This window comes from Mycobacterium sp. E796, assembly GCF_001672815.1.
Classification (GTDB): Bacteria; Actinomycetota; Actinomycetes; order Mycobacteriales; family Mycobacteriaceae; genus Mycobacterium.
In genome coordinates, this window is the sequence record NZ_LZKK01000335.1 from 1 (window position 1) to 52,613 (window position 52,613).

The 52,613-nt window shown below is 66.1% G+C and carries 58 protein-coding genes and 3 pseudogenes; 37 read left to right on the forward strand and 24 right to left on the reverse strand.

Features of this window, described 5'->3' with window-relative positions; translation table 11 throughout:
- The first annotated feature begins 315 nt into the window (after positions 1-315).
- Positions 316-525 (forward strand): hypothetical protein, encoded by a 210-nt coding sequence (locus A5706_RS33295; RefSeq protein WP_156767368.1) that lies wholly within the window; start codon positions 316-318, stop codon positions 523-525.
- A gap of 74 nt (positions 526-599) precedes the next feature.
- Positions 600-1,040, forward strand: a complete 441-nt coding sequence (locus A5706_RS27250; RefSeq protein WP_231985433.1) for a thioesterase family protein — start codon at positions 600-602, stop codon at positions 1,038-1,040.
- Positions 1,041-1,084: 44 nt separating this feature from the next.
- Here A5706_RS27250 and A5706_RS27255 read toward each other — a convergent pair whose 3' ends face one another.
- From A5706_RS27255 to A5706_RS27265, 3 genes and pseudogenes are all read right to left on the reverse strand, one after another.
- Entirely contained in the window at positions 1,085-1,948 is an 864-nt protein-coding gene (locus A5706_RS27255; protein ID WP_068138133.1) for an SDR family oxidoreductase, read from the reverse strand.
- A 10-nt stretch (positions 1,949-1,958) separates the two neighbouring features.
- Positions 1,959-2,755: pseudogene (locus A5706_RS27260) on the reverse strand (SDR family oxidoreductase).
- The gene (locus A5706_RS27265) at positions 2,755-4,380 is read right to left on the reverse strand and encodes an NAD(P)/FAD-dependent oxidoreductase (RefSeq protein WP_068138134.1); all 1,626 of its coding nucleotides are present in this window, start codon (positions 4,378-4,380) and stop codon (positions 2,755-2,757) included. The pseudogene A5706_RS27260 and the gene A5706_RS27265 overlap by 1 nt, the downstream one beginning before the upstream one ends.
- Positions 4,381-4,610: 230 nt before the next feature.
- Between A5706_RS27265 and A5706_RS35360 the strand changes: the two genes are divergently transcribed.
- Both A5706_RS35360 and A5706_RS27280 read left to right on the forward strand, forming a co-directional pair.
- Positions 4,611-5,060 carry an SDR family NAD(P)-dependent oxidoreductase gene (locus A5706_RS35360; RefSeq protein WP_082964681.1) on the forward strand — a complete coding sequence of 150 codons (450 nt, stop codon included), beginning with the start codon at positions 4,611-4,613 and terminating at the stop codon, positions 5,058-5,060.
- Positions 5,057-5,836, forward strand: coding sequence for a hypothetical protein (locus A5706_RS27280; protein ID WP_068138135.1), 780 nt, complete (start codon positions 5,057-5,059; stop codon positions 5,834-5,836). Before A5706_RS35360 ends, A5706_RS27280 begins: the two co-directional genes overlap by 4 nt.
- Before the next feature lie 23 nt (positions 5,837-5,859).
- Here A5706_RS27280 and A5706_RS27285 read toward each other — a convergent pair whose 3' ends face one another.
- From A5706_RS27285 to A5706_RS27315, 7 genes and pseudogenes are all read right to left on the reverse strand, one after another.
- On the reverse strand, positions 5,860-6,747 hold the full coding sequence (locus A5706_RS27285; RefSeq protein ID WP_197518005.1) for an alpha/beta fold hydrolase: 888 nt from the start codon (positions 6,745-6,747) through the stop codon (positions 5,860-5,862).
- Between the two features lie 93 nt (positions 6,748-6,840).
- On the reverse strand, positions 6,841-7,899 hold the full coding sequence (gene dmpG / locus A5706_RS27290; RefSeq protein WP_068138136.1) for a 4-hydroxy-2-oxovalerate aldolase: 1,059 nt from the start codon (positions 7,897-7,899) through the stop codon (positions 6,841-6,843).
- On the reverse strand, positions 7,896-8,816 hold the full coding sequence (locus A5706_RS27295) for an acetaldehyde dehydrogenase (acetylating) (RefSeq protein WP_068138138.1): 921 nt from the start codon (positions 8,814-8,816) through the stop codon (positions 7,896-7,898). Before A5706_RS27295 ends, dmpG begins: the two co-directional genes overlap by 4 nt.
- An 11-nt stretch (positions 8,817-8,827) precedes the next feature.
- A complete protein-coding gene (locus A5706_RS27300) occupies positions 8,828-9,613 on the reverse strand; it encodes a 2-keto-4-pentenoate hydratase (RefSeq protein ID WP_068138142.1) in 786 nt (261 codons plus the stop codon).
- A pseudogene (locus tag A5706_RS27305) lies at positions 9,606-9,983 on the reverse strand (enoyl-CoA hydratase-related protein); the annotation flags it as partial. The gene A5706_RS27300 and the pseudogene A5706_RS27305, both read right to left, overlap by 8 nt.
- Before the next feature lie 167 nt (positions 9,984-10,150).
- Positions 10,151-10,555, reverse strand: a complete 405-nt coding sequence (locus A5706_RS27310; RefSeq protein WP_068138286.1) for a hypothetical protein — start codon at positions 10,553-10,555, stop codon at positions 10,151-10,153.
- 133 nt (positions 10,556-10,688) lie between these two features.
- Positions 10,689-11,495 (reverse strand): SDR family NAD(P)-dependent oxidoreductase, encoded by an 807-nt coding sequence (locus A5706_RS27315; RefSeq protein WP_068138289.1) that lies wholly within the window; start codon positions 11,493-11,495, stop codon positions 10,689-10,691.
- A 344-nt stretch (positions 11,496-11,839) separates the two neighbouring features.
- Here A5706_RS27315 and A5706_RS27320 point away from each other — a divergent pair, with 344 nt between their 5' ends.
- From A5706_RS27320 to A5706_RS35055, 21 genes are all read left to right on the forward strand, one after another.
- Positions 11,840-12,583 (forward strand): ABC transporter permease, encoded by a 744-nt coding sequence (locus tag A5706_RS27320; RefSeq protein ID WP_068138145.1) that lies wholly within the window; start codon positions 11,840-11,842, stop codon positions 12,581-12,583.
- On the forward strand, positions 12,584-13,435 hold the full coding sequence (locus tag A5706_RS27325; RefSeq protein ID WP_068138148.1) for an ABC transporter permease: 852 nt from the start codon (positions 12,584-12,586) through the stop codon (positions 13,433-13,435). It begins immediately after the preceding gene.
- Positions 13,436-13,447: 12 nt separating this feature from the next.
- Complete coding sequence (locus A5706_RS27330) at positions 13,448-14,635, forward strand: MCE family protein (RefSeq protein WP_068138150.1); 1,188 nt, start codon at positions 13,448-13,450, stop codon at positions 14,633-14,635.
- Positions 14,632-15,657 (forward strand): MCE family protein, encoded by a 1,026-nt coding sequence (locus A5706_RS27335; RefSeq protein ID WP_068138153.1) that lies wholly within the window; start codon positions 14,632-14,634, stop codon positions 15,655-15,657. The genes A5706_RS27330 and A5706_RS27335 overlap by 4 nt, the downstream gene beginning before the upstream one ends.
- The gene (locus A5706_RS27340; protein ID WP_068138292.1) at positions 15,657-16,736 is read left to right on the forward strand and encodes an MCE family protein; all 1,080 of its coding nucleotides are present in this window, start codon (positions 15,657-15,659) and stop codon (positions 16,734-16,736) included. The genes A5706_RS27335 and A5706_RS27340 overlap by 1 nt, the downstream gene beginning before the upstream one ends.
- Positions 16,736-18,220: an MCE family protein gene (locus A5706_RS27345; protein WP_068138158.1), complete on the forward strand. Its 1,485-nt coding sequence runs from the start codon at positions 16,736-16,738 to the stop codon at positions 18,218-18,220. The genes A5706_RS27340 and A5706_RS27345 overlap by 1 nt, the downstream gene beginning before the upstream one ends.
- Complete coding sequence (locus A5706_RS27350) at positions 18,217-19,458, forward strand: MCE family protein (protein WP_068138161.1); 1,242 nt, start codon at positions 18,217-18,219, stop codon at positions 19,456-19,458. Before A5706_RS27345 ends, A5706_RS27350 begins: the two co-directional genes overlap by 4 nt.
- Positions 19,458-21,062 (forward strand): MCE family protein, encoded by a 1,605-nt coding sequence (locus A5706_RS27355; protein WP_068138164.1) that lies wholly within the window; start codon positions 19,458-19,460, stop codon positions 21,060-21,062. The genes A5706_RS27350 and A5706_RS27355 overlap by 1 nt, the downstream gene beginning before the upstream one ends.
- 53 nt (positions 21,063-21,115) lie before the next feature.
- Positions 21,116-21,631 (forward strand): hypothetical protein, encoded by a 516-nt coding sequence (locus A5706_RS27360; RefSeq protein WP_068138166.1) that lies wholly within the window; start codon positions 21,116-21,118, stop codon positions 21,629-21,631.
- 74 nt (positions 21,632-21,705) lie between these two features.
- Entirely contained in the window at positions 21,706-22,083 is a 378-nt protein-coding gene (locus A5706_RS27365; protein ID WP_068138168.1) for a hypothetical protein, read from the forward strand.
- A gap of 17 nt (positions 22,084-22,100) precedes the next feature.
- Positions 22,101-22,538: a hypothetical protein gene (locus A5706_RS27370; protein ID WP_369831964.1), complete on the forward strand. Its 438-nt coding sequence runs from the start codon at positions 22,101-22,103 to the stop codon at positions 22,536-22,538.
- 158 nt (positions 22,539-22,696) lie between these two features.
- Entirely contained in the window at positions 22,697-23,542 is an 846-nt protein-coding gene (locus A5706_RS27375) for a hypothetical protein (RefSeq protein ID WP_082964686.1), read from the forward strand.
- Positions 23,539-24,177, forward strand: coding sequence for a twin-arginine translocation pathway signal (locus A5706_RS27380; protein ID WP_231985434.1), 639 nt, complete (start codon positions 23,539-23,541; stop codon positions 24,175-24,177). Before A5706_RS27375 ends, A5706_RS27380 begins: the two co-directional genes overlap by 4 nt.
- Before the next feature lie 238 nt (positions 24,178-24,415).
- Positions 24,416-25,297 carry a TIGR03854 family LLM class F420-dependent oxidoreductase gene (locus tag A5706_RS27385; protein ID WP_068138173.1) on the forward strand — a complete coding sequence of 294 codons (882 nt, stop codon included), beginning with the start codon at positions 24,416-24,418 and terminating at the stop codon, positions 25,295-25,297.
- A 22-nt stretch (positions 25,298-25,319) separates the two neighbouring features.
- A complete protein-coding gene (locus A5706_RS27390) occupies positions 25,320-26,672 on the forward strand; it encodes a glutamine synthetase family protein (RefSeq protein WP_068138176.1) in 1,353 nt (450 codons plus the stop codon).
- Positions 26,669-27,769 (forward strand): amidohydrolase family protein, encoded by a 1,101-nt coding sequence (locus A5706_RS27395; protein WP_068138180.1) that lies wholly within the window; start codon positions 26,669-26,671, stop codon positions 27,767-27,769. The genes A5706_RS27390 and A5706_RS27395 overlap by 4 nt, the downstream gene beginning before the upstream one ends.
- Before the next feature lie 30 nt (positions 27,770-27,799).
- Positions 27,800-28,633, forward strand: coding sequence for a lysophospholipid acyltransferase family protein (locus A5706_RS27400; protein WP_068138183.1), 834 nt, complete (start codon positions 27,800-27,802; stop codon positions 28,631-28,633).
- Complete coding sequence (locus A5706_RS27405; protein ID WP_068138185.1) at positions 28,633-29,067, forward strand: SRPBCC family protein; 435 nt, start codon at positions 28,633-28,635, stop codon at positions 29,065-29,067. Before A5706_RS27400 ends, A5706_RS27405 begins: the two co-directional genes overlap by 1 nt.
- Positions 29,068-29,238: 171 nt before the next feature.
- On the forward strand, positions 29,239-29,430 hold the full coding sequence (locus tag A5706_RS27410; RefSeq protein WP_068138188.1) for a hypothetical protein: 192 nt from the start codon (positions 29,239-29,241) through the stop codon (positions 29,428-29,430).
- A 482-nt stretch (positions 29,431-29,912) separates the two neighbouring features.
- On the forward strand, positions 29,913-31,268 hold the full coding sequence (locus tag A5706_RS27415; RefSeq protein ID WP_068138190.1) for a PPE family protein: 1,356 nt from the start codon (positions 29,913-29,915) through the stop codon (positions 31,266-31,268).
- A complete protein-coding gene (locus A5706_RS35055) occupies positions 31,265-32,620 on the forward strand; it encodes a PPE family protein (RefSeq protein ID WP_068138193.1) in 1,356 nt (451 codons plus the stop codon). The genes A5706_RS27415 and A5706_RS35055 overlap by 4 nt, the downstream gene beginning before the upstream one ends.
- Here A5706_RS35055 and A5706_RS27425 read toward each other — a convergent pair.
- Positions 32,574-33,401 carry a ubiquinone/menaquinone biosynthesis methyltransferase gene (locus A5706_RS27425; protein ID WP_068138196.1) on the reverse strand — a complete coding sequence of 276 codons (828 nt, stop codon included), beginning with the start codon at positions 33,399-33,401 and terminating at the stop codon, positions 32,574-32,576. The two genes, A5706_RS35055 and A5706_RS27425, sit on opposite strands and share 47 nt — an antisense overlap.
- A gap of 143 nt (positions 33,402-33,544) precedes the next feature.
- Between A5706_RS27425 and A5706_RS27430 the strand changes: the two genes are divergently transcribed.
- Both A5706_RS27430 and A5706_RS27435 read left to right on the forward strand, forming a co-directional pair.
- The gene (locus tag A5706_RS27430) at positions 33,545-33,748 is read left to right on the forward strand and encodes a hypothetical protein (protein WP_068138199.1); all 204 of its coding nucleotides are present in this window, start codon (positions 33,545-33,547) and stop codon (positions 33,746-33,748) included.
- A gap of 245 nt (positions 33,749-33,993) precedes the next feature.
- The gene (locus tag A5706_RS27435; protein WP_068138204.1) at positions 33,994-35,472 is read left to right on the forward strand and encodes a PE family protein; all 1,479 of its coding nucleotides are present in this window, start codon (positions 33,994-33,996) and stop codon (positions 35,470-35,472) included.
- 18 nt (positions 35,473-35,490) lie between these two features.
- On the opposite strand, the gene A5706_RS27440 is transcribed toward A5706_RS27435, so the two are convergent.
- Positions 35,491-35,949 carry a limonene-1,2-epoxide hydrolase family protein gene (locus A5706_RS27440; RefSeq protein WP_068138207.1) on the reverse strand — a complete coding sequence of 153 codons (459 nt, stop codon included), beginning with the start codon at positions 35,947-35,949 and terminating at the stop codon, positions 35,491-35,493.
- A 63-nt stretch (positions 35,950-36,012) separates the two neighbouring features.
- On the opposite strand from A5706_RS27440, the gene A5706_RS27445 reads away from it, so the two are divergent.
- The 3 genes from A5706_RS27445 (at position 36,013) to A5706_RS27455 (ending at position 37,527) form a co-directional block, all read left to right on the forward strand.
- A complete protein-coding gene (locus A5706_RS27445) occupies positions 36,013-36,924 on the forward strand; it encodes a dienelactone hydrolase family protein (protein ID WP_068138209.1) in 912 nt (303 codons plus the stop codon).
- Positions 36,925-36,935: 11 nt separating this feature from the next.
- Positions 36,936-37,283 (forward strand): hypothetical protein, encoded by a 348-nt coding sequence (locus A5706_RS27450; protein ID WP_156767370.1) that lies wholly within the window; start codon positions 36,936-36,938, stop codon positions 37,281-37,283.
- 61 nt (positions 37,284-37,344) lie between these two features.
- The gene (locus tag A5706_RS27455) at positions 37,345-37,527 is read left to right on the forward strand and encodes a hypothetical protein (RefSeq protein WP_068138219.1); all 183 of its coding nucleotides are present in this window, start codon (positions 37,345-37,347) and stop codon (positions 37,525-37,527) included.
- A 4-nt stretch (positions 37,528-37,531) separates the two neighbouring features.
- On the opposite strand, the gene A5706_RS27460 is transcribed toward A5706_RS27455, so the two are convergent.
- The 6 genes from A5706_RS27460 to A5706_RS27485 form a co-directional block, all read right to left on the reverse strand.
- Entirely contained in the window at positions 37,532-38,857 is a 1,326-nt protein-coding gene (locus A5706_RS27460; protein WP_068138220.1) for a cytochrome P450, read from the reverse strand.
- A 58-nt stretch (positions 38,858-38,915) separates the two neighbouring features.
- Complete coding sequence (locus A5706_RS27465) at positions 38,916-39,338, reverse strand: lipoprotein LpqH (protein WP_068138221.1); 423 nt, start codon at positions 39,336-39,338, stop codon at positions 38,916-38,918.
- A 9-nt stretch (positions 39,339-39,347) separates the two neighbouring features.
- Positions 39,348-40,181 carry an SDR family oxidoreductase gene (locus A5706_RS27470; protein ID WP_068138225.1) on the reverse strand — a complete coding sequence of 278 codons (834 nt, stop codon included), beginning with the start codon at positions 40,179-40,181 and terminating at the stop codon, positions 39,348-39,350.
- A 6-nt stretch (positions 40,182-40,187) separates the two neighbouring features.
- Positions 40,188-40,661, reverse strand: a complete 474-nt coding sequence (locus A5706_RS27475; protein WP_197518007.1) for an SRPBCC family protein — start codon at positions 40,659-40,661, stop codon at positions 40,188-40,190.
- Between the two features lie 30 nt (positions 40,662-40,691).
- Positions 40,692-41,111: a resuscitation-promoting factor RpfC gene (gene rpfC, locus A5706_RS27480; RefSeq protein WP_082964684.1), complete on the reverse strand. Its 420-nt coding sequence runs from the start codon at positions 41,109-41,111 to the stop codon at positions 40,692-40,694.
- Positions 41,112-41,233: 122 nt separating this feature from the next.
- Positions 41,234-41,788 (reverse strand): chorismate mutase, encoded by a 555-nt coding sequence (locus tag A5706_RS27485; RefSeq protein WP_082964688.1) that lies wholly within the window; start codon positions 41,786-41,788, stop codon positions 41,234-41,236.
- Between the two features lie 75 nt (positions 41,789-41,863).
- On the opposite strand from A5706_RS27485, the gene A5706_RS27490 reads away from it, so the two are divergent.
- Positions 41,864-42,445 carry a hypothetical protein gene (locus A5706_RS27490; RefSeq protein ID WP_197518006.1) on the forward strand — a complete coding sequence of 194 codons (582 nt, stop codon included), beginning with the start codon at positions 41,864-41,866 and terminating at the stop codon, positions 42,443-42,445.
- Between the two features lie 61 nt (positions 42,446-42,506).
- Here the strand turns inward: A5706_RS27490 and ag85B are convergent, their stop codons facing one another.
- Positions 42,507-43,496 (reverse strand): diacylglycerol acyltransferase/mycolyltransferase Ag85B, encoded by a 990-nt coding sequence (gene ag85B, locus A5706_RS27495; RefSeq protein ID WP_068138239.1) that lies wholly within the window; start codon positions 43,494-43,496, stop codon positions 42,507-42,509.
- Positions 43,497-44,198: 702 nt separating this feature from the next.
- Between ag85B and A5706_RS27500 the strand changes: the two genes are divergently transcribed.
- Positions 44,199-45,326 (forward strand): hypothetical protein, encoded by a 1,128-nt coding sequence (locus A5706_RS27500; protein WP_068138250.1) that lies wholly within the window; start codon positions 44,199-44,201, stop codon positions 45,324-45,326.
- 13 nt (positions 45,327-45,339) lie between these two features.
- Here A5706_RS27500 and A5706_RS27505 read toward each other — a convergent pair whose 3' ends face one another.
- The 3 genes from A5706_RS27505 to A5706_RS27515 are packed head-to-tail and all read right to left on the reverse strand — an operon-like array spanning position 45,340 to position 48,202.
- Positions 45,340-45,879 carry a YceI family protein gene (locus A5706_RS27505; RefSeq protein WP_082964689.1) on the reverse strand — a complete coding sequence of 180 codons (540 nt, stop codon included), beginning with the start codon at positions 45,877-45,879 and terminating at the stop codon, positions 45,340-45,342.
- Between the two features lie 22 nt (positions 45,880-45,901).
- Complete coding sequence (locus A5706_RS27510; RefSeq protein ID WP_068138255.1) at positions 45,902-46,915, reverse strand: alcohol dehydrogenase catalytic domain-containing protein; 1,014 nt, start codon at positions 46,913-46,915, stop codon at positions 45,902-45,904.
- Between the two features lie 9 nt (positions 46,916-46,924).
- On the reverse strand, positions 46,925-48,202 hold the full coding sequence (locus A5706_RS27515; RefSeq protein ID WP_231985435.1) for a cytochrome P450: 1,278 nt from the start codon (positions 48,200-48,202) through the stop codon (positions 46,925-46,927).
- A 157-nt stretch (positions 48,203-48,359) separates the two neighbouring features.
- On the opposite strand from A5706_RS27515, the gene A5706_RS27520 reads away from it, so the two are divergent.
- From A5706_RS27520 to A5706_RS27535, 4 genes are all read left to right on the forward strand, one after another.
- Positions 48,360-48,947, forward strand: a complete 588-nt coding sequence (locus A5706_RS27520) for a dihydrofolate reductase family protein (protein WP_068138306.1) — start codon at positions 48,360-48,362, stop codon at positions 48,945-48,947.
- A gap of 49 nt (positions 48,948-48,996) precedes the next feature.
- On the forward strand, positions 48,997-49,395 hold the full coding sequence (locus A5706_RS27525; protein ID WP_068138257.1) for a hypothetical protein: 399 nt from the start codon (positions 48,997-48,999) through the stop codon (positions 49,393-49,395).
- 12 nt (positions 49,396-49,407) lie between these two features.
- The gene (locus A5706_RS27530) at positions 49,408-49,698 is read left to right on the forward strand and encodes a hypothetical protein (protein ID WP_068138260.1); all 291 of its coding nucleotides are present in this window, start codon (positions 49,408-49,410) and stop codon (positions 49,696-49,698) included.
- Between the two features lie 75 nt (positions 49,699-49,773).
- The gene (locus A5706_RS27535; RefSeq protein WP_068138266.1) at positions 49,774-50,016 is read left to right on the forward strand and encodes a hypothetical protein; all 243 of its coding nucleotides are present in this window, start codon (positions 49,774-49,776) and stop codon (positions 50,014-50,016) included.
- A 6-nt stretch (positions 50,017-50,022) separates the two neighbouring features.
- On the opposite strand, the gene A5706_RS27540 is transcribed toward A5706_RS27535, so the two are convergent.
- Together A5706_RS27540 and A5706_RS27545 are read right to left on the reverse strand one after the other, a co-directional pair.
- Complete coding sequence (locus tag A5706_RS27540) at positions 50,023-51,150, reverse strand: nitronate monooxygenase (protein WP_068138269.1); 1,128 nt, start codon at positions 51,148-51,150, stop codon at positions 50,023-50,025.
- A gap of 125 nt (positions 51,151-51,275) precedes the next feature.
- The gene (locus tag A5706_RS27545) at positions 51,276-51,725 is read right to left on the reverse strand and encodes a hypothetical protein (protein WP_068138274.1); all 450 of its coding nucleotides are present in this window, start codon (positions 51,723-51,725) and stop codon (positions 51,276-51,278) included.
- 166 nt (positions 51,726-51,891) lie between these two features.
- Here A5706_RS27545 and A5706_RS35060 point away from each other — a divergent pair.
- A pseudogene (locus A5706_RS35060) lies at positions 51,892-52,563 on the forward strand (PE family protein); the annotation flags it as partial.
- Between the last annotated feature and the right edge of the window lie 50 nt (positions 52,564-52,613).

Consider the following 52,613-nt stretch of genomic DNA (forward strand, 5'->3'; position numbering starts at 1 on the left):
ATCCGCTCGGCTTCGGCGGCCTGGTCGCGCAACTGGTCGGCCATGGCCACAACCTGATCAAGTACCCGCTCGCTCATGCTTATCGCCCCTTTACATCCGTTGGCGCACTCATGGTGTATCTCAGCGGGTGGCGATCGTGAACATGATCCCGGTGAGCGGACGCAATTGTGGCGTTCGGGAATTGAGACGCGCGAGATCACCGCCAAGCGAGAAGCCACGGCACACCTGAAGGGCGGTCGTAGACGACGATTCCGGCGTCCGGTGACCGGGAAAGCGCCGAGTGCAGAGCACACGACTTCGCTACCGTGAGGGCCCGTGAACAGAGCCAGCGAACCACACACCGAAGTGGGCGCGGATCGGCGCCACTGCCGCGCGCCGATCCATGTCAGCGGTCAGTTCGCGCGCTATGAGTGGCCTGCTGGCGCCCTGCAGCGCGGTCGCGATCAGCGACAGTGGACCAGCATGTACGCCCGGCTCATCGGGTTCGTCGCGGTTGCCGGCCCGGGTGCTGTCGGGGTTTGCTGACTGCGATGCCGTCAGAACACCACCCGCCCCAGGCCGCTCAGATTTCCCAATTGCCTTGTGCGGTAGAGCGGAACGTGGACAGCAGTCACATCGATGCCAACGGGCACATGAACGTGGTGCATTACCTGGATTTCGGGTCAGCCGCAGCCGATGTTCTGGTGCGCGGGATCGGGATTGACGACATCTACCGGGCCGAGCGGCGGCTGGGTGTTTTTACCGCCGAGCATCACTTGCGCTATTACAGCGAGCTCGTCGAGCACGATGTGGTCGATGTGCACGCCCGGGTCCTGGACAGTTCAGCCCGTGTGGTGCACATGATGTCATTTCTGGTAAATCGTTCCCGCCAGCAACTGGCGGGAACGCTGGAGATCGTGCTTGTCCATGTCGATCTCGACGATCGCCGCCCGGTCGCGATGCCTGCTGATGTCGCAACTGGCTTCGCCGAGCACAGCGCCTACTCCTCGACGCTGAAGTGGGCGGCACCGGTCTGCGGCGCGATGGGCATACGACGCTGAGAACTCTGGCGGCCGTGGCTGCGGTGACCACCAATGCGCGGCCCTCAGCCCTGGCATCGCCTACCTTCAAATGTGTACAGCCGCCACAGATGCCGGGCCAGCCCGACGGCGGGGACCCGTTGCGGCCAGTCGTCGGCGCGCAGATATGCGTCAGATCCGCCGTCGACGAAAAGAACGCTGCCACAGAGAAAATCCGCAGCATCGGACAGCATGAAGATCATCCAGTCCGCTAACTGGGCGGGGTCGGCGAACGCGCCGACTGGCAGCGGGAAGGAACGGACGGCCTTGGCTTCACGGGGTGTGGCCAACTGCCGCTGCAGCAGCGGTGTCATCACCGCCCCGGGGGCAATCGCGTTAAGCCGAATACCCGAGCCGGCCCATGCCGGTGTGACCGCGGTGCGCCGCACCCAGCGTGATACCGCGATCTTGGATGCGCCGTAGGCCATGGCGGGGGCGACCGACCAAAACATCCGCACCGCTCGGTGGGCCTTGACGACATCGTGATTCAGCAGCGCCCGCACGGCGCGCGAGGGCACGGCGGGCATCGTAGTCGTCGAATTGCTGCTTACAACAACAACCTTCGCATTGCCGGCAGCCGCGAGGGCCGGTCGCCAGGCCTGGGCCAATTCGACCACACCAAGGTAATTCACCGCCAGGATCCGGTGTGCGCTGTCCGGGCCTCGGGTAGGGCCCAGGCCTGCGGCCAGTACCGCGCCATCGAGTCGACCACCAGCGGCGGCCGATACCGCATTGGCCGCCGCTAGGCGTCCCTGCGGGGTGGACAGATCAGCGATGACCTCGGCATCGGCAAGGTCAACACCGATCACGCGGTGGTCGGCCGCCCGCAATTTCTGTGCGACGGCATGTCCCATGCCCGAGGCTGCTCCGGTCACCGCATAAACGCCCACGTTTCTCGCCTTAAGTCTTCGCCAATAGTCCGGCGTCGACGACGAGCTGCGTGCCGGTGATGTAGCGGGCTTGGTCGGAGGCTAAGAACACCACGGCGTTAGCGATGTCGACGGGTTCGAGCCGCGGCACCGCAAGCAGGTTACGACCGGTGAGCACCTCAGCGGCGTCGGCTGCCGTCGGATGGTCCGGATCGGGTCGCAGGCGTTTGAAGGTAGTCTCATTGAGCACCATCGCGGCCCCAACAGCGCCTCGGTGCACCGTGCTGACCCGGACGCCTTGCGGTCCCAGCTCGTTGGCGAGGGTGCGGGCCAGCCCGACCACCGCATGCGTGCTGACGGTGTAATGGGCGGTGTTGGCCGTGCCGCGAATACCGTTGGTAGAGCTGATGATCACGATCGATCCGCCATCGTCGCCAAGGTGCCGCACGGCGGCATTGCGTTGTGCCAGGCACCGGTCAAATTGACGTCCAATGTGCGCTGCCGGCTCTCAGCGGTGATCCCCCACGTCGGGGCGCTATCCGTATGAATTCCCGCGTTGGCGATTACGATGTCGAGGCGCCCCAGCTCGGCGACGCCTGCATCCATCGCGGCCGCCAGTGCCGTGAAGTCGCCGACATCGGCCAGACCGGTTGCCACACGGCGGCCGCGCTGGCGCACAGCGGCGGTCTGCTCGAGGTCGGCGTCCGCTGCGGACACATCCAGCGCGATGATGTCGGCGCCCTGGTCGGCCAACCGCTCGCAGTGACAACGTCCGGTGCCCCGCCCGGCGCCGGTCACCAATGCCACGCGGCCGTGCAGCGCCGACATCACACCGCCTTGATCAGAGTGAAGCCCTTGTACCCGGCGTCAGCGATCTCGTTGCAGATGTCCAGGTAGACCCCGAATCCGCCGATGAAAAGCATGAACACCCGAGGCTTGCCCGGCACGTTTGCGCCCAAATACCAGGAGTTCGCCTTGGTGAACAGCGTGGCGTCGGCCCGACGAGCGCACTCGGCGACCCAGTCGTCGACGGAGGCGGGGGTCGCCTCGATGGCCGCGTAGCCGTGATCGTCGAGATAGGCGATGCAGTCGGCAATCCAATTCACATGTGCCTCGGCGTGCAACACCATATTGGCCAGCACCGCGGGAGAACCTGGACCGCACACCAGGAATAAGTTGGGGAAGCCGTCGACGCCCAGTCCCAGGTAACTGCGCGGCCCATTGCTCCAGCTCTCGCGCAGCCGCGCGCCGCCCCGGCCGACGATGTCGATTTTGGACAGTGCACCGGTCATCGCGTCGAAACCGGTTGCGAGCACGATCATGTCCAGGTCGTAATGTGCGTCGGTGGTGTTGATCCCGGTGGCGTCGACGGAGACGATCGGTGTGTTGCGCACGCTGACCAGTTTCACGTTCGAGCGGTTAAATGTCTCAAAGTAGTTGGTGTCGGTACAGATCCGCTTCGTACCGATCGGATGGTCGGTGGGGATCAGCAGGTCGGCCAACGCTGGATCCTCGATGATCGCGCGCACCTTCTCCTCATAGAACTTGCGCGCTTCCTCGTTGGCCGCGGGGTCGATCATCTGATCGGTGAAGGTCTTGGAAAACAACACTCCGCCCAGATCCCAACGCCGTTGAAACGCTGCGCGACGTTCCTCGGGCGTGGCCTGCATCGTCAGCTTCGGATGGGCGACGTGGGGTGAGCCGCCTGAACTGTGCCAGGACAGCCGACGCCGTTCGGCGTAGTTAGCCTTCACCGCCGCGCGGTCTTCGTCGGTGAGCGGCCGATTGCCCGCGGGCACACTGTAATTTGGGGTTCGTTGGAACACGTAGAGTTGCGATGCCGCCTCGGCGATGATCGGGATGGATTGGATGCCGGAGGACCCCGTCCCGATCACCGCGACACGTTTGCCCGCAAAATCCACCGTCTCATCGGGCCACGCGGCGGTGTGGTGGATCGCGCCCGTGAAAGTTTCCAGGCCGGGGATAGGTGGCGTCATCGCGGCCGACAGCGGACCTGTGGCCATCAGACAAAACCGGGCCTTGACGTGTTCGCCCGTCGCGGTGCTCACCGTCCAACGCAGCTGCTCCTCGTCGAACACTGCGGATGTCACTCGGGTATTCAGCGCGATGTCTGTGCGCAAGTCCAACTTGTCGGCGACCCAGTTGATGTAGCGGAGGATCTCAGCCTGGGTGGCGTACTTTTCGGACCAGTCCCATTCCTGTTGGAGTTCTTCGGAAAACGAGTAGCAGTAGTCAACGCTTTCGACATCACAGCGCGCGCCGGGGTAACGGTTGAAATACCAGGTGCCACCGATGTCAGGTCCGGCCTCTAACACTTTGGCCGTCAGCCCGTTGGACCGCAGCTTGTGCAGCGCGTAGAGGCCGGCGAAGCCGGCGCCGACGATCGCCACGTCGATGTCTTGACTCAACCGCTCATCATTGCCGGTGCCCACGGATGCCGAGGGTAGGTGCTGGGTGGTACCACTCCATCTAGACGTCCCGGTGACCGGACACCGGGTTGATAACCTCCCGACCACCGGAAGCCCTGGTGTCAGGTTTAGATGACCTGTCCATCATGAGCTCCATGTCAGGAGCCGGAGAACATCGCGTCAGCGTGCGCAGCGATGTCGAGGCGGCCACGGTCGATGCCGAGCTGGACGGTGACCAACAATAGGAGGACGGCATGGCTGATCTAGCTAAATATGGACCATGGGCCGTGATCGCCGGCGGCTCGGAGGGCGTCGGCGCCGAATTTGCGCAGCAATTGGCGAGTGGCGGCTGCAACCTGGTGCTGATTGCGCGCAAGCCGGGGCCACTCGAAGCGACAGCCCGGAAGTGCCGTGAGATTGGTGCGGAGGTCCGTGCTTTGGCGCTGGATCTGACTGATCCGCAGTCGACTGCGCCAATCATTGCCGAGACCGCTGGCGAATCCCTCGTGCTCGGTCGCGCCGGCGCGGGCTACCGCGTATGGCGCGCTACGGCAAACCATTTCGAGCTGCAGCGGATCGATGCCCGATGGCGACCCAGCAAACGCACAAGCCGCGTCCTGGATGGTCAACCCGGCGCGCACGCCCTATTGAGGCGCGGACTCGCGGGTGCGGCAGCGCCGGCCTTGGATGAGGCCGCGGCGTGAGGGGTTGCCCGCTAACCTTCTTTTCGTTTGTCGCGCTGGATGATCCCGAGCCCGAGCTGCATCGCCGCTATAACGCATGGCATCAACTCGACCATCGACCGGAGAACCTGGCGCTACCGGGCGTCGCCTGGGGTGATCGGTGGGCGCGCACGGCCGAGTGCCGCGTCACCTCGGTCGCCGATGCGGAACTGGCCGATACGGATTACGTCGCTATGTACTGGTTCCGCAACCCCGTCAGGCAAGCAGTACGCGAATGGGAACAGTTGGGCGTGGACTCGTTTGAGTGGGGTCGGGGCCCGATGATTCCGGGTGTGCGCCGGACGTTGTTGGCGTTCTTCCGGCCGGTCAAGGGATACGCGGCGGCGTCCTCGTTGGTATCGCCCGCTGTGATCCCATATCGCCCCAACCGCGGGTTGCACCTGACGATGACTAGGTTCGCCGATCCGCTCGGCGCGGATACACACGAGAGTCACCGTTGGGAAGACCGCATCCTCATCCCGGAACTCCTTGACATCCCGGGAGTGGCTGGGGCGTGGACCTTTTCACTGGTCCGCCATCAGGACGACGGCCTAGGGCTTCGGCGTTCCGGCGCCGCGGATGCCCGAGGCGCACTGCGTATCCGCCTCCTCTATCTCGACGACGATCCGGTCGCCACCTCCCTGCGAGTGCGCGACGATATCCACGCGGCCGAAGCAAAGCGGCCGGATTCAGCTGTCTCCGGAGAGGTCATGATCAGCACACCACTGCAGACGATCATCCCGTGGCAGGACTGGTGATCTGAGACATAATCGGCGCCGGTTCATCCGCTGGGCCGCGAAAGGAATGCCAGCACAGTGCTTTCGAACGCGTCCTTGGCCTCGATCATGGACCAGTGGCCCGAGTTGGGGAAGATGTGCAATTCGGCGTTCGGAATGGTGCGCATCGGGATGAGCGCCATGTCGGGCGGGCTCACCCTATCGTCGCGGCCCCAGGTCAGCAGGGTGGGTGCGGTGAGCTTGTGCATGCTCGCCCAGGGCAGGGGCTGGTCAGAGGCGTTCATCGCGGCGTTCATCGCGGCGAACGCCGCCTTGCCGTACATCCGTCGCGCGGCGGCCAGGGTGTCGGGGTTGGTGGCCAGCTCCCAGCGTTCCTCGATCAGCTGCTCGGTGACCAGAGCCTGGTCATAGACCATCGACTTGAGCCAGTCGACGAGCCGCTGCCGGGTGGGGTCCTCGACGAATTCCTGCAGCAGCCGAATGCCTTCGCTGGGGCTGGGGCTGAAGATGTTGGTGCCGATCCCGCCGATAGTCACCAGTCGGCCGACGCGGCCGGGGTTGTGGATGGCGAAGTTGATGCCGACGCCGCCACCCATCGAGTTGCCGACGATGTGCACCTTCTCGAGGCCCAACGCATCCAAGAACGGCGCGACGGTGCCGAAGGCGGTGACCATCGGATGGCCGCCGAAGTCGTCGCTGACCCCGAAGCCGGGGAATTCCAGGATCAGGCATCGGTAGTGGGCGGCGAAGGTGGGCAGCACGCCGCGGAAGTTGCGCCATCCGGTGACGCCGGGCCCTGACCCGTGCAGGAACAGCAGCGTCGGCGCCGAATCGGGGCCGACGCTGTCGTAGTAGCGCAAAACGCCCTTTTCGGTGCTGATTTCACGCAGGTCGTGTTCGGTGAGCGTGCTCAGCTCTGAAGCGCGGGTCACGGGTCAGACTGTGCCACGTCGCCTCGACGAAATGGAAACGGTGTTCCACTGATCGGGCTTTGGATGGCCAAGCAGCCTGTGCGAAGCGGCGGGTCAGCGCGCGCGGGCGCCGCCGCTTTCTTGCTCGCGTTTGATTTCCAGGGCGATGTCGATGAGCTGGTCTTCCTGGCCGCCGATGAGCTTGCGTTGGCCGGCGCGGTGTAGCAGCGCGTGGGCGGGCACGCCGTAGCGTTCGGCCTGGCGCACGGCGTGTTTGAGGAAGCTGGAGTAGACACCCGAGTAGCCCATGATCAGGGCGTTGCGGTCCAGTACGCATTCGGCCGGCATGGCCGGGCGCACGACGTCCTCGGCGGCGTCGGCGATGTCGAAGAAGTCGATGCCGGTCTTCACGCCGATCTTGTCGAACACCCCGATCAGGGCCTCGACCGGCGCGTTGCCCGCACCGGCCCCGAACCGGCGGCACGAGCCGTCGATCTGCTTGGCCCCGGCGCGCACGGCCTCCACCGAGTTGGCCACCCCCAGGCCGAGGTTTTCATGACCGTGGAAACCGACCTGGGCGTCATCGCCCAGCTCGGCGACCAGCGCACCCACCCGCTCACGCACCCCTTCGAGGACCAACGCCCCGGCCGAGTCGACCACATAGACGCACTGGCATCCGGCGTCAGCCATGATGCGCGCCTGGACGGCCAGCTTCTCCGGGGAGATGGTGTGCGACATCATCAAAAAGCCGACCGTTTCCAGACCCAACTCACGGGCCAACCCGAAGTGCTGGATCGACACATCGGCCTCGGTGCAATGCGTCGCGATCCGACAGATCGACCCGCCGTTGTCCTGGGCTTCCTTGATGTCCTCTTTGGTGCCCACCCCGGGCAGCATCAAGAACGCGATCTTGGCCTCTTTGGCCGTCTCGGCCGCGAGCTTGATCAGCTCCTGCTCGGGGGTCTTGGACAACCCGTAGTTCAAGCTCGAGCCGCCCAGCCCATCACCGTGGGTCACCTCGATCACCGGCACGCCCGCGGCGTCCAGCGCGGCCACGATCGCGCCCACCTCGTCCGTGGTGAACTGGTGGCGCTTGTGGTGCGACCCGTCCCGCAGCGAGGTGTCGGTCATCCGCACGTCCCAGATCGGGTCGAAGAAAATGTCAGCACTCATGCCTGCGCTCCTCCCGTCGTCGCCGACAGGGACTCCTTGGCGATCTCCTCACCGACCTTGGTGGCCGCCGCGGTCATGATGTCCAGGTTGCCCGCATACGGCGGCAGATAATCCCCGGCACCCTCGACCTCGACGAAGGTGGTGACCAAGGCCTGCCCGCCCGAGTTGAGCGACGGGTCGTCGAACTGCGGCTCGTTGAGCAGCCGGTAGCCCGGCACATAGGTCTGCACCTCGGCCACCACATCATGGATGGACGCCGCGATCGCGTCGCGGTCGGCGTCCTCGGGAATGGCGCAGAAAATGGTGTCGCGCATGATCATCGGCGGATCAGCAGGGTTCAGGATGATGATCGCCTTACCGCGTGTCGCGCCGCCGATGGTCTGCACACCCCGGCTGGTGGTCTTGGTGAACTCATCGATGTTCGCCCGCGTCCCCGGACCCGCGGACACCGAAGCCACCGACGCGACAATCTCCGCGTACGGCACCTCCACCACCCGAGACACCGCGTACACGATCGGGATCGTCGCCTGCCCGCCACAGGTGATCATGTTCACATTGGGCGCCTCGAGGTGCGCACGCAGGTTCGCCGGCGGGATCACCGCCGGGCCCACCGCGGCCGGCGTCAGGTCGATCGCCCGAATGCCCGCAGCCTCATATTTCGGCGCCGCGTCCCGATGCACATACGCACTGGTCGCCTCGAACACCAGATCGGGTTTCTCCGGCTGCGCCAGCAACCAGTCCACCCCCTCGTGGGTGGTCTCGAGGCCCAGCCTGCGGGCCCGCGCCAACCCCTCGCTTTCCGGATCGATGCCCACCATCCAGCGCGGCTCCAGCCAGTCCGATCGCAGCAGCTTGTACAGCAGATCGGTACTGATATTCCCCGACCCGACAATGGCCACAGTCTTTTTCGCGGGCATGGCTACTTCCTTTACTCGAACGACAAACGGACGGGGCCAAGACCCGTGAAGTCGGCGACGAACTCGTCACCGGCGCGCGCATCGATCGCCCGCGTGCACGATCCCGGTAACACGATGTCACCTTTTCGCAGCCGCACCCCGAAACTTTCCACCTTGCGGGACAACCACGCGACCGCCGTGACGGGGTTGCCCAGCACGGCGTCGCTGCGACCCTCGGCGATCACCTCGCCGTTGCGGGTCAGCACCGCATCGATCGCCTTGACGTCGACGTTCGCCGGCGACACCCTCGCCTGCCCGAGCACGAACCCCGCCGAGGAGGCGTTGTCGGCGATGGTGTCACACAGCGCGATCTTCCAATCGATGATGCGGGTATCGATCAGCTCGATCGACGGCACCAGCGCCTCGGTGGCCGCCAGCACGTCGTCCTCAGTACACCCGGCGCCGGGCAGGTCGTCGGACAAGATGAAACCGACCTCCACCTCCACCCGCGGATACAGGTAACGACCCGCCTTGACCGGGACGTCCTCGAACACCTGCATCTCGTCGAGCAAGTGGCCATAATCCGGCTCGTCGACCCCCATCATCTGCTGCATCGCCACCGACGACAGGCCCACTTTGTGGCCCACCACCCGGGCCCCCTCGGCCACGCGCTGACGGATATTGATCAGCTGAATCTCATACGCGTCGACCACATCGATGTCCGGGTAACCGGCCGTCAACGGTGTGATGGGCTCACGGCTGCGCTCGGCCTGCGCCAAGGAAGCGGCTAGTCCGAAGCGTATTTCGTTGCTAAGCACTGGAAGTGGGTTCCTGTCCGCGCGGCGGTGCGGCCATAGCCTTGGCGTCCATTCCGCTGAGTGAACCGACACCGATTTCGGCGTTGTGGGCGCGCGCGAAGTGATGCAGCCCGAAGACGGCATCCATCCCGTTGCGCAATCCCATGTGGTCTTCGCATTGGTTGACCGCTCGCTTGGCCAGCGGGAGACCAAAGGGCGGCATCGCGGCGACACGTGTCGCCAGACTGAGGGTTTCGTTCCTGTGCAGTGAGCGAGGGACGACTTGGTTCACCATTCCGACCTGATAAGCGCGCTGGGCGTTGAACCTGTCGCCGGTGTGAAGGATCTCTTTGGCAAACCGCGTCCCCAGTACCCAGGGGTGTGCAAAGTATCTGGTGTGTCCATCGTGATGCCTTCCCTAATCCCGCATTCCAATGTCGACCATCATGGGAGTGGCTGATCGGCACGGGGTTGGTCGGTGTCCGCACACCGGGAGTCATCTCGATCACACACGTGGGTCGCGTCCGGTGGGCGAAGGGTCGGCGTCGAATCTGTGATCTACATCCGCACCAGCGTGAAGGGGTACGTGTTGGTCCCGCCGGGTGAACCGTTGCAGCCCGACGCGAATGAGGAGTCCAACGAACCCACTAGGGTGGTGGCATCCCACGAGTAGGTGTCGTGGGTGGCGATGACGGGGCCGTAATAGATGTCACCACAACGCAGGCCGTCGGGAACGTCGACAGTCAAGGTATAGCGGCCGTCGGCGAACTGCGCGGCACCGTTGTACTCGAACGCCTTGGCAACGGGTTGGGGTATGGCGTGCACACCGACACAGTTACCGTCGCACCGCGAAATTGCCCAAATCCAGGTGTGGAAGTCATATCTGCCGGTGATGAGTAGTTGGTAATTGCCGGTCGGCATCGCGGCGCGGGCCACCGGCGTCAGTGACAACGCGGCCAGCATCAGCGAGAGACTCAACGTGAGGGCCTTCACCTTCACTCCGTTCAGATCAGGGGAGTAGTCGGAACCTGCTGCGCGGCGGCGCAACCGGGGGCAATGTTCAGAAGGCGACGTTTTTATTCCGCGACGATGGAGCTCACATGTGTGACCCGCCGTCGACGCGGACCTCGGTGCCTGTGATGAAGTAGGCGTCGGGGCATCCGAGCATGGCCACCACGGCGGCGACTGCGTCCGGCTTGGCGAAGACCGCGCCGCCCGGCTGCGCCAGCACCGGTTGGACCTTGCCGAATAACGCAAAGTCGGCGTCGGCGGGTAGTCCGGGCCCCACACTTTGCTTGGATTCGCCCGTGCCGTCGGTCATTCCCGAGGAGATCGACCCTGGCTGCACGCAGTTGAATCGGATGCCCTCTTTGCTGAACTCCATGGCCAGCGCATGGGTCATCGCCTGGATGCCACCTTTGGATGCTGCATAGGCACACATGTAGGGGTGTGCGAAGGCCGCCGAGGTGGAGCTGAAGTTGACTACCGCCGGACCGACGCCGCGACGCAACGCCGGGATAGCTTCGCGGATCATCAGGAAAGTGCCGATGAGATTGATCCGGATCACCTGCTCGAAGTCGGCCACCGTCGTCTGCAGGAGGTGGCCTGAGCGCAGGATCCCCGCCGCATTAACCAACGTATCGAGCCCGCCGAGTGTGGCGATCGCGCTCGTGAGCGCGTCGCGCACGGACTGCTCGGCGCCGATATCGACAATCAACGTCGTGAGTCGATCGCCGTAAGCGTCGGCTTTGGCCAGCGTGTCCTTTAACCCGGATTCACTGATGTCTGCGGCGACCACCCTTCCGCCCTCGTCGAGGACACGAAGAACGGTTGCCTGTCCGATCCCCGACCCGCCTCCGGTAACCAGGACCCGCCGATTCGTATATCTCTGCTGACTGTTCACACGCGGATCCTGCGCCGCGAACTTTGAAATGTCAGGTGTGTGTCCCGGTGGGTGGTCCTTCGAGTGGCGCACGACGCTTTCGATGGCACCGAGGCCACGCTGAAGCCCGGGCACGCTGCGGCGATGGATAAGCCTCCCGGTGGGCGGGACATCCTGTGGTCTAGATCTCACCCGACTGAGAGGGTGCTGCTCGACGCAGCCGGGATCGGAGTGGTTGAAAACATCCACCCCTGGCTGCAGCGACCGCTGTTGACGATTCGGAGGAGCCAGAGCCCGTGGTCAGTAAGGTGCCAGCGCCTTGGTCTGCGGGGCTTCCGCTGTTCGGCACGAGGCTGGCGGCGCCGATGCAGGCCATCGGCGGCTTGGTCGCGATGGCCGCTGACGCCGCAAAGTTCGCCCTCCGCAAGCCATTTCAGTGGCGCGAGCTTTTGGACCAGTCGTGGTTCGTCGCACGGGTATCGCTGATGCCCACACTGCTGGTCGCCATCCCGTTCACCGTGCTGGTCAGCTTCACCCTGAACATCCTGCTGCGCGAACTGGGCGCCGCCGACTTATCCGGCGCCGGTGCGGCTTTCGGCGCGGTCACCCAAGTTGGCCCCCTGGTCACGGTGCTGATCGTGGCTGGCGCGGGCGCCACAGCGATGTGTGCAGACCTGGGTTCACGCACCATCCGCGAGGAGATCGACGCGCTGGAGGTGTTGGGCATCAATCCGGTTCAGCGGCTGGTGACACCGCGCATGTTGGCCTCGGGCCTGGTGGCACTGCTGCTCAACAGCCTGGTCTGCATCATCGGCATCCTGGGCGGCTATTTCTTCTCGGTGTTCGTGCAGGACGTCAATCCCGGCGCATTCGCCGCCGGAATCACCTTGCTCACGGGGGTTCCCGAACTGATCATTTCGTCGGTCAAGGCGCTGCTGTTCGGTCTGGTCGCCGGGCTGGTCGCCTGCTATCGCGGGCTGACGATCAGCGGCGGCGGCGCCAAGGCGGTGGGCAACGCGGTCAACGAAACGGTGGTGTACGCGTTCATGTCGTTGTTTGTCATCAACGTCGTGGTGACCGCGATCGGTATCCAGATGACGGCGAAGTAGATGGGCGTGACGCTTCGAACGGCCTACCCTAGCCTGGTCCGTGAGATCAACCGACCCGTTACCGCACTGGGCGCTGTCGGCGACCATGTCTTGTTTTACGCAAAGGCGATCGCCGGGGCCCGGTTCGCAGCCATCCACTATCGGCGAGAGATCGTGCGGCTGATCGCCGAAATCAGCATGGGTGCAGGGACATTGGCGATGATCGGCGGCACAGTCGTCATCGTCGGATTTCTCACGCTGGCCACGGGAGGGACGCTGGCCATTCAGGGGTACAGCTCGCTGGGCAACATCGGTATCGAGGCGCTGACCGGGTTTTTGGCTGCATTCATCAACGTCCGTATCTCGGCACCCATTGTTGCCGGCATCGGCTTGGCCGCCACCTTCGGCGCCGGGGTGACCGCGCAGCTGGGCGCGATGCGGATCAACGAGGAAATCGATGCGCTGGAAACCATGGCGATCCGGCCCGTTTCCTACCTGGTCAGCACCCGCATCATCGCCGGGATGCTCGCGATCACCCCGCTCTACTCAATAGCGGTCATCTTGTCATTCGTGGCCAGCCAATTCACCACCGTGGTCGTGATGGGGCAATCCGGAGGACTGTATAGCCACTACTTCACAACGTTTTTGAACCCCGTGGACCTGTTGTGGTCGTTTCTGCAGGCCCTGTTGATGGCCCTGGCCATCCTGTTCATCCACACCTACTACGGCTATTTCGCGAGCGGTGGACCCACCGGTGTCGGTGTTGCGGTGGGGATCGCGGTGCGCACCTCCCTGATCGTCGTCGTCTCGGTGACACTGCTGGTCTCGTTGGCGATCTATGGGGCCAACGGAAACTTCAACCTGTCGGGCTAGGGAGAAAATCCGGTGTCAACCTCAGCTCTGCGCCCGCTGCTGGGTGCGGCCGCGATCGCGGTGATCGCTGCCATCGTCGCCGGAACTGTCGTGCTCTTTCAAGGTGGCGCCGTCGAATCGGTTCCAGTCACGGTGCTTTCGCCGCGGGCAGGTCTGGTGATGAACCCCGACGCCAAGGTCAAACTGCACGGCGCACAAGTGGGTAAGGTCTCCTCGATCGACAACTTGCCTGACGGGCGGGCCGCCATTCACCTGGCGATGGATCCGTCCTCGCTGCACCTCATCCCAGCCAATACCCGTGTCGACATCGAATCGACAACGGTCTTCGGATCGAAATTCGTGCAGCTCATACCGCCGCCGGATGCGTCCCCGCAGCCGCTGAAGGCCGGCCAGGTCCTTGATTCCAGCCACGTCACCGTCGAAATCAACACGCTGTTCGAGCACTTGGTCTCGGTGCTGTCCCAAATCGAACCCGAAAAGCTCAACGAGACGCTGGGCGCACTCGCCCAGGCCTTCGCCGGGCGTGGCGACAAGCTTGGTCGCACCCTGGCCGATCTCGACACGTTGTTGACCAAGATCGATCCAAGTCTGAGCACCTTGAGCCACGAGTTCGCGATAGCTCCGCAGGTCATCGGTGCCTACGCCGACGCGGCCCCCGACCTGATCAGGACGATCCAGAATTCGACGCGGGTCAGCGACACCGTCGTCGACCGCCAACACGATCTCGACTCCGCACTCATCAGCGCGATTGCCTTGGCCGACACCGGAAACGACGTGGTGGCAACCAACGCGCAAGCGTTTACCGCAGTCCTGCATCTGCTGGTACCTACCACCGACCTGACCAATAAATACAACCAGGCGCTCACCTGCGCCCTGGCCGGCCTCAAGCCGCTGGCCACCGGCCCACCTATGCCGGTCCCCGGCGTCCTGTTGCTGGACTCGTTTCTGCTGGGCACCGAACGCTACCGCTATCCCCAAAACCTCCCCAAGGTCGCCGCGACCGGCGGCCCACAGTGTATGGGTCTACCGGACGTGGGCTTCGGGAACCGCCCGCCCTACCTCGTCACCGACATCGACGCCAATCAGGCCCAATACGGGAACCAGGGAATCCTGTTGAACTCCAACCGCCTCAAACAGATTTTGTTCGGCCCGATCGATGGCCCACCGCGTAACACCCCGCAGATCGGCATGCCCGGATGACCGGCTCGGCTGGGACCGCCCTGAAATTCGGGGCCTTCGCGCTGGTGACCGCGCTGTTGACCGCCGCGCTGTTCGCTATTCTCGGCCAGTACCGCACGGGTTCGACGTATGGCTATTCGGCGGTGTTCAGCGACGCCTCCAGCCTGAAATCTGGTGACTCGGTGCGCGCCGCAGGGATTCGCGTCGGAACGGTCAACGGCGTTTCGCTGCGACCCGACAACGCGGTGGTGGTGACGTTCGACGCCAACCGCGACGTGGCGCTCACCACCAGCACCCGGGTGGCGGTGCGCTACCTCAACCTGGTCGGTGACCGCTACCTGGACCTTCTGGACGCGCCCGGCTCGGCGAAGATCCAACCGCCCGGATCACAGATCCCGAAAGAGCGCACCGAGCCGGCACTCGACCTCGACCTGCTCTTGGGTGGCCTCAAACCAGTGATCCAGGGCCTCAATCCACAAGCGGTCAACGCGCTGACCAGCTCGTTGATTCAGATTCTGCAGGGCAGCAGCGGCGACGTGGAGTCGCTGTTCGCCAAAACGTCCTCCTTTTCGAATGCGTTGGCAGACAACGGTCAAGTGGTCCAGCAATTAGTCGACAACCTCAACGAAGTAATCGCCACGGTCGCCAAAGACGGCAACAAGTTCTCCGGGACCGTGGATCGCCTGGAGCGGCTCATCACCGAGTTGTCGCACGAACGTGATCCCATCGGCGACGCCATCACCGCACTCGACAAGGGAACCGCATCGCTAGGGGACCTACTCACCCAGGCCCGCCCCCCCTTGGCGGGCACCGTCGACCAACTCAATCGGTTGGCCCCGTTGCTTGACAACGACAAAGCGCGCCTGGACCTTTCGCTAAAACGGGCGCCCGAGAACTATCGCAAACTCGTCCGGCTCGGCGCCTACGGCAGCTTCATCAACCAGTACCTGTGCGGAATCTCGATCCGGGTCACAGACCTTCAAGGCCGCACCGCTGTGTTCCCGTGGATCATCCAAAATACGGGAAGATGCGGGGAGCCCTGATGCTGAAATACCACGGGTTCCAACTCATCCGGACCGGCTTCATCGGTGTCGTGCTGGTCGCGCTGATCATCATTATCGGACTCCACCCCCAACAGCTGTTGTCGATGGCCACCTCGATCCGATACCAAGCGTTGTTCACCGAGGCCGGCGGCCTGACGGCCGGCAATGACGTCCGCGTATCAGGTGTGAAAAAGGGAACGGTTTCCGACGTCGCGTTCCATCACGGAAAAGCGTTGGTGACCTTCACCCTGGAAGCCAACGTGCATCTGGGATCGCAGACCACCGCGCACATCAGGACCGGTACCCTGCTGGGGGCGCGGATGCTGGCCGTGGAGCCCGCAGGCGGCGGCACGATGCACGCCTCCGACGTCATCCCCGTCTTTCGAACATCCTCGCCCTATTCATTGACCGACGCCGTGAGCGACTTCACCGACAACACCGCCCAGACCGACACCGGTTCGCTCAACCGATCCTTGGAGACACTGACGGAGACCATCGAGCGGATCACCCCTCGCCTTGGGCCGACCTTCGACGGCCTAAGCCGGCTGTCGCAATCGTTGAACAGCAGGAACGAATCGCTGGCCAATCTACTCAAGAGCGCTGCCGACGTCACCGCGATCCTGTCGGCGCGCAGCCAGCAGGTCAACACACTGCTGCTCAACGCCAACGACCTGATGGGTGTGCTGAATCAACGCCGCTACGCGATCGTCAACCTGCTTGCCAACACCTCGGCGCTGGCCCAACAGCTAACCGGCATGGTGGCCGACAACGAAAAAGAACTGGCGCCCACATTGGCAAAGCTCAACTCGGTCACCGCGATGCTGGAAAAAAACCGTGACAACATCGCCAAGGCTATCGTCGGACTAGCGAAATACCAAGTCACCCAGGGCGAATCGGTAAACAACGGCTTCTACTACAACGCCTTCGTAGGAAACCTGATCCCGGCGCAATCCATTCAGCCATTCCTGGACTACATCTTCGGATTCCGGCGCGGCGTCAACGCGGGGCAACCACCTGACAATGCCGGCCCGCGCGCCGAATTCCCCTGGCCGCACAACGCCATTCCCGGAGGGCATTAATGAAGACGACAAGGCCGCGGCTCACCAAAGCGCTGCTGACCGTCTTGGTGGCGCTCCTCGTTGCGGGCACCGGACTCGTGGTTCGCCGGGAGTTCTTCGGACCCACGACGATTACCGCGTATTTCAGCTCGGCGACCGCCATCTATCCCGGAGACGAGGTCCGAGTCGCGGGTGTCAAAGTGGGCAGCGTCAAATCCATTGAGCCGCAAGGTACACAGGCCAAAATGATTCTCGCGGTCAATCACGGCGTGCCGATCCCGGCCGATGCCAAGGCTGTGATCATGGCCCAAAACCTTGTCGCTGCACGCTATGTACAGCTGACGCCGGCTTATGAAGCCAAGGGACCGGGAGGGCCGCGGATGCCCGACGGGGCGGTGATCGGCGCCGACCGTACCGCGGTGCCCGTCGAGTGGGATCAGGTCAAAACGCAACTGACGCGGCTGGCCACGGAGTTGGGTCCTACCCACGGCGTTTCCACCACTGCGTTGGGACACTTTATCGACAGCGCGGCCAACGCGATGGCAGGCAACGGCGACAAACTTCGCCAAACTATCGCTCAACTGTCCAAAGTCGGCCGCATCCTGGCCGGCGGCAGCGGCAACATCGCCGACATCATCAAGAACCTGCAGATTTTCGTCACCGCACTGCGCGACAGCAACGTTCAGATCGTTGAATTCCAAGACCGCCTGGCCAGCGTGACCAGCATCGTGGACGGCAACCGGTCAGATCTGGACGCGGCGTTGACCAACTTGTCATCAGCCGTCGGCGAGGTGCAGCGCTTCATCGCCGGAAGCAGAGACCAGGCCGCAGAACAGATTCAGCGGCTGGCCAATGTGACCCAGAATCTGGCCGACCACCGCATGGCGGTGGAAAATCTCCTCCACGTGGCGCCCAACGCCATCGCCAACGGCTACAACATCTACAGCCCCGACAGCGGAACCGCTCGAGGAGCCTTCGCCATGTCGAACTTCGCCAACCCGGTAACGCTGGTGTGCTCGGCCATCGGAGCGGTGAAAAACGCCACCGCGACTGAAACCGGCAAACTCTGCGCGCAGTACCTCGGCCCCGCGCTGCGCCTGATCAATTTCAACTACCTGCCCATACCGTTCAACGCCTATCTCGCCAAGTCGCCGAGCCCGGAAAACCTTGTGTATTCCGACCCGAACCTGGCTCCCGGCGGACCGGGCGGCGTGCCTGCACTGCCCACGGACCCGCCCGCCGTGTCGGCCTATACCGGTGCCGGCGACATCCCACCACCGGCGGGCTGGGATCTGCCGCCGGGTCCGCCAGGAGCCTACACACCCCACGGGTTGCCGGCAGACCCCCAGCCGGCATTGTTTCCCGGTGCCCCGATTCCCCCCGGAGTGCCCACCGCGGCGCAACCCGTGCCCGCGCCGGCCTCTCTGCAAGACATGATGGTGCCCGCCCCAGCTCAACCACCGGGTGACCCCACACCGCAACCCGCCGGCGGGACACCACGATGAGACCGCGCTCGGTGCGCCGCGCGGCGCTGATCATTTCATCGATACTGATCACCACGACCGGATGCACGTTCGACGGACTGAATTCACTGGCCTTGCCCGGCACCACCGGCCGCGGGCCGGACGCTGTGATCTACCACGTCGAAATCGCGAATGTCGGCACACTTGAGTCGAATTCGCCGGTGCTGATCAACGATGTCGTCGTCGGCAGTGTGGGCAAGATGACACTGCGGAACTGGCACGCCGACGTGGAGATCTCCGTGCGTCCTGATGCGGTCGTGCCCGCCAACGCTGTGGCCGCCGTCGGTCAGACCAGCCTGTTGGGCTCGATGCACCTGGAGCTGAACCCACCGCCGGGCGAGCCGGCGACCGGACGGCTGCAGCCCGGAGCCACCATCGGTCTGCAGCACTCATCGACCTATCCCTCCACCGAGAAGACACTGAGCTCACTATCGGTGATCGTCAACGGCGGGGGACTGGGGAAGGTCGGGAGTCTGATCAATGAGTTCAACGCAGCCTTGGGCGGTCGCGAAGACAAGATCCGCGATCTGCTCACCCATTTGAACGATTTCGTCGGGGTGCTCGATACGCAACGCGACAACATCAACGCGTCGATCACCGCGCTGAACACCATGGCGGGCACCATGGCAGAGCAAAGTGGGGTCATCACCCAAGCGCTGCAGCGCATCCCCCCGGCACTGGATGTGTTGATCAAAGAACGGCCGCGGATCACCACCGCGTTGGAGAAATTCCGGGTGTTCAGCAATACCGCCACCGGATTGATCGACGCCACCCACGCTGATCTGGTCACCAACCTGAAGAATTTGGAGCCCACCGTGCGCGCGCTCGCCGACGTTGGCCCCGACCTAGACACCATGCTCGCCTTCGTGCCGAACTACCCCTACCCGCAGAACTTCATCGATCGCGCGATCAGGGGCGACTACTTGAACGAGTTCATCACCTTCGATTTCACCATTCCCCGACTCAAGCGAGGGCTGTTGTTGGGGACCCGGTGGGGCCAGGAGGGTGCTTCGCTGGTGCCCGCGCCGGGTGACCCGTGGTACAGCACCTTCACCAAAGATCCGCTCAACGCCCCCATCACGGCTCCGCCCAACGCGGTGGCGATGCCGCCCATGGCCGGTCCGCCAGCAGCTGGCGACGCACCGGTGATCACCCCACCACGCACACCGGCGGTTCCGGCGCCGACCGATTTCGTGCCCAGAGATATGGGGGACCGCTGATGCTGACGCGTTTCGTCCGAACCCAGCTGATCATCTTCACGATCGCCTCGGTCATCGGCATGGCCGTGATGATCGTTGAATACCTGCAGGTGCCGACCCTGTTGGGCATTGGCCGCATGGCAGTCACGCTCGAGCTGTCCGGCACCGGAGGGCTCTACCAGTTTTCCAACGTGACCTACCGCGGCGTCGAGGTCGGAAAAGTCACCGAGGTACGGCCCACTCGTACCGGCGCTGTTGCCACGCTCTCGCTCACCACGTCCCCGAAGATCCCTGCGAATCTGCACGCGGCCGTGCTCAGCGTGTCGGCCGTCGGCGAACAATACGTGGACCTGCAGCCAGTCACCGCGGCGGGACCCTACCTTCACGACGGCTCGGTGATCCCCGAGGCGCGCACCTCGATCCCGCAGGCTGTCGGACCGATGTTGGACCAGATCAGCCTACTCATCGACAGCGTTCCCAAGACCAAGATCGGCGGCCTGCTCAACGAAACATTCAAGGCGTTCAACGGATCTGGATACGACTTCGGATCGCTGCTGGACTCCTCCTCACGGCTCATCGGCGACGCGAACGCGAACGCCGAACAGGGGCGGGCTCTCATCGACGACAGCGCGCCACTGCTCGACGGTCAGGCGCAATCCACCGACGCCATCCGGACCTGGGCGCACAGCCTGGCCGGCATCAGCCAACAGCTGGTCACCAATGACCCGCAGGTGAAAACCCTGCTGCACAACGCGCCCGGCGCAGCCGACGAGGCATCACGACTTTTCGAACAGGTCAAACCCACGCTACCAACCCTGTTGGCGAACCTCACCACCTTCGGACAGGTCGGAGTCACCTATCATCCCTCGCTCGAGCAACTGCTGGTGTTGCTGCCGCCCACCATCGCCTCCACCCAGTCCTACGGCGCACCGAAGAACAACCCCATCGGAATGTCGTTGGGCGACTTCACACTAACGATCGGAGATCCGCCGGCCTGCACGGTCGGATTCCTGCCCCCCTCGTCGTGGCGATCGCCGGAAGACACGTCGGTGATCGACACTCCTGACGGCTTGTACTGCAAACTGCCCCAGGATTCACCCATCGGGGTTCGCGGCGCCCGCAACTACCCGTGCATGGGACACCCCGGCAAACGCGCCCCGACCGTCGAGATCTGTGACAGCGACAAACCGTTCGAGCCGTTGGCGATCCGCCAACACGTTCTGGGTCCGTACCCGGCCGACCCGAACCTCATCGCCCAAGGCGTTCCGCCCGACGATCGGGTTAGCTTCGGAGACCAGATCTTCGGACCAGTAGAAGGCACCCCGGCGCCTCCAGCGCTCCAGGCCGGCCCCGCGCCCGGCCCACCACCGGAAGCGCCGCGGCCCAACCCGGCACCCGGACCACTACCTGCCGCCGATCCAGCAACGCCGGCCGGTCCTGAAGGCTCAGTTCCGCAGGCCGCTCCTAGTGCCTATGCATCCCACCGACCCGGGCCGTCGGTTGCCATCGCAACCTACGATCCGCGCACGGGCCGCTACGCCACTCCAGACGGCACAGTGTATCGCCAATCGGACCTGGTCGCTCACGCCGGGACGCGGTCATGGAAAGACCTTTTCCCCACATGAGCACGCACCCATCCCGGGGTCAGCGCACCACCAAAAACGTTGCGGGACATACGATGCACCCCCATTATGCGGCGGTGGGCCTGTCGATGGCGGCCGCCGCGGTCATCGCGTCATGCAACGCGATGCCGCCAGCCGCCGCAGCCGACGGGTGGGGCCTCAACGGCACCTACACCGCCACCTCGAACGGGGAATGGGCCAAAAGCAACGACATCTTCCACAACGAGACCAGCCTCCGAAGCACTTGGACCATCAGCACAACCTGCAGCTATCCCACCGAATGCACCGGCACGGTCACCAGCACCTGGGGCTGGACCGCCCCGATCTACCAAACCGGCGGTGTCTGGTACGTCAAGCACCCCGTGGACAACTGGCAACCATGCCCGGACGGAACCAGCTGGCCAGGACTCCAAGTCTTCCGTTTCGTCCCCACCAACCCCGACGGCGACACCGTCGATCCGACGTCATCCGTCCTGACCGGCGCCGACGAAACAACCGGAACCAGCGGAGCATGCGGCCGCAGCAACACATTATTCATCACCATGCCGTTCAAACTGGTCAAGACCGGATGACCCCGGTGGATCGCACCGTCCATCCAGCGGGAAATCTCGCCCGAGTCAGCGCCTTTCGTCCCTACAGTGGCGCGGTGCGATCGATCACGGCAGCCGCCGCGGCAGTGATAACTCTCGCCGCCGTGCTGCCCGCACCCGCACGCGCCGAACCTTCGGCGTGCAACGACCCCTCCTGCGTCCCCGGGATCACCGGAGGTGTCGTGCTGGGCGCCCCCTGCTCGGATACCACCCACTACGTGTTCGGCACCACCTCCTGGGGACGGCTGGTCTTCTGCGGTTCTCCGCGGCGTTACGAGCCCCGATACTTCCGTTCCCCCTCGATGCAGGGCATCAAAGACGAAAACTCCAACTGCGAGGGCTTCGAGAACTCGGTCGCGCAAGCACCTGACGGTCTGTTCCTCACCTGCCTATCGGTCAGCGGTGAACCCCGCTGGGTCCGCGGCGACACCTAAACGGACTCGAGATCAACATGAGCAACCCCACGCGCGGGCCTCGAACCGAAGCCCTGGCCGGGCTGGCGATGACCCTGCTCGGCGTGATGGCCGCAGCGGGCATCCCACCGGCACGCGCGGACGAGCCGGTGCTGCACCATGTCACCTACACCGTCACCGCGGAACGGCCCACCCACGCAGGCATCTATTTCAGGGACACCGACCCGCCCAACTGGGCCGAATACAGCCACAACCCGTACCAATTCAGCCCCAAGGCCGAGGCCGACATCGGTCCCGGCGCGCGATGGACGCGTGATGTCATGTTGACCGCCCCCGATCAGTGGGCGACGGTCACTGCCACCAGCGGGCCAGCGCCGGGCACTCCGCAGTTTCACTGCGAATTAGCCGTGGATGGGGCAATCGTCGCGACCAACAGCGGCCCTAAGGGCGCATTGTGCGCGCTGCGGCACTGGTGAACCGGCGCGCCAAGCACGCACGCGAGTGCTCACTGAGCGGGAGAGCACGTTCCAGGATCCGTGACGAGAGAGCTAGCCTCTCGTCTGCGGACCGCATCCATGCCAATCAGCCATCTGGACTGAGCCCGGGCATGCAGCGGAAACGGAAAGAGAACAGCATGTCTGGCACACATTCACCCCCCAAGCTCGACCCCGTTGACAGCGATCCCGGTGCGCTGTGGCCAACTGCTCCCAGTCTGATCGAAGAGGCCGAGGCAGCAGCAATCGAAGCTGAAGCGCTCGCCCAAGCGGCCCGCGCCCGCGTGCAGGCCATGCGCCAAGGCCAGCATGCCGGTGCCACCGAAGCCGCATCGGGGCAATCCGGTGAGGCGCCCGGTATCGACCGGGCCTCGATCGCATCCGATAACGACACCGAACCGCCCCCCGCCGCAGCCGTTGACGGGGAAGCCGCCGACGCCGCCAAGTCGGGAACCGATGAAGGCCACGAGCCGCCGGGGAGGAAGGCGCGCCGCTTCCGTCGTCCGTCACCAACGGCGGTCGCAGCATGCATCGGATTGCTATGCACCGCCGCGCTTCTGGCGACGAGTGCTGTCATGGCCCGAAACCACCACGCGGTGCTGGGCAAGCAGCAGCGTGCCGCGGAGTTCACTGCGGCGGCACGACAAGTCGTCGTCACCTTGATGTCCATTAACGCCGGCAGCGCCAAAGACGATGTCCAGCATATTCTTGATAGCTCCACCGGGCAGTTCAGAGACGAATTCAAAGGCGCAGCCGACGATTTCATCAAGGTGGCGCAAAGCGCGAAAGTCTCCACCAAAACCACCGTGCAAGCCGCCGGCGTGGAGTCCATGACCGACGACACGGCCGTCGTGCTGGTCGCCGCCAGCTCTATTCTCACCAACACCGCCGGCGCCCCAGAACAGCCGCGTTCGTGGCGGCTCAGCGTCAAACTCGCCCGAGACGCGGGGAAGATCAAGATGTCCAGCATGGAGTTCATCCCATGACCATCGGGCACGTCGAAGACCAGGACGCTACAACGGTTCACCCCGCCACGGCGAAAGTGGCAGAACAGGATTGCAGCGACACCGCTGTCGGCGATGAAGAGACACCCGCCGACCAGACGATCGATGCGCGCCGCAACTGGATACGCCGAGCGTTGTCCCGCTGGCCCTTGATCGTTATCGGGCTGCTGTTGGTCGCTGCCGCCGCCGTCACCGCCGGACTGTACTTCGGCCAATACCGACACGACCAGCAGGCCAACGACACCACCGCGAAGTCGGCAATCACCGCGGCCTCCGAAGGCACGGTCGCGATCCTCTCGTATACGCCAGACAAATTGGAAAGCGACCTCGCGGCCGCAAAATCACACTTGACCGGTGACTTCTTGACCTACTACGGCAAGTTCACCGATCAAATCGTGGCCCCCGCCGCCAAAACGAAGGCCGTCACCACCCAAGCCACGGTGAAACGGGCCGTGATCACCGAACTACACCCAGACTCCGCTCGGGTGCTGGTGTTCCTGGATCAGACCACCACGAGCAAGGACGCACCCGGGCCAGTACAGACGGCGAGTAGCGTCGTGGTCAGTCTGACCAAAGTCCATGACAAATGGCTTATTTCGGCGTTCGATCCGATCTAGACAATGCAGAACCCGATGCTAAGCACATCGGCGGACGTCAACGATTGGTGCTAGCAGCGATCAGCGCGGGCCGATGCTTCCGGCAGGTCCTCCCACAATCAGCAACGTTTACCACCGTGTCGGCCGAGTACACCCAGCCGCCGCGACACTGCAACCGTTGCGACGGCGCGCCCAGAAACGTCGCAGCCAGTTAAGTCTGGCGGGCACAAACGGGCACACCGCCGGCGTTGCGATACCTGTGAAGATTCGCTTCGGCGTCGGGCTGGGCGCCAACACCGCTCCGGACCGGCTCGCCGGCATCGTCGATCACCTGGAGAGCGGCGGTGTGGACTCGCTGTGGTTCTCCGAGCTGGTCTACTCCCCAGCGGTCGATCCGGTGGTCGGCATGGCCTACGCGCTCGCCCGCACCACCCGGTTGAAGGTGGGCACGTCGGTGGCCGTGCTGCCGGGCCGGCACCCCGTCCTGGTGGCCAAGCAGCTGGCGTCGTTGGCGGCCATCGCCCCCAAGCGGGTCCTGCCCGTCTTCGGCTTGCGCTCGGCGATCCCGGCCGAGCGCGAGGTGTTCGTGGTCCCCGACGGGGAACGCGCGGCGGTCTTCGACGAAGCGCTGCGGGTGCTGCGCGCGGCGCTGGTCGACGACTCGGCCAGCTTCAGCGGCCGGTATTTCACGGTGAGCGGGGCCGCGGTCGCTCCGCGGCCCGTCCCGCCGCTAGACATCTGGCTGGGCGGCTCAGCACCGGCGGCGTTTCGGCGCATCGGCGCGCTGGCCGACGGCTGGCTGGGCAGCTTCCTCACCCCGACCGAGGCGCGCGCGGGTCGCGAGACGATCGAACGAGCCGCAGCGGAAGCCGACCGGCAAATTGAACCCGATCACTACGGCATCTCGCTCGCCGTCGCCGACGGCGAGCTGTCCCCGGAGCTGGTGGCCGCGATCCGGCGGCGTCGTCCCGAACTCGATCCCGGCGAGCTGATCGCCGCCGACTGGGATCAGCTGCACCGCCAACTCGACGCCTACATCGACGCGGGGCTGACGAAATTCGTCATCCGGCCGGCCGGCAACGCGCCGCTGGAGGACTTCCTCGATCGATTCGCCGCCGAGTTGGTCCCCCGCCAGAACTGATCGAGTTGCCACAATGGCTGCCATGACAGCCACGCCCCTCGCCGCCGCCGCGATTGCCCAGCTAGAGGGGGAAGGCGTCGACACGGTAATCGGCTCCGTGGTGAATCCCGCCGGTCTCACGCACGCCAAGACCGTGCCCATCCGGCGCACCAACACCTTCGCCGATCCCGGCCTCGGCGCCAGCCCGTCCTGGCACGGCTTCGCGATCGACCAGAGCGGCATCGCCTTCACGGACGACGTCGGCGTGGTGGGCGACCAGCGCCTGCGCATCGACCTGTCCGCGATGCGGATCGTCGGCGACGGGCTGGCCTGGGCGCCCGCCTCGTTCTTCGAGCAGGACGGCACGCCCGTTGCGGCGTGCGCCCGCGGAACGCTGGGCCGGATCGAGGCCGCGCTCGACCAGGCGGGCCTCGAGGCGGTCATCGGGCACGAGATCGAGTTCCTTCTGGTCGCCCCCGACGGCGGCCCGCTGCCCGCGGCGCTGTGGGCGCAGTACGGCCTCGCCGGCGTACTCGAACACGAAGCCTTCATCCGCGACGTCAACGCCGCGGCCACGACGGCCGGTGTGGCGATCGAGCAGTTCCACCCCGAGTACGGCGCCAACCAGTTCGAGATCTCGCTGGCGCCGCTGGCTCCGGTCGCCGCCGCCGACCAGCTGGCGGTGACCCGGCTCATCATCGGCCGTGCCGCACGCCGCCAGGGGCTGCGCGTCAGCATGTCACCGGTGCCGTTCGCCGGTGGCGTCGGATCTGGTGCGCACCAACACTTTTCGCTGACGAGCGCCGAAGGGCCGCTGTTTTCCGACGGGCCCGGGCGCGCGGGCATGACGGCTGCGGGGGAGAACGCCGTCGCCGGGGTGATCGCGGGGCTGCCCGAAGCCCAGGGCGTCTTGTGCGGATCGATCGTGTCGGGTCTGCGGATGCGGCCCGGAAACTGGGCCGGGGCCTATGCATGCTGGGGAACCGAGAACCGGGAGGCGGCGGTGCGGTTCGTCAAGGGTGGGCCCGCGAGCCCGCGCGGCGCCAACGTCGAAGTCAAGATCGTCGATCCGTCCGCCAACCCGTACCTGGCGACGGCGGCGATCCTGGGCCTGGCGCTGGACGGAATCAGGCGCGAGGCCCAACTGCCACCGGAGATCACCGTGGACCCGGCCAACCTTTCCGAGTCGGAAGGCGCCGAGGCCGGCATCGTCCGGCTGCCCGAAGCGCAGTCGGAAACCCTTGCCGCGCTTGATGGTTCGGCGCTGCTGCGGGGCATCCTGGGCGACGCCGCGGTCGACATGGTGGTCGCGGTCCGCCGCCTGGAACATGAGCGCTACGGCGACCTGGACCCGGAGCAACTGGCGGACAAGTTCCGCATGGCGTGGAGCCTGTGAACTTCCCGGACCTGGCCGAACACATCGATCAGGTGGCGCTGATCGACCAGCACGTGCACGGGTCCTGGTTGGCGGCGGGGGATAGGGCGCGATTCGAGAATGCCCTCAACGAGGCCAACACCGAACCGCTCGCGGATTCGGGATTCGACTCCCAGCTCGGCTTTGCCGTACGCGCCCATTGCGCACCCATCCTCGGACTGCCCAAACACGTTGAACCGCAAGCGTACTGGGAACGCCGCAGCCAGCACACCGAAACGGAGCTGGCGCGCCTGTTCCTGCCGGCCGCCAACGTGAGCGACTGGCTGGTGGACACCGGGATCGACGGCGTCGCCGGCGTCGCCGAGCTTCGCGAATGGTCGGGCAACCGCGCCCACGAGGTCGTCCGGCTCGAGCAGGTGGCCGAGCAGGCCGCGCAGGCGTCGGGTGACTACGCCTCGGCCTTCGAGGAGATCCTGCACCGGCGCGCGGCCACCGCGGTCGGCACCAAGTCGATCCTGGCCTACCGCGGCGGGTTCGACGGTGACCTGAGCGAACCATCGGCCGCCCAGGTCGCCCAGGCCGCGGGCCGGTGGCGCGGCGACGGCGGCACCCGGCTACGGGATCGGGTGCTGCTGCGGTTCGGGCTGCACCAGGCGCTGCGGCTGGGCAAGCCCCTGCAATTCCACGTCGGCTTCGGCGACCGGGACTGCGATCTGCACCGGGCCAACCCGCTGCTGCTGCTCGATTTCCTGCGGCAGTCCGCGGGCACGCCGATAGTGCTTCTGCACTGCTATCCCTACGAGCGCGAGGCCGGTTACCTGGCGCAGGCGTTCAACAACGTGTACGTCGACGGCGGGCTGAGCGTCAACTACCTGGGGGCGCGCGCGCCGTCGTTCATCGCCCGGCTGCTGGAAATGGCGCCCTTCCGCAGGATCCTGTACTCATCGGACGGGTACGGCCCCGCGGAGTTGCATTTTCTCGGTGCGACGTTGTGGCGCAAAGGTATTCATCGCGTATTGAGCGGATTCGTCGCCGACGGAGAGTGGAGCCGGGACGACGCGATCCGGGTGGTCGACCTCATCGCCCGCGACAACGCCGCCCGCATCTACCGCGTTTGACGCTCGGTAGCACCGGGGTACCCAGCCGTAATGGCGACCATGGGGGACGTCTTGGGGTGGGCCCGCAACCAGGTGGTGTCGCGGGTCCCGAAAGCCGACCTTGACCAGCGCGACCCCGACTACATCCGCGACCAGCTTCCAGGCACCTGGCTGCTGGCGTCGCTCTACTTCCGGGCGGACGTGCGCGGCCTGGACCGGATCCCGGTCGACGGGCCGGTGCTGCTCGTCGGCAACCACAGCGGCGGCAACGTGCCCCCGGACACGTTCGTGTTCACGCTCGCGTTCTGCTCCTACTTCGGTGTCGAGCGGCCCTTCTATCAGCTGGCCCACAACCTCGTCGTGTCCGCGCCGCCGCTGGGCTGGCTGCGCAAGTTCGGCACCGTCGCCGCCAACCCCGAAAACGCCCGCCTGGCACTGGAATCCGGCGCAGCGCTGCTGGTCTACCCCGGCGGGGACTACGAGGTGTTCCGCCCATCATGGGAGCGCCACAAGGTCGACTTCGGCGGGCGCAAGGGCTACGTGCGGCTGGCCCGGGAGGCCGGCGTGCCGATCGTTCCCGTCGCCAGCGTCGGCGGCCAGGAGAGCGCGCTGTTCCTCAACCGCGGGCAGTGGCTGGCCAAGCTGCTGATGGCGGACAAGCTGCTTCGGCTCAAGAGCGTCCCGATATCGCTGGCCCTGCCGTGGGGCCTCAACATCAGCGACCTCGCGGGCCACATTCCGCTGCCGACCAAGATCGTCATCGAGGTGCAGCACCCGATCGACGTCGACGGTGACGACGAAGCCGTGCACGACAAGGTGATGGCCAGCCTGCAGGGCGGTGTCGATCGCCTGGCCGCCGAGCGTCGATTCCCGGTGATCGGCTGATGCGCGTCGAACGCCGCTGCGTGATCAACACCGACCGCGACGCGGTCTGGAAGATCGTCAGCGACCCGGACTGCTACCCGTCGTTCATGACCAGCCTCGAGCGGTGGGAGTCGTCCAACGACATCGACCGCGGCGTCGGTGCCCGCTACACCGTGCACTGGAAGATCGGCTCGGTGCCGGTGGGCGGCCTGATCGAGATCGTCGAGTTCGACGACCGCCGCGACGTCGCGTGGGTGGGAATCACCGGAGTCAACCTGCGTGGGCGCATCCGGCTGCGCGACGCCGCGGACGGCAAGACGAAGGTGACGTTCCGGCTGTCCTATCAGGCGCCCGGCGGTTTGATCGGCTACATCGCCGACCGGATCGCGGTGCGTCAGGTCGGCCGCAACCTGTCCGAGACCCTGAAGTGCCTGAAAAGCCTGGCCGAGTCGTAAGCGGGGCGGAAACTGGTGACAGGGATTTTCACAATTGCCATTGTGAGTAAGCTGTAGCGGCAACTACGCTTTCCTTGACGAGTCGGGCCGCGTCGCAAGCAAGATCAGGAACCATTGGGAAAGTTTGGGGGCGATGTTGTCCCGCACCACACCACTTGTATTAGCCGTCTCATGTCTGTCGCGTCCCTGAGCCAGCGCCTGGGTGAGTTCGCCATCGAGTTGCGCCGGTTGGCCTATACGATGCCGAGCGGGCACGAGGACCCGCTGATCCACCTGAGCGAGCGGATGCTGTGCTATGCCAAGGAACAGGCGGCTGAACAGCCGCAGCTGCGCTCGAGTCGCGGTCAATCGAACTTGGGGTAACGCCTTTTCGGCGCCGTCGTCGCGGCAGCGCTAGATCGGTATGAATCGCCGCAGCTTTCGCTGCCCCGATGTCGTCGCAGGCCGTCGGTCGCCTCGGTCCGGATCGCCGCCCCGGGCAACCCGTAGCGTCTCTCGGTCTGGGTCCCCGACGACCACGATATCGGCCCCGGCGGCGGTCTGGGTGACCTGATACTCGGATATCCGAGGATCGGTCCCCAGGACGTGACGAAACGCGATCGCCGGGATCGTCGTTGCGCCGTAACGGAAGTCGTCGTCGCGGCGTCCGCCGATGTCGGCGACCCGAGCGAACGCTCGACGTGGTCTTCCAGGCCGGCCCGCACCGCATTCAGATGCGCCGCCCGCATCCGTTCGTAGTCCGCCCGTGCCAAGCCGCCCTCCGCATCGTCGTATCGATTTCTATCCTTCCGGGGCGAATAGCGCCATGCTTACGCCCGGGGCCAGTTAGCGAGGAGGTACTACTCGTGAATTTCGGGGCGTTGCCGCCGGAGGTCAACTCCGCGCGGATGTATATGGGAGCGGGTTCGGGCCCGTTGATGGTGGCCGCGTCGGCCTGGGATGGGCTGACGGCGGCGTTGAGTTCGGCAGCCAGCTCGTATCAGGCGACGATCCTGGAGCTCACCGGCGGGCAGTGGTTGGGCGCGGCATCGGTGTCGATGGCCACGGCGGCCTTTTCATACGTGCGGTGGATGACTACCACCGCCGCCCAGGCCGAGGTGACCGCCAACCAGGCCCGGTCGGCGGCCGCGGCGTATGAGGCGGCCTTCGCCGCCACGGTGCCACCCGCCGTGATCGCGGCCAACCGGGCGACGCTCTCGGCGTTGGTGGCCACCAACGTTTTCGGCCAGAACACCGCCGCGATCGCGGTGACAGAAGCCGATTACGGCGAGATGTGGGCCCAGGACGCCGCCGCGATGTACGGCTACGCCGGCGCGTCCGCAGCGGCAACCACCTTGCCGCCGTTCGGCACCCCGGTGCCGAACACCAATCCGGCCGGAATCGGCGCCCAATCGGTCGCGGCCGCGGCCTCGTCGGCGCGGTCGACGGCGTCACAGACCCTGTCAGCGGTGCCCAACGCGCTGAGTAGCCTCGCCGCGGCGTCATCGCCATTCGATCCGGTGACCTGGCTGCTCGACCTCTTGAACAGCCCCCTGGGCACCGCGCTCAACACCTTCACCACCGCGGTGAGCATGCCCGTCAACAGTATCGGCAATAGCGGGGCGTTCTTGGCGGTCGACGCGATCTACTTCGTCGCCCCGTTGATCTCGGCGGCGTTCCCAGGGCTCGCGCCCGTGGCTCCAGTGGCCGGCGCGATACCGGCGGGCCTGGCGGCGTCAGACGTCTCGACGCTGGCGAACTCGGTGAGCGGCACGGAGGTGTCCGCGGGCCTGGGCCGGGCGGCGTCGGTCGGCGAGCTCACCGTTCCGCAGGCTTGGGGCAGCGCGGCGCCCGAAATCCGGCTTGCCGCAAGGGGATTGCCGATGGCGGGCGCGGGCGCGTTGCCGCCGGCGGAGGCGGTCGCCCCGGCCGGCTGGTTCGGCGGCATGCCCCCGATCGGCAGCGTCGTCAACGCACCGCGAACTGGGGAAGCGCCTGCCCACGCCCGCGGCCGTCACAAAGTGATCCCGGAGATCGCGACGGGCGGGAGCATGCTGGCGAGACCATCGGATTCTCCGGAGAAGCCGACCCGACGAGATTCGGACGTCGAGTTGGGTGAACGCGAACGCGCCGAACTGAACGAGTTGCGCCAGGAGATGGCCGATCTCGCGATGGAGCGAGATGCGGTGGCGCGCTTGATCAAGGAGGCGATCCGGCCATGAGCATCCTTGATTTCGGGGCATTGCCGCCGGAAGTCAACTCCGGGCGGATGTATGTGGGGGCGGGTTCGGGCCCGTTGGTGGCGGCCGCGGCGGCCTGGGATGGGCTGGCGGCCGAGCTGGGTTCGGCGGTGAGTGGGTATCGAGCGGCGATCTTGCAGCTCACCGGCGGACAGTGGCTGGGCGCGGCTTCGGTGTCGATGGCCGCGGCGGCATTTCCCTACGTGCAGTGGATGAATGCCACCGCCATATACGCCGAGGTGACCGCGAACCAGGCCCGGTCGGCGGCCGCGGCGTACGAGACGGCGTTCGCCGCCACGGTGCCGCCGCCGGTGATCGCGGCCAACCGGGCGTTGCTGATGGCGTTGGTGGCCACCAACATTTTCGGCCAAAACACTCCCGCGATCGCGGCCACCGAAGCCCAGTACGCCGAGATGTGGGCCCAGGACGCCGCCGCGATGTACGCCTACGCCGGCGCCTCGGCGGCCGCGACGACCCTGACACCGTTCGGAACGCCGGCGCAGACCACCGACCAGGCCGGAATCGCCTCCCAGGCCGTCGCGGTCGGCCAGGCGACCGGCGCACCGGCCGCGTCGCTCCAATCGACGCTCACACAGCTACTGAACGCGGTGCCGAACGCGCTGCAAGGGCTCGCCTCGGGCGGGCCGGCGCAGTGGCTGCTCGATCTGCTGAACAGCGCCCCGGTTCAGGCCTTCGAAGGCCTGATGTTCGGCACGTCGGGTTATCAAAACCTCTTCAGTACGGGAGCCTTCCTGGCCTCGGGAGTGTCGTTCCTGGTCGCGCCCTTCGAAAACCCGTGGATCCAATCGGGATTGGTTCTGTCGGCGCCGACGGTTGCGGTCTCCGATGTATCCGGGGTGCCCCTGGCCACGGGCTCGACCCTGGCGAACTCGGTGCGGGGTGTTGACGCATCGGCAGGCCGGGCCGCGTCGATAGGCGGGCTTTCGGTGCCGCAATCCTGGGGCAGCGCCGCCCCGCAGATCCGGCTGGCCGCCACCGGATTGCCGATGGCGGGTGCCGACGCGTTGCCTCAGGCCGGGTCGATGGGCTTGCTCGGCGGGATGCCCGCAACTGGTCCGATCGGCAGCATCGTCAACGCGCCGCGGAACGGCGCCGGTGGCCCCAACGGCCGCGCGCAGTCCCATGCGAACGGGGCCGCGACTGAACGCCCGCGCTGGCAGGGCTTCGACCTGTTGAACGGGGACGCGCAGTCGCCGTTGAGCGAGCGCGAGGAGCTCATTGCGCTACGGAAGGGGGTCGCCGACCTGGCCAGGGAGCGCGATGTGCTCAAACGTTCTGCAACCCTGTTGATCCAGGAAGCCCTGCAGCGCTAGACGACGAGCGGATTGCCGAATCCGTTGCAGCCGAAGGCATTAACTCTGCTTCGGTGGAATCGGCCGGCGCGCGCAGACCAAAGTGGACGGTGGCGAACCCACTGCTGAGGGAGACGTAGCGAGCGTCGACGAAGCCCGAATCCCGCATCGTCTCGGTGAGCCCGTCCCGTGACAGCCAGGTGCGAATGGAATCGGAGGTGTAATGATGGGCGTCGCGGTGCCAGGCCACGGCCCAGCCCAGCGCCGGCATCAGCACGAAGTAGAGCACGTCGTGCAGGAGCGTCAGCACCTTCGAGTTCGGCCTGCTGAAATCGAGGACCATCAACCGGCCGCCCGGCCGCAGGACGCGCCGGAATTCGCGCAGCGCCCGGCCGCGGTCCGCGACATTGCGCAGCCCGAAGCTGATCGTGACCACGTCGAACGACGCGTCCGGGAACCGCAGGTCCATAGCGTCGCCCTCCTGGAAGTCGACGCCGCCGAGGTGTCTGCCCCGCGCGACCGCAAGCATCGCCGCGCAGGAGTCGACCCCGACGACCTTGCCGTCCGGCCCGACGGCCGCCTCCTCCAGGAACGCAAGGTCACCGGTCCCGGTCGCGACGTCCAACACCCGCTCGCCCGGCCGCAGGGCACACAGCTCCATAGCTTGTCGCTTCCACAAGCGATGAAGCCCGAGGGTCCACAGATCGGTCATCACGTTGTAGCGCGAAGCCAGCGCTGAAAACAGCTCCTTGACGTAGCTGCTCTTGGCCTCGTCGGACTCGTTCCATCGCCGGGTGATCATCGGATCTGCGCACTCCTTCCGATCGCGGTCGGGTTGGTTCTCCCTCGGCGATCGGCGTTGCCGGCGCCCATCATGCTTGTCTAACATGTGTTGAATAGGCTTGACTACTGGTAGGAGCCAGCCACGATCCGAAGGCATCCGCCATGCTGCACTTACTGCCCAAATTTCACCTGCAATCCGATTCTCCGGCGCCGGACGCCGAGACCCATCACCACTGGCCGGGCGCGGCGGTAATCGCGGCGATCGGGCACATTCACATCGGGCTACCCGAACCGCGGACCTACCCGCTGCACGAGCCCCGTTTTCTCGAGGACGAGCTGATGTCCCGCCTCATGGAGCACCTTTGACGGTTAGCTATGCCGCCGACGGCGGCTGCGGGAGCGACCGGCCGCCGATGACCAATCATTAGGCGCGGTAACCATTTTCGACAAGGGGCCACTTCCGCAGCTCCGCGGGTCCCAAACACAAACAGCAGTAGCCGTCTAGATCCTGACGCCGGGGTGAATCTTTGGTTGAAACGCCCATCGCCGGGGTGCGATGGCGATAAAGTGCCGTCCGCCGGGGGTTGGTGATATCGAGCAGGAGCACAACGATGTCCTATCTGGTGGCGGCCCCGGAGTTCCTCACGTCGGCGGCAACGGATCTGTCCAACATCGGTTCGGCCCTCACCGCCGCCAACGCGGCGGCCGCAGCCCCCACCAGCGGGGTGCTGGCCGCGGCCGAGGATGAGGTGTCGGCGGCCATAGCGGCGCTGTTCTCCGCCCACGGTCAGGGCTTTCAGGCAGTGAGCGCCCAAGCGGCGGCGTTCCACGCCCAGTTTGCGCAGGCCTTGAACGGCGCGGGGATCACCTACGCCATGGCCGAGGCGGCGAACGCCTCACCGTTGCAGGCCCTGCAGCAAGGCCTGGTGGCTGCCGCCCCAACCTTCGACCTGGGTCTGGGCAACCGGGGCACCAACAACGTGGGCAACGGGAACACCGGCAACTCCAACCTCGGCACCGGGAACACCGGCGACCGGAACATCGGCGGCGGGAACGGCAACGCGCTGCACCCCAGCGTCGGCAACATCGGCAGCGGCAACACCGGCAACCTCAACTTCGGCAGCGGCAACACCGGCAGCCTCAACGTCGGGTTCGGGAACACCAACACCGACTTTACGACCCCGCCGGGTAGCCCCTTGAGCAACATAGGGTTCGGGAACACCGGCAACGCCAACTGGGGCATCGGAAACAACGGCAACTCGAACGTCGGCGCCGGCAACACCGGCGTCGGCAACACCGGCGCCGGGAACACCGGAAACGCCAACATCGGCTTGGGTCTTACCGGCGACAACGAGATCGGCGTCGGCGATGCCTACTACAACTACGTAACCGGCCAGTTCCACCTCGGCGGCCTGAACTCGGGCAGCGGCAACATCGGCATCGGGAACTCGGGTACCGGCAACATCGGTTTCTTCAACTCCGGGAACGGCAACATCGGCATCTTCAACGCGGCCATCAACGCACCCGGTGCCCACGGCAATTTCGGCCTCGGGAACTCCGGCGTGGGGAATGTCGGGTTCGGGAACTCGGGCACGGCGAACTTCGGATTCGCCAATTCGGGCGCGCTGAACACCGGGTTCTTCAACTCGGGGCAATTGGACACCGGCTTCGGGAACGCGGGCGGCACCGTGGACACGGGCGGGAACACGGGATTCTGGAACTCGGGCAACACGAACACGGGATGGGGAAATTCCGGCAACGTCAACACGGGTATCTGGAATTCGGGCAACGTCAACACGGGTCTCGGGCTGACCGGTGACAGCGGCCTTACCACCTCAGGCTTCGGCAACACCGGCTTCGACGTCTCGGGCTTTGGCAACACGGCCAGCGGCGGCACCACGGCCGACGGCTTCATGTCGGGCTTCGGAAACAGGGCCTACGGCAGCACCGTGAACGCCTTCGTCTCGGGCTTCTTCAACACCGGCGTCCCGAGCGCCCTGAACCCGGGCTTATCCGGTCAGGTGTCGGGCCTGTTGAACACCGGCAATCTCATCTCGGGCTTGTTCGGCCTGAGCAACTTCTTCAAGTAGCGCGCGGCGGCGCCGTCCTTAGACCAAGGCCGACGCGTCGAAAACCCAGCTGGTGTCGGCGCTCGCCAATTTCTCGAAGTGGTTGGGCGGAGCGAAGCCGACGAGACTGTTCATGTCCCAATAGTCTTTCCACACGGTGATCTTGCCGTCCTCGACCTTGTGGACGGTGACGAACCTGAGCACACCCCGCTCGCCCGACGCGAAAGTCCAAGTCTCCGAATGCTCGTAGATGACGTCGGAGCCGTTGGACACCAGCACACCGTCGTGGTTCTCGTAGCCCGCCAGCGGCTCGAGCCCGATCTTGAGCCGTTTCACGATGTCGTCCGGGCCGCGCGCCGCCAACGCGGGCACCGGCATGTCGACGTACAGACAGTCGTCGGCCAGGAACGTCTTCACCGCATCCCAGTCCCGCCGCGACAGTGCCTGCCACATCCCGACCACGACGTCCTCGACCGCGAGCTCAGAAACTTCCGTCATAGCGGCAAATAAACCGGGTTACCAGACAGGTGTCAACCATCGACTTTCGGCATACTCGCCAGGGTGACCACGCTGCGCCGCTACCTGGCCGAGGAGATCGCGACCGACCACGTCGACGGCCTGCTGACCCGTCGCGACACCTTGCGGCGCCTGGCCCTGCTCGGTCTTGGGACCGTGGCGGCCGTCGAGCTCATCTCGGCATGCTCCGCGAGAAACCCCGCGAAAGCACCGTCCGCGCCCGCTCCCGAAAGTTCAACCGGCTCAAAGCAACCACCCGGTGCGGCGAACACGCGGCCGACCACGCCGATCACCTGGGCCGGCCCACAGGGGCAGCTGCAAGGGGCGTGGGCGCAGGCACCCGATTCCAAAGGGTGCGTCCTGGTCATTCACGAGAACAAGGGCCTGACCGACTGGGTGCGCTCGGTGGCCGGGCGGCTCGCCGGGGCCGGCCATTCGGCGCTCGCCATCGACCTGTTGTCGGAGGAGGGCGGCACCGCCGCATTCCGCGACCCGGCGCAGGCCACCGCCGCGTTGGGCGGCATCCCCCCGGAACGGTTCACCCGTGACCTGAATTCCGGTGTCGCGGAACTGAAGCAGCGCGCCCCGGGGCAGAAGGTCGGCGTGGTGGGCTTCTGCTTCGGCGGGGGACTGGTGTGGCAACTGCTGGCCTCCGGCGCGCCGGGGGTGTCGGCCGCGGTCCCGTTCTACGGGCCGTTGCCGGCCAACCCGGACTTCGCCGGATCCAGGGCCGCCGTGCTGGCGATCTACGGGGCCCTGGACGCGCGGGTCACCGGGACGCAGGCCGCCGCGAAAGCCGCGCTTGACCGCGCCGGGTTGGTCAACGAGATCGTCGTCGAGCCCGACGCGGACCACGCGTTCGTCAACGACACCGGGCCGCGCTACAACGCCACCGCCGCGGCCGACGCGTGGCAGCGGCTGCTCGATTGGTTCGGCCGCTACCTGGCCGGACAATGAGCGGCCGCTCGATGAGCACCCGGGCCAAGGTGCTGATCGGGATCGCGCTGGTCGGAATGCTGGCCGGCGCGGGCGGGGCGCTCGCCCGCGGCTTCTGGGGGACCAGCGAGGATTGCCACGACTGGGTGGACACCCACGGCTACGAATTGGTGCGCAACGACTGGTGGGCCAAGACCCACGGCTGCGTCGCCAGGACACCCACCGGCGCCGAGCTCTACCACGACGAGGAATTCCGCAGCAAGGCGATCGGATGGGCTTGGCAGTTCGGCATTTTCGCGGCCGGCACGTTGCCCGCGGTGATCATCGTCGCGTCGGGTGTGCTGCGCTGGCGAAGCGGCCCCGCGGGCGAGGACCCCTAGCCGGTGGACCAACCGCGCACAAATCCCGCTGTTGGCTGCGGCTTTGCCGCATACTTGCGTCGTGACATCGCAGCGCGATACCTCCGAGGAGATCGGGGCCGATCCGGTCGACGGCCTGCTGACCCGGCGCGAAGCCATCCGAAGGCTGGCGCTCGTCGCCGTGACGGCGGCCCCCACCACGCTCATCGCGGCCTGCTCCGGCAGCCGAAGCTGGCCGGGCCGGCGGCGTCGGCGGCGCCGCTAGCGCCTCAGGCGTCCACCTGCGCCATCGACCGTGCCGGCCCCAGGACCACCGGCAGCGTCGACCAACCGCGCAGCACCCGTGTGTCCCGCCGGCTTCCGGTGCCGGCGGCCCGCACTTCCGGAAAACGGTCGAAGAACGTCCGCAGCCCGACTTCCCCCTCGGCCCGCGCGAGCGCGGCCCCTAGGCAGAAGTGGCGTCCGCCGGAGAATGCGAGATGCCTTCCGGCATTTGGCCTTTCGATGTCGAAGCGGTTGGGGTCGGGGAACGTGCGCGGATCCCGGTTGGCGGCGGCCAGGTATATCACCACCAAGTCGTCGCGTTTGATCCGCATGCCGGCCACGTCGACGTCGCGCAGCGCCACCCGCGCGGTGAGCTGCACCGGCGAGTCGAGGCGCAGAATCTCCTCAACAGCGTTGGGCCACAACTCGGGTCGGCGACGCAACGTGTCCAGATGCTCGGGTGTGTCCAGCAGCATCCGGATTCCGTTGCCCAGCAGGTTCACCGTGGTCTCGAAGCCCGCGGCCAACACCAGGCCTGCGATGGCCTGAAGTTCGTCGGGGTCGAGATGCGTTTCGGCGGAGCCACTTTCGGCGGTTTGGATCAGCTGACTCATCAGGTTGTCGCTCGGGGCGCGCCGCAATTCGCGCAGGTGATCGGCGAGCCAGGCGTTGAACCCGACGATCCCCTTCTGCACGGTGCGGTATTGCCACCAGGGCAGGCCGATGTCCAGGCTCGGCGCGGCGAGTTCGCCGAATTCCAGGACCCGGGGCCGGTCTCGCTCGGGGACTCCCAAGATGTCGCTGATGATCGCGACGGGGAGCTGCGAGCAGTAGCGCCCGACGATGTCGACCACGCCGGACTGACCGGTCAGCCGATCCAACAGGTCGGTCGCGGTGTGCTCGACGTTGTCGCGCAACGCGGCGACCGCCCTGGGCGTGAACACGGCCGACACCGTCTTGCGGTAGCGGGTGTGGTCCGGCGGCTCGACGGCCAGCAACGACGGGGCGCGCAGCGGATGCAGGAGATCGTCGTCGTTGGTGCGGCGTTCCAGCCAACGCAGCGGCGCCGGCAGGTTCGAGCCCATGTTCACCACGCGGAAGTCGTCGGACCGCAGCAGCTCGTGGGCCAGGGCATGGTCAGTGGTCAGGTAGTTCACCCGGCCCTTCACCAGCGGCCCCCGGGCGCGCAGTTGCTCGTAGAACGGAACCGGGTCGTTGGCGATCGTCGGGTCGGCGATCAACCTGGACTGAAGGTCGCCCCGCCGCATGCCGATCGCCGCGACGCCCCGGATGAACCCGTGCATCACGAGCCAGTGCAATCTCTCCTTCACGGGGCCTCCATCAGCTCGGGTGGTCTGGACCCAGCCTAGGCGGAATTCGCGTGCCGGCTCAGCACTCGGCGATGATCTTGAAGTCGGTGGTCACCGTCTTGTTGGGATCGCTGTTGCTGATTCCGTACGCGCTGCCGGTAATCGTGTAGGCGTCGTTGGTGAGGTCGACGTGGGCGTCCCCGACCCCGCCCTGCCAGAAGCTGCCGGTGAACCCGCCGAAGTTGCGGATCTTCACCCACTGCGGGATGGCCCGGTAGCCGCTGAGCATCACCACCGCCTCGACGTGGGCATCGTGATCGCCGATGTCGAGGGTCCGGTACGACTGGGTCTGGCTACACGCGGCGGGACGCGTCGTCTGGGTGGCGCCCCCGACGGTCACCCGGGCGGCTTTGCGCGGCACCGTCTGCGCCTGGCCACAGCCCGTCACACCGGCTCCCGCGATCAGCACCAAAACGGTTGCGATCCAACGGTTTCGCACCATGCCACCCCCTCACTGCTGCTTCGGCATCAACGCGGGCAGGGCCTTGGCGATGCGGCCCCGCACCAACTCCGGACTCAGACCCTTGAGCAGGTCGATCACGCGGATGCTCTTGGGCACGTACCAGTGCAGCCGCTTCGGATTGTGATAGGCCTGCCAGGCCGCCTCCGCGACGCTGCTCGCGGGCATCAGCCGCATCATGCCCTTCTTCGGCGCGCTCGCGCGGACGTCCTCGCCGGACATCGCCGGCCCGCCGTCGTCCGAGTGGTTGGTCGTCGTGGTGAGGATGGCGGTGTCGATGAGACCCGGCAACACGTCGGCCACGCGCACCCCGTGCCGTTGCCATTCCACGCTCAACGCCTCGGTCAACCCCTTGACCGCGTGCTTGGTCGACGAGTAGACCGCGATGCGCGGCATCCCGTAGGTGCCCGCGGAAGACGACGTCGAGAACATCAGGCTGCCGGGGCGCTTCTTCAGGTATGGCAGCGCGACGTACGCGCCGGTCAACACCGCCTTGTAGTTCACCTCGACGACGCGCATCGCGGCCTCGTACGGCACGTCCTCGAACCAGCCCGATTCGCCGATGCCGGCGTTGTTCCACATCATGTCGAGCCCGCCGTCGGCGTTGCCGGCGCAGAAGTCGGCCAGCGCCGCCTCCAGCGCCGCCTTGTCCGTGACGTCGACGGTGCGCGTCCACAGCCGATCGTCACCCAGCTCTGCCCGCAACGTCGTCAGACCGTCCTCGTTGCGGTCCACCGCGCCGATGCGCCAGCCGTTGGCGTGGAACAGCTTCGCTCCCTCGCGGCCCATGCCACTGCCCGCGCCGGTGATGAAGACCGATTTCACGTCGCGTCAGCCCGCCTCGACCACGTCTTTGATCCGGTTGAGGGTCTTGGTCATATCGCGGATGTTGCGTCGCCTGCGCAGGAATCCGCCCAACAACCAGTAGATGCCCAGCCACGGCGCGGGATTGAGCCGAAATGACTCGGTCACGTCGGTGCCGCCGCCGCTGGGCGCCAACCGGTAGTGCCAGTTGTTCACGGCCCTGTCGCCGAGCATCACCGCGAACCCGAATTCGCGGCCGGGCTCGCACGCGGTGACCTTGCACGTCGTCCAGTAGACCGGTCCCATCTCGTTTCGCCGGACGTGGCCGCGAAACTGGGCGCCGAGTGCGGGGCCGGTCGCATCGCCGAGCCACTCCGCCTCGAACACCTCCGGGGAGAACCGTCCCGTGTTGCGAACGTCCGCAATGAGATCCCAGATTTTATTCGCGGGCGCCGCCATGTGAACAGTCGCCGAACCTTCCATGCGCTGATCCAAACACAGCTTCGCCCCGGCTCATAGGGCGCAATATTGTCAGTGCGGGATGGCCGCCTGGATAAGCCCGTTGATGATCTGTTTGATGCCCTGCGCGGGGTGCGTGTACATCGCGGTCGGCAGGCCGGACGCCGAGCCGCACTTCGGCCACGGGTCGAGTCCGTCTTGCGCGAAAACCCGGTTGGCGACGGCGATCTGGTCTTCCCTCGACGCGGCCGCCGGGTTGCCGACACCCCCGTACTGGGCCCAGGTGCCCGGCTTGAATTGCAGCCCACCGTATTCGCCGTTTCCGGTGTTGGCGTGCCAGTTGCCACCGGACTCGCACTGCGCGACCGCGTCCCAGTTGGGCGCGGCGGGAGCGGCGCCTGCGACGCCCGAGGAACTCAGCGATGCTGCAACGAACGCGCCGATGATGGCGGACGTGATGAGAGGCTTGCAGAGTTTTCTCATGCCAGGCATTTCGCGGGGCGTGTCCGAAGCGTTACCGATTCGAAAAGGTGGCGAGATAAGCCGTCTAGCAGGGAAATTGGGCCCCTGAGCAGCGAAATCGGAGCTTTAGAGAATGGTGAGAATTAAATAAATTAGCCCTGGCAATACGATTTGGTCGCAAGCGAAAGGGCTTGCTGGTAAAGGCCGTCGAGTTGGCGGGCGCGGGCGACTTCGCTTCGCGCGGCGTCCAGGTCGGCGGCGCAGCCGGGGGAGTGCAGCAGGTCCCAGCCGGCCACGATCGCAGTCAGCATCGTGTGGTTGAGGCCGTCGATCGTCGACCGCGACTCCGACAGGTCCGGCGCCGCGCCCGGCGCGTCCGCCGGGTTCAGCTTCCAGTCCGCAAACCGGCTGTATTCGATCGCCTCGGTGGCGTTGATCTGATCGCCGAAGACGCGGGTGACGTAGTTCGGGTCGACGCGTGCGGCGCTCGCCTCGGCGCCCAGTTTGGCGAGCTCCTGCTGGACCCGGCCCGGGTCCTCGATGGCGCCGCCCGTCTTCCACTTGAATGCAGCCACCGGCTCGGCGACCTGGAGCCGCTGCGCGGCGGCGTCGACCAACCCGATCAGCGGGCCGGCGGCGTCGCCCCGCGCGACCGGCGTCGCGAGCAACAGGGCCCCCACCAACCCTGCCAGCGCGAGGCGCCCCATCGGGCGGAAAAACCGCCCGCAACTGCCGGTCATGACCATGATTGAAGATTCTCTCCTGAGTTAGCCTGGGCACTGATGTCGCAGGTGTCTCGCGGAGATTGGTTGCGCACGACGCAGGTTCGCGCGCTGATCGCGGCCGCGCTGACGGCCTCGCTGCTCATGAGCGGGGCCATCCTGCTGGTGGACAGGTTGCACACCACGCCCTCCGATGTTCTCGACCATCCCGCCAACCCGGTCAGCGACGATCAGTCGCAGACCCAGGCGGTCGAGTCGGCCAGGCAAATCGTCACCCTGACCGGACTGCGGACGACGTCGGCGGGCTACACGTTGATGTCGTGCAAAAACCGCGACGACCCCCCGTACCAGGGCGCGATCTACCTGACCTTCGCGGTGCCCGCCGATACGCAACCCGAGGCCTACTTCCCGGGCCTCGCGGCAACGCTCGTCGGTCACGGCTGGACCGAGGGCCTACCACCCAACGATCACGTGTTCGCCCGGTCCCTCACCAAGGACGCCGTCACGGCGATCGTGTATCGGCAGACCGAGGCCCCCGACGTGGGGGTCCTGCGCGTCTACGGCCAGTGCCGAAACATGAACAACCACCGCACCGACGTGACCGCGTGGACCGACGTCACCGACCGATTCAAGGCCCCCTGACGCGCTACTGCGCCTGACGTCGTCGTCAAGCGCAGTAGCGGAATCTCTGGCAGGTCAGGTCTTATCCACCGCCGCCGGGGGTCGCGCCCAGGCTGCTCTGCAGGTCGGGCTTCATCGCGTTGAGCTGCGCTCCCCAGTACTCCCAGCTGTGCGTTCCGTAGGGCGGGAAGTTGAAGACGGCGTTGTGGCCGCCCGCGGCGTTGTAGGCGTCCTGGAACTTCTTGTTGACGCCGATCATGAAGTTGCTCTCGAGGAACGTGGCCGGCAGGTTGGCGCCGCCCAGTTCGTTCGGGGTCCCGTTACCGCAGTACACCCAGAGCCGGGTGTTGTGTTCGACGAGCAGGTTGACGTTGACCAACGGGTCGTTGCGTTGCCACGCGGGGTCGTTGTCCGGTCCCCACATGTCTTCCTTCTTGTAACCGCCGGCATCGCCCATCGCCAGGCCTATCCAGCCCTGCCCGGTCGACGGGCTCAGGTAGCCGGACAGCGATCCGGCGTAGACGAACTGGCCCGGGTGGTAGTTCGCCAGGTTCATCGCCGATGCACCCGCCATCGAGATGCCGACCGCGGCGCTACCAGTCGCCTTGACGCTCCGCTGCGAGGACAGGTAGCCGGGCAGCTCGCTGGTCAGGAACGTCTCCCACTTGTAAGTCGAGCAGCCGGCCTTGCCACATGCCGGGCGGTACCAGTCGGTGTAGAAGCTGGACTGCCCACCGACCGGCATGACGATCGACAGGCCCGACTTGTAGTACCACTCGAACGCGGGCGTGTTGATGTCCCAGCCGTTGTAGTCGTCCTGGGCACGCAAGCCGTCGAGCAGGTACACCGCGGGCGAGCCGTCTCCGCCGCTCTGGAATTGCACCTTGATGTTGCGGCCCATCGAAGCCGACGGCACCTGCAGGTATTCGACGGGCAGACCCGGGCGGGAGAATGCCCCCGCGGTCGCCGACCCCCCCACAAGACCGATCAGGCCTGGGAGCGTGGCAGCCGCCGCCGCACCGACCAAAAGCCGGCGCCCCCAGGCCCGGATCTTCTCGCTCACGTCTGTCATACCTGCCCCTGTCCGTATCTGTGATCGCGATCTCAGGCAGGAATTTACCGGGTTATTAGACCAAATGTCGATCGGGACGCGGTGGTGTCTCAGTTTCATATCGGTTTTCGTCCGAATTTCGTAATGCGGATATCGCGATCGCAAGGGCCTGACTGCGGGAACCCCGCGACCGCCGGTTCGCGGCCGTTGCGCCGCAAATCCCGAGGCAGCTGGCCCTGACGAGAGCGGAGAGCCAGGGGAGCGGGGGGAATCCGACTTAAAGGATCGGGCGCCCGCGATCGGAAATGGCCACGTCGATTCCGGCGGGTGCGTGTGACATACTCCCGAACCAGTCCGGAGTGTCGGAGTTGGTCGCCCACGCGTTCGATTGCGGACGGCGAATGCTCGACAGCCGGGCCGCGATAATTTTTCGGCGCCGTAAATGGGCGGACCGGTTGAAACCCCTGGGTGCCCGTCACCTGCCGTTTTCGCGGCCGGCTCGGGAGGGATCGCCGGCTTGGCCGCATTCGCGTGCGGGTTTGACAGGGATTCGGAACCGGGGGAGCCGAACTTGCGCGGACCGCGTAGGCTCTCACGGAGCAAGCCGATGGAGACCACGCAATCCCGGTCCGTTCCGGCCCTCATGAACCGCCGCACCAGCACTTTTTGGTGCGTGAGTGCGGCCGAGGGCTTGGGAGGTCCGGGACCGATTGAGGTGCAGACTTGGACACGGTACTGGGGCTATCGCTGACGCCGACCACCCTCGGGTGGGTCCTGGCCGAAGGACACGGCGCAGACGGCACGATCCTGGACCATCACGAGCTGAGCCTGCGCGCCGGCCGTGGCGCCCGGGCCCTCAGCACCGCGGAGCAAGTGGCGGACGAGGTATTGCGGGTGGATGCGCGCGCATCGGCCTGCGAACGGCGGGTGCGTGTCATCGGGCTCACCTGGAACGACGACGCGTCCGCGCAGGCGGCGCTGCTGTTGGAGGCCTTGACCGACGCCGGCTTCGACAACGTGGTGCCCGTCCGGCTGCTGGAGGCGGTCGAGACGCTGGCGCTCGCGATCGCCCCGGTCATCGGGTACGAGCAGACCGCCGTCTGCATCCTCGACCAGGACTGGGCCACGGTCGTCATGGTCGCGACCCACGAGGGCCAGACCCAGACGGCCGTCAAGCACGTGCGCGGCGGCTTCGACGGCCTGACTTCCTGGCTGAGCGGGATGTTCGAACGACCGACCGGCTGGCGGCCCGGCGGGGTGGTTGTCGTCGGCGGGGGCAGCGACATCGACGGATTCTCCTGGCAGCTCGAAAAGACCTTGCCCGTACCGGTTTTCGCGCAGACGATGGCGCAGGTGACGGTGGCGCGCGGCGCGGCGCTGGCCGCGGCCCGAAGCACCGAGTTCACCGACGATCAACTGGTGGCGCACGTCGGTGCGCCCGCCGTCGCGCCGCAGGCGCGGCCTCGCAAGCTGTCCTACGCCGGCGCCGTGACCGCGCTGGCCGCGGGAGCGATCACCTTCGTCTCGTCCCTGTCGCTCGCCCTGGGCATCCAGCTTGCCCCGGCCAGCGAGTCCGCGCCGGGCAAGCGGGTCGTGCATGCGCCGCCGCCGCAGATCGCCGAGGCCGTCGCGCCCGCTCCCGCCCCGCGCCCCGAGGCGGTATCGCCCGCCCCGCAGTCGAAAACGCCCGCCGGCGAACCGGTCCCCGAGTCGGGGTCCGGAGGGGAGCAGCAAGGCGCTCCCGGCGAGCAGCAGCCGGACTCGAACGACCGTCAGCCGTACTTGACCCGGGTGCTCGAGCACATCCCCGGCGACGCCGGTGATGCGGCGCCGCACAACCCGACGCCCTAGCGCGGCGCTGAACTCAGCCGTCCTTGGCGTGAACGGCGGTGAACGACACCGTCACCTCGTCGTCGACTCGCACCGAGCCCATCAGCAGCGAGTAGGGCTTGACGCTGTAATCGGTTTGGCGAACCCGCGATTCGACGGTCATTCGCCACCGGTCGCCGAGATCCTCTGTGCGCAAATCGATCACGTGTTTTCGTGACTGCCCGTGGATGTGCAGCTTTCCGGTGAGGCGGTACCCGTCGCTGCTCTTCTCGATCGTTTCCGCGTTAAATCGGATCTCGGGATAACGGTTGGCGCCCAACGACTTCAGCGCGTTGGATTTCACCACCGCTTTTTCGGGCCCGGACAGCCCCTTGACCCCGCCCTCGCCGCGCAGCACCTCGAACGAATCGACGTCCACGGTCAGCTCGGCGGTGACCGGTTCGCCGGAGGCCCAGGCCACGGTGGCCTCCCAGCGCGTCATCGCGATGGTGAGCCGATGACCCATTCGCGCCGCCCTGCCCGCGACGCCGGTGCGTACCAACAACTCCCCGTCGGATGCGGTCAGGGTCCACAGGTCGGTCACAGCGCGCCCGTGGTCACATCGTCAAAACGGTGCGGTAGTGAGCGCGCCCCTGCTCCAAAGCCGCGTAGCCCTCGGCGGCCTGCGCCAGCGGCAGCTCCTCGATCCATGCCCGAACGCCCGACACAACCGCGAAATGCATAGTGTCTTCAACGTCTTTCGCGGTGCCGGAGGGATGCCCGACGATGCTGACCCCCGGTGTGATGAGCTGGATGGGACTGATCGGCAACGGTTCGGGCGTGACGCCGATGGTGACCAGCTCGCCTTGCGGCGATATCCCGCCGACGGTTGCCGCCATCGCCGGCGAGTTCCCGGCGGTCGCCAGCACGACCGCCGCCCCGCCCAGGGCCTTGAGCGCTTCGGCGGGATCCGCTGCGGTGGAGTCGATGTAGTGGTGGGCGCCCAACTTGCGGGCATCCTCCTCCTTGCCGGCGCCTCGGGCGATCGCGATGGTCTCGAAACCCATCGCCCGGGCGAACTGCACCCCGAGGTGACCAAGCCCGCCGACACCGAGGACGGCGACGCGGTCGCCGGGCAGCGCCTTGGTATGACGCAACGCGTTGTAGGTTGTGACGCCGGCGCAGCCCATCGGCGCGGCTTCCGCGTCGGACAGCCCCGCCGGTATCCGGGCGAGCGCACTACCCGGGACGGTCACGGACTCCGCGTACCCGCCCGGATATTGGTAGCTCGGGACCTTCCCGTTCTCGCAATGAATGAAGTGCCCTTTCCGGCACTCGTCGCAGTGGTAACAGCACCCGCCGAACCACCCGACCGCGACGCGATCGCCAACCTCGAAACCCTCGACACCAGAGCCGAGTTCGGCGATCGTTCCTGCGATTTCGTGCCCGGGGGTCAGCGGCCACGTCATGCCCGGAAAGCCGCCCGCGACAAAGTGTGCGTCCGTGCCGCAGATCCCGCACGCGGTGACCGTCAGCCGCGCCTCACCGGGCCCCGGCGGCTTGGTTTCGACATCGACCAGTTCTAGCGGCGCGCCCGCGGACTTGACGTGAACAGCTCGGTGGGTAGCCATGCCTTGAGGCTAGTGCGCGGCAGGTGATTTCGCGCCGTCGGTGTGGTAGTCGACCTGCCAGTGCTTGATCCCGTTGAGCCATCCCGACCGCAGCCGCTCGGGCTTGCCGATCGATTCCAGGTTCGGGATGCCGTCGGCGATCGCGTTGAACATCAGATCGATCGTCATGCGCGCCAGGTTGGCCCCGATGCAGTAATGCGCACCGGTGCCGCCGAATCCGACGTGCGGGTTGGGATCGCGCAGGATGTTGAAGGTGAAGGGGTCGTCGAACACGTCCTCGTCGAAATTGGCCGAGCGGTACACCATCACCACCCGCTGCCCCTTCTTGATCTGCACGCCGGACAGCTCGTAGTCCTCAAGCGCGGTGCGCTGAAACGACGTGACGGGGGTGGCCCACCGCACGATCTCGTCGGCCGCGGTGCCGGGGCGTTCCCTTTTGAACAGCTCCCACTGGTCGGGGAAATCGGTAAAGGCCATCATGCCCTGGGTGATGGAGTTGCGGGTGGTCTCGTTGCCGGCCACCGCCAACAGGATCACGAAGAAGCCGAACTCGTCGTCGGAGAGCTTGTGGCCGTCGATGTCGGCCTGCACCAGCTTGGTGACGAGGTCGTCGCCCGGATTTTTCGCCCGGTCGGCGGCCATCTGCATGCCGTACGTGATGAGTTCGACGGAAGCGGTGATGGCGTCGTTGTTCGCGAACTCGGGGTCCTGATCGCCGACCATCTCGTTGGACCAGTGGAAAAGTTTCTTGCGTTCGTCCTGTGGCACGCCCATCAACCCGGCGATCGCCTGCAACGGCAGCTCGCAGGACACCTGCTCGACGAAGTCGCCGCGACCCTCGGCCGCCGCTTCCTCGACGATGCGCCGGGCGCGATCGGCCAGGTCGTCGCGCAGGCGCTCGATGGCGCGCGGCGTGAAGGCCCGCGAGATGATCTTGCGCAGCCGGGTGTGCTGCGGCGCATCCATGTTTAGCAGGACGAACTTGCCACGTTCGACCTGCTCGCCGACCGTGCCGTCCTTGTAGCGCGGCAGGGCGGTCTTCTGCAGGCTGGAGAAGACGTCGCTGCGCAGCGAGATTTCCTTGACGTCCTTGTGCTTGGACACCACCCAGAACCCGCCGTCGTCGAAGCCGCCGGCCCCGATCGGCTGCTCGTTCCACCAGATCGGCGCGGTTCGGCGCAGCTCGGCCAGCTCTTCCACCGGCAACCGCTCGGCATGGATGTCCGGGTCGGTGAAATCGAATCCGGGCGGCAGATTCGGCTCGGTGGTTGTCTTCGATGCTGACAAGGTCCGCTCCTTCATACGAAGTCGTCTAGTCGTCTTCTTTGTGCCAAATAAACCACTGCTACACCACCGTTGGGAAGGATTGCGGCAAGATCGCCAGGGCGAATTGCAACGTGTTCACCGCCGATGAGTTTCGCGGGAGCCGCCGGTCTGTATGGGCATGCGCATAGTTCTGAGTGACTTCATGAGCCTGGATGGTGTCGTTCAAGCCCCGGGCGGGCAGGGCGAGGACAGCGACGGGGGATTCGCACACGGCGGTTGGTCGATGCGGTACTTCGAACCCGAGACGATGGGGCCGGCCGTCTCCGAGCTGCTGGCCGAGACCGACGCGCTGTTGTTCGGCCGTCGCACCTGGCAGTCGATGGCGGCCGCCTGGCCGGCCCGCGCCGGCGACGAGTTCGCGGACCGGATGAACGAGATCCCCAAATACGTGGCGTCGCGGACGCTCAGCCAAGACGATCTCGACTGGCCGGCCTCGATCCTGCTGCCCCCCGCCGACGTCATCGGCGCGATACGCGAACTGCGCGCCCGCGACGGCCGGTCGCTGCAGGTGATGGGCAGCGCGTCGCTGGCCGCGCAACTGATCGAGCACGACCTGGTCGACGAATACCAGCTGATGCTCGAGCCGATCCTGCTCGGCGGTGGCAAGCGGGTGTTCCCCGACGACGGGCGGGCGCGGCCGCTCGAGCTCGTCTCGGCGACGACGACCGGGACCGGGGTGCTGCTCTGCACCTACCGGCGTCTTTGACCGGCGGATATGCTTTGGTCCTGGTCACCGGCGACAGGTGGGGTGGAACATGATTCGGGAACTGCTCAGCGCCGCTTCGATAGCGGGCATCACGATCGGCATGGCGCCGTGCGCCGCCGCAGGTTACGACGGCGACGTGCCGAACATGAACTATCAGGCGTCGCTGGGGGCGCCGTGCGACAACTACGAGCGCTTCATCTTCGGGCGGGGCCCAAGCGGCCAGGCGGAGGCGTGCCACTTCCCGCCGCCGAACCAGTTCCCCGCGGCCACCACCGGCTACTGGGTCATCTCCTATCCGCTGTACGGGGTGCAGCAGGCCGGCGCGAAGTGCCCGGGCCCGCAGGCGGCCGCACAGTCAGACCGCGGCCTGCCCATGCTTTGCCTGGGAGACAAGGGCTGGCAAGAGGGATGGTTCACCGGTGCAGGGTTCTTCCCGCCGTCCGGATGATGGGCTGACTCGATGAACCCCGACCAGCCCGCCAAGGCCCCGGTCCCGCGCTGGCTGCGCTTTGTCCTCGCGTCGGATCGCGCGGGCTCCGCCTGGTACGTCGGGACCGGCTTCTTCTTCGCGCCGGTGCTCGCCGTGCTGTCGCCGTGGCCCGCGGTCACCGCCGTGCTCTGGGGAGTCATCGCGGTGGCCGGATTGTGGCTGGGCCTCCTCGGTATCGCGATGGCCGTCGGGCTGGCGCGGATACTGCGGTCCGGCGCCGAGATTCCCGAGGATTACTGGCGCACCCTGGTGAACTACTAGCGCCGACGGTGGCGACCCGCAGCGCGATCGCCACTAGAGTCGTTGCCAAAGGTCCTGCGACAAAAGGAGATTCCGATGGGCTTCAATCCGAAAGACGCAGTCGACGCCGCCCGCGACATCGCCACCAACGCCGTCGAAAAGGCTTCGGACATCGTCGAACACGCCAGCGACATTATCCGGGGCGACATCGCGGGCGGTGCGAGCGGCATCGTCCAGAACTCGATCGACATCGGCACCTACGCGGTGGACCGGACGAAAGAGGTGTTCACCGGTCCCGGTAGGGACGAGGTCGACGACGTCGACGAAGTTGACGAGTAGCCGCCGTCAGACGGCGGCGGCGTTCAGCTCGTCCAGCCTGTTGGTCGACTCCAAGTATTCCTGCACCCACCGCTCGATGACGGTCGACGTCTTTTCCACCTTGTTGAACTGCCCGACGACCTGACCGACCGGGTTGAACGCGACGTCGACCGTCTCGTTCGGGTATTTGTTCGTGGCCCGCACGGCCATGCCGGAAACCATGTACTGCAACGGCATTCCGAGCGGCTTGGGGTTGTCCGGCTGCTCCCATGCCTCGGTCCAGTCGTTGCGCAGCATCCGGGCCGGCTTGCCGGTGAACGAACGGCTCCGCACGGTGTCACGGCTGGACGCCTTGGCATACGCGGCCTGCTGGACGGGGGTGTTCGAGGCTTCCTCGACCATCAGCCACTGCGAACCGGTCCACGCGCCCTGCGCGCCGAGGGCCAAGGCCGCGGCGATCTGCTGACCGCTGCCGATCCCGCCCGCGGCGAGCACCGGCACCGGCGCGACCTCCTTAACGACCTGGGGCCACAACACGATTGAGCCCACCTCGCCGCAGTGGCCGCCGGCCTCGCCGCCCTGGGCGATGATGATGTCGACCCCGGCATCGGCGTGCTTGCGGGCTTGCGACGGTGAGCCGCACAGCGCGGCCACCTTGCGGCCGGATTCGTGGATGTGCTTGATCATGTCGGCCGGCGGGGTGCCCAGCGCGTTGGCGATCATCGCCACCTTCGGGTGTTTCAGCGCGACCTCGACCTGCGGGGTGGCGGTCGCCTCGGTCCAGCCGAGCAGTTGCAGGGTGTCCTCGTCGGCGTGATCGACCGGCACACCGTGATCGGCCAGGATCTTCTTCGCGAAGTCCAGGTGCTCCTGCGGCACCATCTTGCGCAGCGTTTCGGCCAGCTCCTCGGCCGACAGGTGCGAGTCCATGCCCTCGTACTTGTTCGGGATCACGATGTCGACGCCGTAGGGGTGGTCGCCGATGTTGTCGTCGATCCAGTTGAGTTCGATCTCCAGCTGCTCGGGCGTGAAGCCGACGGCGCCGAGCACGCCGAAACCACCGGCCTTGCTGACAGCCACCACGACGTCGCGGCAGTGGGTGAAGGCGAAGATCGGGAACTCGATGCCGAGTTCGTCGCAAATCGCGGTGTGCATGCCTACTCCTGGAAGCTTGACCTGTTGTAAAGATATGCGAAAGGAACTGAAACGTGTTCTAGTTTAGTACGGGCGGCGTTGACGTGGCCAGCCGCCCCCGACCAGCGCGTCGTCACTACGACGTATCACGTGGTCCACAAGGCCAGGAATGCCAGCATGCCGCCGAAGCAGACCACGTGATCGCGGCAGATCGCTCGCGCCAGCCGGGTTTGTTCGGCCGGACCGTCCGCCCGGTGCCCGAGCCGAATGGCGGCGGGGACCGTGCGCGTCAGCGCCAGCACCATCGGGACACCCGCGAGCGCCGCCGAGCTCGCCAGCAACCACCCGGCGTCGTGGCCCCGGGCGGCCTGAAAACCCAACGCCGCCAACAAGATCAGCATGACCAAGGCGATCAGCCGGCTCATCGGTCGCGACGTGGTGGTCGCGCGATGGTAGTAGCCCGCGATCGAGGCGAGCACCGGCTCGGGCAATTCGTCACCGGCGCTTCGATTCTGAAGAACCTGGACGTCGAAAATGAGGTCCATCCACAAAACGGCGAGCAGAAATCCACTGCAGCCAGTGAGTAACGGGGCCATGACGCTCGTTACCTCCGGTTCGCCTAAACGCCGCAAGTTCGGGGTTGATTTATTGTTGCGCGCTTAGCTGCGGCTGGGAAACAGCTTTGAATTGTTGTAACCGTATCTAATTAGCGACCCGAAGGGCCTACGATCCGCTTGTCGGGGGCGACCTGGAGGTTGTCGGATGTCGTTTGTAGTTGCAGTGCCGGACGCGGTCGCCACGGCGGCGGAGAATTTGGCGGGTATCGGCTCATCGCTGGGCACGGCCAATGCGGCCGCGGCGGCCAACACCACTGGTCTGCTGACCGCGGCGAGTGATGAGGTGTCGACCGCGATCGCCTCCTTGTTCTCCAGTCACGCCGCCCAATACCAGGCGCTCAGCGCGCAGGCCGCAGAGTTTCACAACCAATTCGTCGAGCTTTTGCAGGGCGCCGGCGGCGCCTATGCGGCAACCGAGGCGGCCAGCTCAAACCCACTGCAGACCATTGCGCAAGACGTGCTCGGGGCGATCAACACCCCGACCGAGCTGCTGTTGAACCGTCCGCTGATCGGCCCCGGCACCGACGGCGCACCAGGGACCGGGCAGGCCGGCGGGGCGGGCGGGCTTTTGTTTGGTCGCGGCGGCAACGGTGGCTCCGGTGGGACCGGGCAGGCCGGCGGCGCCGGCGGCCCCGCCGGCCTCATCGGCCGCGGTGGGGCCGGCGGGACGGGTGCTCCCGGTTTCAATGGCGGTGCCGGCGGCACCGGCGGGTGGCTGTGGGGCAACGGTGGCGCCGGCGGGATGGGCGGGACCGCAACGTTGGGCAACATCGGCGGTGACGGCGGTGCGGGCGGCCCAGTCCATCATCTCCCGAATTAGTTCGGGGCTCAGCGGCTCGGGCTCGGGGCAGCCGCGGTCTCGGTAGT

Coding starts and splice junctions, on each gene's coding strand:
- A5706_RS27375 (WP_082964686.1), top strand. CDS start 22,697: ATGTCTGGCACACATTCACCCCCCAAGCTCGACCCCGTTGACAGCGAT.
- A5706_RS27345 (WP_068138158.1), top strand. CDS start 16,736: ATGAAGACGACAAGGCCGCGGCTCACCAAAGCGCTGCTGACCGTCTTG.
- A5706_RS27340 (WP_068138292.1), top strand. CDS start 15,657: ATGCTGAAATACCACGGGTTCCAACTCATCCGGACCGGCTTCATCGGT.
- A5706_RS27440 (WP_068138207.1), bottom strand. CDS start 35,949: ATGACGGAAGTTTCTGAGCTCGCGGTCGAGGACGTCGTGGTCGGGATG.
- A5706_RS27410 (WP_068138188.1), top strand. CDS start 29,239: ATGTCTGTCGCGTCCCTGAGCCAGCGCCTGGGTGAGTTCGCCATCGAG.
- A5706_RS27380 (WP_231985434.1), top strand. CDS start 23,539: ATGACCATCGGGCACGTCGAAGACCAGGACGCTACAACGGTTCACCCC.
- dmpG (WP_068138136.1), bottom strand. CDS start 7,899: ATGAGTGCTGACATTTTCTTCGACCCGATCTGGGACGTGCGGATGACC.
- rpfC (WP_082964684.1), bottom strand. CDS start 41,111: ATGCCTGGCATGAGAAAACTCTGCAAGCCTCTCATCACGTCCGCCATC.
- ag85B (WP_068138239.1), bottom strand. CDS start 43,496: ATGACAGACGTGAGCGAGAAGATCCGGGCCTGGGGGCGCCGGCTTTTG.
- A5706_RS27310 (WP_068138286.1), bottom strand. CDS start 10,555: ATGCTGGCCGCGTTGTCACTGACGCCGGTGGCCCGCGCCGCGATGCCG.
- A5706_RS27405 (WP_068138185.1), top strand. CDS start 28,633: ATGCGCGTCGAACGCCGCTGCGTGATCAACACCGACCGCGACGCGGTC.
- A5706_RS27525 (WP_068138257.1), top strand. CDS start 48,997: ATGATTCGGGAACTGCTCAGCGCCGCTTCGATAGCGGGCATCACGATC.
- A5706_RS27540 (WP_068138269.1), bottom strand. CDS start 51,150: ATGCACACCGCGATTTGCGACGAACTCGGCATCGAGTTCCCGATCTTC.
- A5706_RS27425 (WP_068138196.1), bottom strand. CDS start 33,401: ATGATCACCCGGCGATGGAACGAGTCCGACGAGGCCAAGAGCAGCTAC.
- A5706_RS35055 (WP_068138193.1), top strand. CDS start 31,265: ATGAGCATCCTTGATTTCGGGGCATTGCCGCCGGAAGTCAACTCCGGG.
- A5706_RS27350 (WP_068138161.1), top strand. CDS start 18,217: ATGAGACCGCGCTCGGTGCGCCGCGCGGCGCTGATCATTTCATCGATA.
- A5706_RS27485 (WP_082964688.1), bottom strand. CDS start 41,788: ATGGGGCGCCTCGCGCTGGCAGGGTTGGTGGGGGCCCTGTTGCTCGCG.
- A5706_RS27360 (WP_068138166.1), top strand. CDS start 21,116: ATGCACCCCCATTATGCGGCGGTGGGCCTGTCGATGGCGGCCGCCGCG.
- A5706_RS27335 (WP_068138153.1), top strand. CDS start 14,632: ATGACCGGCTCGGCTGGGACCGCCCTGAAATTCGGGGCCTTCGCGCTG.
- A5706_RS27450 (WP_156767370.1), top strand. CDS start 36,936: ATGAGCACCCGGGCCAAGGTGCTGATCGGGATCGCGCTGGTCGGAATG.
- A5706_RS27325 (WP_068138148.1), top strand. CDS start 12,584: ATGGGCGTGACGCTTCGAACGGCCTACCCTAGCCTGGTCCGTGAGATC.
- A5706_RS27370 (WP_369831964.1), top strand. CDS start 22,101: ATGAGCAACCCCACGCGCGGGCCTCGAACCGAAGCCCTGGCCGGGCTG.
- A5706_RS27545 (WP_068138274.1), bottom strand. CDS start 51,725: ATGGCCCCGTTACTCACTGGCTGCAGTGGATTTCTGCTCGCCGTTTTG.
- A5706_RS27400 (WP_068138183.1), top strand. CDS start 27,800: ATGGCGACCATGGGGGACGTCTTGGGGTGGGCCCGCAACCAGGTGGTG.
- A5706_RS27320 (WP_068138145.1), top strand. CDS start 11,840: ATGCAGGCCATCGGCGGCTTGGTCGCGATGGCCGCTGACGCCGCAAAG.
- A5706_RS27530 (WP_068138260.1), top strand. CDS start 49,408: ATGAACCCCGACCAGCCCGCCAAGGCCCCGGTCCCGCGCTGGCTGCGC.
- A5706_RS27355 (WP_068138164.1), top strand. CDS start 19,458: ATGCTGACGCGTTTCGTCCGAACCCAGCTGATCATCTTCACGATCGCC.
- A5706_RS27390 (WP_068138176.1), top strand. CDS start 25,320: ATGACAGCCACGCCCCTCGCCGCCGCCGCGATTGCCCAGCTAGAGGGG.
- A5706_RS27465 (WP_068138221.1), bottom strand. CDS start 39,338: ATGGTGCGAAACCGTTGGATCGCAACCGTTTTGGTGCTGATCGCGGGA.
- A5706_RS27520 (WP_068138306.1), top strand. CDS start 48,360: ATGCGCATAGTTCTGAGTGACTTCATGAGCCTGGATGGTGTCGTTCAA.
- A5706_RS27510 (WP_068138255.1), bottom strand. CDS start 46,915: ATGGCTACCCACCGAGCTGTTCACGTCAAGTCCGCGGGCGCGCCGCTA.
- A5706_RS27490 (WP_197518006.1), top strand. CDS start 41,864: ATGTCGCAGGTGTCTCGCGGAGATTGGTTGCGCACGACGCAGGTTCGC.
- A5706_RS27435 (WP_068138204.1), top strand. CDS start 33,994: ATGTCCTATCTGGTGGCGGCCCCGGAGTTCCTCACGTCGGCGGCAACG.
- A5706_RS27430 (WP_068138199.1), top strand. CDS start 33,545: ATGCTGCACTTACTGCCCAAATTTCACCTGCAATCCGATTCTCCGGCG.
- A5706_RS35360 (WP_082964681.1), top strand. CDS start 4,611: ATGGCTGATCTAGCTAAATATGGACCATGGGCCGTGATCGCCGGCGGC.
- A5706_RS27535 (WP_068138266.1), top strand. CDS start 49,774: ATGGGCTTCAATCCGAAAGACGCAGTCGACGCCGCCCGCGACATCGCC.
- A5706_RS27295 (WP_068138138.1), bottom strand. CDS start 8,816: ATGCCCGCGAAAAAGACTGTGGCCATTGTCGGGTCGGGGAATATCAGT.